The 56699-nt window shown below is 56.3% G+C and carries 54 protein-coding genes, 1 tRNA gene and 2 pseudogenes (2 of these 57 cut by a window edge); 22 read left to right on the top strand and 35 right to left on the bottom strand.

Annotation, left to right across the window (positions count from 1 at the left end; genetic code table 11):
* Positions 1-843, top strand: the 3' portion of a protein-coding gene (locus HHJ16_RS01120) for a (Fe-S)-binding protein (protein WP_293639976.1). 501 nt of this gene lie to the left of the window's left edge; the window shows 843 of its 1344 coding nt (coding positions 502-1344); its start codon lies off the left edge, out of view; it ends in the stop codon at positions 841-843.
* Between the two features lie 134 nt (positions 844-977).
* Here HHJ16_RS01120 and HHJ16_RS01115 read toward each other — a convergent pair whose 3' ends face one another.
* On the bottom strand, positions 978-2441 hold the full coding sequence (locus HHJ16_RS01115) for an aldehyde dehydrogenase family protein (protein WP_293639974.1): 1464 nt from the start codon (positions 2439-2441) through the stop codon (positions 978-980).
* 150 nt (positions 2442-2591) lie between these two features.
* Here HHJ16_RS01115 and HHJ16_RS01110 point away from each other — a divergent pair, with 150 nt between their 5' ends.
* From HHJ16_RS01110 to HHJ16_RS01100, 3 genes are all read left to right on the top strand, one after another.
* Entirely contained in the window at positions 2592-3068 is a 477-nt protein-coding gene (locus HHJ16_RS01110) for a CreA family protein (RefSeq protein WP_293640018.1), read from the top strand.
* A 110-nt stretch (positions 3069-3178) separates the two neighbouring features.
* Positions 3179-4168 (top strand): DnaJ C-terminal domain-containing protein, encoded by a 990-nt coding sequence (locus HHJ16_RS01105; protein WP_293639972.1) that lies wholly within the window; start codon positions 3179-3181, stop codon positions 4166-4168.
* Entirely contained in the window at positions 4165-4485 is a 321-nt protein-coding gene (locus HHJ16_RS01100; RefSeq protein ID WP_293639970.1) for a chaperone modulator CbpM, read from the top strand. Before HHJ16_RS01105 ends, HHJ16_RS01100 begins: the two co-directional genes overlap by 4 nt.
* A 138-nt stretch (positions 4486-4623) precedes the next feature.
* Here HHJ16_RS01100 and clpB read toward each other — a convergent pair whose 3' ends face one another.
* The 7 genes from clpB to HHJ16_RS01065 all read right to left on the bottom strand — a co-directional run bounded on the left by clpB (position 4624) and on the right by HHJ16_RS01065 (position 13495).
* Positions 4624-7221: an ATP-dependent chaperone ClpB gene (gene clpB, locus HHJ16_RS01095; protein WP_293639968.1), complete on the bottom strand. Its 2598-nt coding sequence runs from the start codon at positions 7219-7221 to the stop codon at positions 4624-4626.
* Positions 7222-7360: 139 nt separating this feature from the next.
* Positions 7361-7834 (bottom strand): molybdenum cofactor biosynthesis protein MoaE, encoded by a 474-nt coding sequence (locus tag HHJ16_RS01090; RefSeq protein ID WP_293639967.1) that lies wholly within the window; start codon positions 7832-7834, stop codon positions 7361-7363.
* On the bottom strand, positions 7835-8086 hold the full coding sequence (locus tag HHJ16_RS01085) for a MoaD/ThiS family protein (RefSeq protein ID WP_293639965.1): 252 nt from the start codon (positions 8084-8086) through the stop codon (positions 7835-7837).
* 24 nt (positions 8087-8110) lie between these two features.
* On the bottom strand, positions 8111-9406 hold the full coding sequence (glp, locus tag HHJ16_RS01080; RefSeq protein ID WP_293639963.1) for a gephyrin-like molybdotransferase Glp: 1296 nt from the start codon (positions 9404-9406) through the stop codon (positions 8111-8113).
* Positions 9407-9486: 80 nt separating this feature from the next.
* Complete coding sequence (gene thrC, locus HHJ16_RS01075) at positions 9487-10902, bottom strand: threonine synthase (protein WP_293639962.1); 1416 nt, start codon at positions 10900-10902, stop codon at positions 9487-9489.
* A complete protein-coding gene (locus HHJ16_RS01070; protein ID WP_293640017.1) occupies positions 10902-12224 on the bottom strand; it encodes a homoserine dehydrogenase in 1323 nt (440 codons plus the stop codon). Before HHJ16_RS01070 ends, thrC begins: the two co-directional genes overlap by 1 nt.
* Positions 12225-12271: 47 nt before the next feature.
* Positions 12272-13495, bottom strand: a complete 1224-nt coding sequence (locus tag HHJ16_RS01065; protein WP_293639960.1) for a pyridoxal phosphate-dependent aminotransferase — start codon at positions 13493-13495, stop codon at positions 12272-12274.
* Positions 13496-13712: 217 nt separating this feature from the next.
* On the opposite strand from HHJ16_RS01065, the gene HHJ16_RS01060 reads away from it, so the two are divergent.
* The 3 genes from HHJ16_RS01060 (at position 13713) to HHJ16_RS01050 (ending at position 16556) form a co-directional block, all read left to right on the top strand.
* The gene (locus HHJ16_RS01060) at positions 13713-14111 is read left to right on the top strand and encodes an Mth938-like domain-containing protein (RefSeq protein WP_293639958.1); all 399 of its coding nucleotides are present in this window, start codon (positions 13713-13715) and stop codon (positions 14109-14111) included.
* A 121-nt stretch (positions 14112-14232) separates the two neighbouring features.
* The gene (locus tag HHJ16_RS01055) at positions 14233-14709 is read left to right on the top strand and encodes a peroxiredoxin (protein ID WP_293639956.1); all 477 of its coding nucleotides are present in this window, start codon (positions 14233-14235) and stop codon (positions 14707-14709) included.
* 164 nt (positions 14710-14873) lie between these two features.
* Positions 14874-16556, top strand: coding sequence for a PhoH family protein (locus HHJ16_RS01050; protein ID WP_293639954.1), 1683 nt, complete (start codon positions 14874-14876; stop codon positions 16554-16556).
* Between the two features lie 117 nt (positions 16557-16673).
* Here the strand turns inward: HHJ16_RS01050 and HHJ16_RS01045 are convergent.
* The 10 genes from HHJ16_RS01045 to uvrB form a co-directional block, all read right to left on the bottom strand.
* A tRNA-Val gene (locus tag HHJ16_RS01045) sits at positions 16674-16748 on the bottom strand.
* 29 nt (positions 16749-16777) lie between these two features.
* Entirely contained in the window at positions 16778-17500 is a 723-nt protein-coding gene (gene dnaQ / locus HHJ16_RS01040; RefSeq protein ID WP_293639952.1) for a DNA polymerase III subunit epsilon, read from the bottom strand.
* Between the two features lie 207 nt (positions 17501-17707).
* Positions 17708-18046: an ISC system 2Fe-2S type ferredoxin gene (fdx, locus tag HHJ16_RS01035; protein WP_293639950.1), complete on the bottom strand. Its 339-nt coding sequence runs from the start codon at positions 18044-18046 to the stop codon at positions 17708-17710.
* Positions 18047-18086: 40 nt separating this feature from the next.
* Positions 18087-19949, bottom strand: coding sequence for a Fe-S protein assembly chaperone HscA (hscA, locus tag HHJ16_RS01030; protein ID WP_293639948.1), 1863 nt, complete (start codon positions 19947-19949; stop codon positions 18087-18089).
* Positions 19950-19980: 31 nt separating this feature from the next.
* A complete protein-coding gene (gene hscB, locus HHJ16_RS01025) occupies positions 19981-20499 on the bottom strand; it encodes a Fe-S protein assembly co-chaperone HscB (protein ID WP_293639946.1) in 519 nt (172 codons plus the stop codon).
* A gap of 96 nt (positions 20500-20595) precedes the next feature.
* On the bottom strand, positions 20596-20919 hold the full coding sequence (gene iscA / locus HHJ16_RS01020; RefSeq protein WP_293639945.1) for an iron-sulfur cluster assembly protein IscA: 324 nt from the start codon (positions 20917-20919) through the stop codon (positions 20596-20598).
* A 29-nt stretch (positions 20920-20948) separates the two neighbouring features.
* Positions 20949-21335, bottom strand: coding sequence for a Fe-S cluster assembly scaffold IscU (iscU, locus tag HHJ16_RS01015; protein ID WP_293639944.1), 387 nt, complete (start codon positions 21333-21335; stop codon positions 20949-20951).
* Positions 21336-21413: 78 nt separating this feature from the next.
* Positions 21414-22631: an IscS subfamily cysteine desulfurase gene (locus tag HHJ16_RS01010; protein ID WP_293639942.1), complete on the bottom strand. Its 1218-nt coding sequence runs from the start codon at positions 22629-22631 to the stop codon at positions 21414-21416.
* A 95-nt stretch (positions 22632-22726) separates the two neighbouring features.
* Positions 22727-23263, bottom strand: coding sequence for a Fe-S cluster assembly transcriptional regulator IscR (gene iscR / locus HHJ16_RS01005; RefSeq protein WP_293639941.1), 537 nt, complete (start codon positions 23261-23263; stop codon positions 22727-22729).
* A gap of 212 nt (positions 23264-23475) precedes the next feature.
* Positions 23476-25608: an excinuclease ABC subunit UvrB gene (uvrB, locus tag HHJ16_RS01000; protein ID WP_293639940.1), complete on the bottom strand. Its 2133-nt coding sequence runs from the start codon at positions 25606-25608 to the stop codon at positions 23476-23478.
* Between the two features lie 171 nt (positions 25609-25779).
* Between uvrB and HHJ16_RS00995 the strand changes: the two genes are divergently transcribed.
* Positions 25780-26976 carry an amino acid aminotransferase gene (locus tag HHJ16_RS00995; RefSeq protein WP_293639938.1) on the top strand — a complete coding sequence of 399 codons (1197 nt, stop codon included), beginning with the start codon at positions 25780-25782 and terminating at the stop codon, positions 26974-26976.
* A gap of 52 nt (positions 26977-27028) precedes the next feature.
* Here HHJ16_RS00995 and HHJ16_RS00990 read toward each other — a convergent pair whose 3' ends face one another.
* On the bottom strand, positions 27029-27517 hold the full coding sequence (locus HHJ16_RS00990; RefSeq protein WP_293639936.1) for a DUF2837 family protein: 489 nt from the start codon (positions 27515-27517) through the stop codon (positions 27029-27031).
* 47 nt (positions 27518-27564) lie between these two features.
* Here HHJ16_RS00990 and HHJ16_RS00985 point away from each other — a divergent pair, with 47 nt between their 5' ends.
* A complete protein-coding gene (locus HHJ16_RS00985; protein WP_366557451.1) occupies positions 27565-28821 on the top strand; it encodes a DUF4010 domain-containing protein in 1257 nt (418 codons plus the stop codon).
* 299 nt (positions 28822-29120) lie between these two features.
* Here HHJ16_RS00985 and HHJ16_RS00980 read toward each other — a convergent pair.
* A pseudogene (locus HHJ16_RS00980) lies at positions 29121-30482 on the bottom strand (multicopper oxidase domain-containing protein); the annotation flags it as partial.
* A gap of 383 nt (positions 30483-30865) precedes the next feature.
* Here HHJ16_RS00980 and HHJ16_RS00975 point away from each other — a divergent pair.
* From HHJ16_RS00975 to HHJ16_RS00965, 3 genes and pseudogenes are all read left to right on the top strand, one after another.
* Positions 30866-31954: pseudogene (locus HHJ16_RS00975) on the top strand (IS256 family transposase); the annotation flags it as partial.
* A 289-nt stretch (positions 31955-32243) separates the two neighbouring features.
* A complete protein-coding gene (locus HHJ16_RS00970; protein ID WP_293639933.1) occupies positions 32244-32417 on the top strand; it encodes a hypothetical protein in 174 nt (57 codons plus the stop codon).
* Positions 32414-32749, top strand: coding sequence for a hypothetical protein (locus tag HHJ16_RS00965; RefSeq protein ID WP_293639931.1), 336 nt, complete (start codon positions 32414-32416; stop codon positions 32747-32749). Before HHJ16_RS00970 ends, HHJ16_RS00965 begins: the two co-directional genes overlap by 4 nt.
* Positions 32750-32851: 102 nt before the next feature.
* On the opposite strand, the gene HHJ16_RS00960 is transcribed toward HHJ16_RS00965, so the two are convergent.
* The 4 genes from HHJ16_RS00960 to HHJ16_RS00945 all read right to left on the bottom strand — a co-directional run bounded on the left by HHJ16_RS00960 (position 32852) and on the right by HHJ16_RS00945 (position 36815).
* Positions 32852-33808, bottom strand: a complete 957-nt coding sequence (locus HHJ16_RS00960; protein ID WP_293639930.1) for a PA2169 family four-helix-bundle protein — start codon at positions 33806-33808, stop codon at positions 32852-32854.
* A 303-nt stretch (positions 33809-34111) separates the two neighbouring features.
* Positions 34112-34840: a glutathione S-transferase gene (locus HHJ16_RS00955; protein ID WP_293639928.1), complete on the bottom strand. Its 729-nt coding sequence runs from the start codon at positions 34838-34840 to the stop codon at positions 34112-34114.
* A 74-nt stretch (positions 34841-34914) separates the two neighbouring features.
* Positions 34915-35583: a DsbA family oxidoreductase gene (locus HHJ16_RS00950; protein WP_293639926.1), complete on the bottom strand. Its 669-nt coding sequence runs from the start codon at positions 35581-35583 to the stop codon at positions 34915-34917.
* A gap of 68 nt (positions 35584-35651) precedes the next feature.
* Positions 35652-36815 carry an acyl-CoA dehydrogenase family protein gene (locus HHJ16_RS00945; protein ID WP_293639925.1) on the bottom strand — a complete coding sequence of 388 codons (1164 nt, stop codon included), beginning with the start codon at positions 36813-36815 and terminating at the stop codon, positions 35652-35654.
* 135 nt (positions 36816-36950) lie between these two features.
* Between HHJ16_RS00945 and HHJ16_RS00940 the strand changes: the two genes are divergently transcribed.
* From HHJ16_RS00940 to HHJ16_RS00915, 6 genes are all read left to right on the top strand, one after another.
* Positions 36951-38156 (top strand): acetyl-CoA C-acetyltransferase, encoded by a 1206-nt coding sequence (locus tag HHJ16_RS00940; RefSeq protein WP_293639924.1) that lies wholly within the window; start codon positions 36951-36953, stop codon positions 38154-38156.
* Positions 38157-40316: a 3-hydroxyacyl-CoA dehydrogenase NAD-binding domain-containing protein gene (locus tag HHJ16_RS00935; RefSeq protein ID WP_293639923.1), complete on the top strand. Its 2160-nt coding sequence runs from the start codon at positions 38157-38159 to the stop codon at positions 40314-40316.
* Positions 40317-40350: 34 nt separating this feature from the next.
* Complete coding sequence (fabG, locus tag HHJ16_RS00930) at positions 40351-41094, top strand: 3-oxoacyl-ACP reductase FabG (protein WP_293639921.1); 744 nt, start codon at positions 40351-40353, stop codon at positions 41092-41094.
* Between the two features lie 67 nt (positions 41095-41161).
* Positions 41162-41941 carry an MBL fold metallo-hydrolase gene (locus tag HHJ16_RS00925; RefSeq protein ID WP_293639919.1) on the top strand — a complete coding sequence of 260 codons (780 nt, stop codon included), beginning with the start codon at positions 41162-41164 and terminating at the stop codon, positions 41939-41941.
* Positions 41942-42140: 199 nt separating this feature from the next.
* Positions 42141-42716 (top strand): chromate transporter, encoded by a 576-nt coding sequence (locus HHJ16_RS00920; RefSeq protein ID WP_293639918.1) that lies wholly within the window; start codon positions 42141-42143, stop codon positions 42714-42716.
* Positions 42713-43297 (top strand): chromate transporter, encoded by a 585-nt coding sequence (locus HHJ16_RS00915; RefSeq protein WP_293639917.1) that lies wholly within the window; start codon positions 42713-42715, stop codon positions 43295-43297. Before HHJ16_RS00920 ends, HHJ16_RS00915 begins: the two co-directional genes overlap by 4 nt.
* On the opposite strand, the gene rlmB is transcribed toward HHJ16_RS00915, so the two are convergent.
* Positions 43289-44050 carry a 23S rRNA (guanosine(2251)-2'-O)-methyltransferase RlmB gene (rlmB, locus tag HHJ16_RS00910; RefSeq protein ID WP_293639916.1) on the bottom strand — a complete coding sequence of 254 codons (762 nt, stop codon included), beginning with the start codon at positions 44048-44050 and terminating at the stop codon, positions 43289-43291. The genes HHJ16_RS00915 and rlmB overlap by 9 nt on opposite strands.
* Positions 44051-44187: 137 nt before the next feature.
* On the opposite strand from rlmB, the gene HHJ16_RS00905 reads away from it, so the two are divergent.
* Together HHJ16_RS00905 and HHJ16_RS00900 are read left to right on the top strand one after the other, a co-directional pair.
* On the top strand, positions 44188-44517 hold the full coding sequence (locus tag HHJ16_RS00905; RefSeq protein WP_293639915.1) for a cupredoxin domain-containing protein: 330 nt from the start codon (positions 44188-44190) through the stop codon (positions 44515-44517).
* A 20-nt stretch (positions 44518-44537) separates the two neighbouring features.
* Positions 44538-45380 carry an FTR1 family protein gene (locus HHJ16_RS00900; protein WP_293639914.1) on the top strand — a complete coding sequence of 281 codons (843 nt, stop codon included), beginning with the start codon at positions 44538-44540 and terminating at the stop codon, positions 45378-45380.
* 32 nt (positions 45381-45412) lie between these two features.
* On the opposite strand, the gene HHJ16_RS00895 is transcribed toward HHJ16_RS00900, so the two are convergent.
* Complete coding sequence (locus tag HHJ16_RS00895) at positions 45413-46150, bottom strand: ABC transporter ATP-binding protein (RefSeq protein WP_293639912.1); 738 nt, start codon at positions 46148-46150, stop codon at positions 45413-45415.
* On the opposite strand from HHJ16_RS00895, the gene HHJ16_RS00890 reads away from it, so the two are divergent.
* The gene (locus tag HHJ16_RS00890) at positions 46149-46904 is read left to right on the top strand and encodes an arylesterase (protein ID WP_293639910.1); all 756 of its coding nucleotides are present in this window, start codon (positions 46149-46151) and stop codon (positions 46902-46904) included. The genes HHJ16_RS00895 and HHJ16_RS00890 overlap by 2 nt on opposite strands.
* The gene (mnmH, locus tag HHJ16_RS00885; protein ID WP_293639909.1) at positions 46901-47959 is read left to right on the top strand and encodes a tRNA 2-selenouridine(34) synthase MnmH; all 1059 of its coding nucleotides are present in this window, start codon (positions 46901-46903) and stop codon (positions 47957-47959) included. Before HHJ16_RS00890 ends, mnmH begins: the two co-directional genes overlap by 4 nt.
* A 143-nt stretch (positions 47960-48102) precedes the next feature.
* On the opposite strand, the gene HHJ16_RS00880 is transcribed toward mnmH, so the two are convergent.
* The 9 genes from HHJ16_RS00880 to hflX form a co-directional block, all read right to left on the bottom strand.
* A complete protein-coding gene (locus tag HHJ16_RS00880) occupies positions 48103-48288 on the bottom strand; it encodes a hypothetical protein (RefSeq protein ID WP_293639908.1) in 186 nt (61 codons plus the stop codon).
* A gap of 56 nt (positions 48289-48344) precedes the next feature.
* Positions 48345-49520, bottom strand: a complete 1176-nt coding sequence (locus HHJ16_RS00875; protein ID WP_293639907.1) for a PLP-dependent transferase — start codon at positions 49518-49520, stop codon at positions 48345-48347.
* Between the two features lie 127 nt (positions 49521-49647).
* Complete coding sequence (locus HHJ16_RS00870) at positions 49648-50172, bottom strand: phosphoribosyltransferase family protein (protein ID WP_293639906.1); 525 nt, start codon at positions 50170-50172, stop codon at positions 49648-49650.
* A gap of 78 nt (positions 50173-50250) precedes the next feature.
* Positions 50251-51591, bottom strand: coding sequence for an adenylosuccinate synthase (locus HHJ16_RS00865; RefSeq protein ID WP_293639905.1), 1341 nt, complete (start codon positions 51589-51591; stop codon positions 50251-50253).
* A 64-nt stretch (positions 51592-51655) separates the two neighbouring features.
* Entirely contained in the window at positions 51656-52834 is a 1179-nt protein-coding gene (locus HHJ16_RS00860; RefSeq protein WP_293639904.1) for an ATP phosphoribosyltransferase regulatory subunit, read from the bottom strand.
* Between the two features lie 141 nt (positions 52835-52975).
* Positions 52976-53164 carry a DUF2065 domain-containing protein gene (locus HHJ16_RS00855; protein WP_293639903.1) on the bottom strand — a complete coding sequence of 63 codons (189 nt, stop codon included), beginning with the start codon at positions 53162-53164 and terminating at the stop codon, positions 52976-52978.
* Positions 53165-53170: 6 nt separating this feature from the next.
* Positions 53171-54073, bottom strand: coding sequence for a protease modulator HflC (gene hflC / locus HHJ16_RS00850; RefSeq protein WP_293639902.1), 903 nt, complete (start codon positions 54071-54073; stop codon positions 53171-53173).
* 11 nt (positions 54074-54084) lie between these two features.
* The gene (gene hflK / locus HHJ16_RS00845; protein WP_293639901.1) at positions 54085-55503 is read right to left on the bottom strand and encodes an FtsH protease activity modulator HflK; all 1419 of its coding nucleotides are present in this window, start codon (positions 55501-55503) and stop codon (positions 54085-54087) included.
* A gap of 57 nt (positions 55504-55560) precedes the next feature.
* Positions 55561-56699: the 3' portion of a GTPase HflX gene (gene hflX, locus HHJ16_RS00840; protein WP_293639900.1), read on the bottom strand. Its footprint extends 22 nt past the window's final position; only the last 1139 of its 1161 coding nucleotides appear in the window; the start codon falls outside the window, past its right edge; it ends in the stop codon at positions 55561-55563.

Raw genomic sequence — 56699 nt, 5'->3', positions numbered from 1 at the left:
GGGCGTGGCACGGTGTTTGGTGTAGGGCCCGCTGAACTGGAAAAGACCGTCCAAGCACTTCGGGCGCAAGGTATCACCATTCCACTGGACGAACCGAAGGCCGATGTGATGTTGGTGACCACGGTGATCGACGTCTTGTTGTTTCAGGATGCATTGGCCGCCACAGGGCGTATCCTCAATCATCTGGGCCTGTCGTGGACCCTGCGCAGTGCCGGTTTCGAGGCGGCCAACTTTGGTCTACTCTCAGGCAACGAGTCGCTGCAAAAAGCCGCCAGCAAACGCCTGATCGACGAGGCGCTCGCGATTGGCGCTCGCACGGTCATCCTTCCCGAATGCGGACACGCTTACCCGGCGCTGCGCTGGGAGGGCCGACTCGACAACGGCGATCCCCTGCCTTTCGAAGTCCTGGCGGTGTCCGAGTTTGTAGGCCGGGAAATTCAGTGCGGAAGGCTTCAGATCAAGCCGGGCAAGGCCGGCCAGAAGTTCACGTACCACGATGCCTGCAAGCTGGCCCGCCACGGCGGTGTGATTGACGAGCCCCGGGTGGCCATCCGCGCGCTGGGCGTTGATTTTCGGGAGACCGCACCGACCGCGGAACTCAACTGGTGCTGCGGCGGCGGTGCCGGGACCTTCCTGATCAACCGGGCGGAACCGCTTCGACACGCAGCCTGGGAGATCAAGCGTGAACAGATCGAAGCCACGGGGGCAGACACCGTGGTGGTGTCCTGCGCGAGTTGCCGCCTGAATTTTATGGAAGCTGCGGAGATTGACCAGTGGCCTACCCGCATTGCCAGCCTGGTCGAACTGGTGGCCGAACAATTACCCAGCAACCCGACGCATTAACACCAGTGTTCATTCAGAAGGCCTCGAATCGAATAGTGACGTCTCTACGAGGCTATAAAAATAGTAGCAACTGAATTGATTGCATTCGCGGGACAAGGTCACCCCGATACCAAGCTACTGAACTACTGCGTTACTTAAATCAGGCGCTTGAGAATCCCCATGATCTGGTCAAAGCGTTTGCCGTAAGGCGGATAGAACAAATCGCCCCGCGCCCAGCTTGACTGCACCAGCACCGGCTTTTGCAGCGTCAGGCGCAGAAAACCGGTTTCGCCATGGTAGGCGCCCCAGCCACTCTCGCCCACGCCACCAAAAGGCAGGTTTTCGTGCGCAATGTGCATCAGCGTATCGTTGACGGTGACCCCGCCGCTCACGGTGCGCGCCAGCACCTGATTGCGCGAAACCTCGTCTGTCCCGAACCAATACAGCGCCAGGGGCCGTGGCCGCGTGTTGATGTATTCAATCGCCTCGTCCAGTGTGTCGTACAGCACCACCGGCAAGATCGGACCAAAAATTTCTTCCTGTAACAACCGAGAGTGGCTGGCGGCACCAAATACTAAAACCGGTGCCATTTGCCGCGACGCGCGATCGCGCGATTTGGCAGACGCCACGCCATCACCCTCTGGGTTGACGACCTGCAGACGGGCGCCCTCACCCTCCGCCTGCTCCAGTAACGTTTGCAGCCGTTCGTAGTGGTGCGGACTAATAATGGCGGCGTAGTCGGGGTTGCCGGAAATGGTGGGAAACAGCTGGGCAACTGCACGCGCAAAGGCGTCAGCAAACGCTGCCTCACGGCCGCGGGGCAGCAGCACATAGTCCGGAGCGATGCAGGTCTGCCCGGCATTGAGCAGCTTGCCATGAGCGATTTTGAGGGCCGCTTCGCGCAGTTCGCACGAAGGGTCGATGAGGCAGGGCGATTTCCCGCCGAGCTCCAGTGTGGTGGGCGTCAGGTTGGCCGCAGCAGCCGCCGCCACCTTGCGGCCAACCGCCGTGGAGCCAGTGAAAAATAAATGATCAAAGGGCAGGCTGGCGAATTCAGCTGCAAATTCAGCCGGATTTTCACCCTCCCCCTGCACGACGCACAGTTCGTCTTGTGCAAAGGCTCTGCCGATCAACTCACCTAACAACGTAGAGGTCTGCGGCGTCAGTTCGCTAGGCTTGAGCATGACACGGTTGCCAGCGGCCAAGGCCGTGATGGCCGGGCCGAGGGACAACTGGATCGGGTAGTTCCAAGGCGACACCACCCCCACCACGCCCAAGGGCTGGCGCGCCAGATAAGCACGCGAGGGTTGCAAATAAATTGGCGTGTGCACCCGCACCGGCTTGATCCATTTAGGCAAGGCCTTCAGCGTGCTTGAGAGCATCGTTCGCAGCACGAACAGGTCGGCGATTTCAGTTAGTTGCGGAGACCGGACACCGAAATCGGCCTGTACCGCCTGCGCAAGCGCGCTCCCATGCGTTTGCAACAAGGCCCGAATTCGCAGCAGCCGATCGCGTCGCAACGCCAGTGGCACCTCAACTTGCACCCGGCTGGCTCGGTGCTGGTCGTCAAAAAGGGCGCGAAGACTGATGGCACAAATAGGAGCGTGGGAAAGAGTCATCGGGCGATGATAGAGGGCCACAAGTTTGTACATTAGGGACTTGACTCCAGTGAATCGGCAAACCTGTCGACTCACTGTGAAAGCACTTCACCGATTTCACCCATTTCACGCTAGGGACTCACCATGAAAACCTTCACCCCACGACGATTCATGACCAAGCGATACGGCCTCAGCCTGGCCGTTCTGCTCGGCGTCTGTAACGGCGCTTACAGCGAGCAAATCGGCGCAGTAGACACCGTCTTTAAGCTCCTGGGGCCGGACCACAAAATCGTGGTGGATGCCTACGACGACCCTCAGGTGAACGGCGTGACGTGCTACGTATCGCGGGCCAAGACGGGCGGTATCAAAGGAGCTCTGGGTCTGGCTGAGGACAAGGCTGAAGCGTCCATTGCCTGCCGACAGACCGGACCCATCAGCTTTGGCACCAAGCCGCTGGTTCACCAGGAGGAGATGTTCAGCGAGCGCATTTCCCTCGTCTTCAAAAGGCTGCGGGTGGTGCGTTTGGTAGATAGCAAACGCAATACGCTTGTTTACCTGACCTACTCCGACCGCTTCATCGAAGGCTCCCCTCAAAACAGCGTTACCGCCGTGCCGGTCCCTGCGGGAACCGTGATTCCAGTTAAGTGATTGCGTTTTGAATAGTTGCAAAATTGAAATTGCTGGCCAGGGCATTCCAACTATTCCGGAATTTCCGTTATCGTAGGGAATAACGAGCACTCCTTCTCTAAAGGTCTTTCATGGAATTCAAGGATTACTACAAAGTAATGGGCTTGGCGCGCGACGCGACGCAAGACGACATCAAGCGTGCGCACCGCAAGCTGGCTCGCAAATATCACCCCGACGTGAGTAAAGAAAAGAACGCGGAAGTCCAGTTCAAGGCCGTAGGGGAAGCCTATGAGGTGTTAAAAGACCCGGACAAGCGCGCCGCTTACGACCAGCTGGGAGCTAACTGGAAAGCCGGACAGGACTTCCGCCCTCCCCCTGAGTGGAATGCAGGCGCGGAATATGCCGGCAGCGGTTTCGAACGCGGGTTCGGCGGTGGCAACCCCGGCGATCACAGCGACTTCTTCGAAACACTGTTTCGTCAGGGTTTTGCCAGTGCAGGAAAAAGAAATGACGGCAACAGCAGCGGCCGCCGTGCAACATTCAGTGCCCAGGGTGAAGACCACCACGCGAAAATAGAGATCGATCTGGAAGACTCCTACAGTGGTCCCACACGGACCCTCAGCCTGCGCGTGCCCGAGATGGATGACCAAGGACATGTCATTGCGCGCGAGCACCAGATTACTTTCACAATTCCTAAAGGTATACGAGCCGGCCAACACATCCGCTTGGCGGGACAGGGCGCACCGGGTATGGGCGAAGGCAGCCCTGGCGATCTCTATCTGGACGTGGAAATCCGGCCTCACCCGCGTTACCGAGTGGACAAACACGATGTTTATCTGGACTTGCCGATTGCACCATGGGAAGCCGCGCTGGGCGCCGAGGTCGAAGCGCCCACTCCGACGGGACACGTCGAAGTCAAGATACCGCCGGGGTCGGCTGCCGGACGCAAGCTGCGGCTTAAAGGTCGGGGGCTCCCTGGCGCTACACCCGGTGATTTTTACTTCGTGATTCAGGTGTTAGTGCCCCCTGCCGACACCGACTCCGGCAAGTCGTTTTACCAAGGCATGGCCCAACAGTTCAATTCCTTTCACCCACGCGCGAAACTGGGAGACAAGCCATGACGCCCAACTTCAAGCTGACAGAAATCACCAGCTTCATTCTTGAGGAACAAACCGAGCTGACACTTGCCGAAATCTGCCGTGCTTGTGCGGCGCAGGCCGACATGATCATTGATCTTGTGAACGAAGGCGTGCTAACGCCAGAAGGGAGTACGCCCGATCACTGGCAATTTACCGGTGTGCACCTGTACCGCGCCAAAGTCGCCCTGCGACTGCAAAACGATCTGGGCGTCAACCTGGCTGGCGCGGCACTGGCGCTGGAGCTGTTGGACGAACTCGACAGCCTGCGCGCACACCTGCATATGCTCGAAGGAACATGAACAAACCCGCTACCTGCAACAAGGTAGCGGGCTAAATTTCTCGGTACCTGATTCAGTACCGACACCCAATCAGAAAACACAAGCAGCTGGCAGAAAAATGGCGTTTTTCAACGCCAGTTCATGGGATGCCTTGCTGCGTTAAGCCGCCACCCCAAAACTAAAAACCCCCGGTGCACGGATCGGGTCCACCCCGACTGGAATCACACTCTTGGGCGGAAAGCGGCCTTCAAGCAGCAGTTTGGACAGCGGGTTTTCAATCCGCTGCTGAATGGCGCGTTTCAGCGGCCGCGCACCATAAACCGGATCAAAGCCCACCTTGGCCAGCTCGGCAATAGCAGGCTCCGATACTTCCAGCGTCAAGTCCATCTTCTGCAAGCGCGCTTGCAGCACTTTGAGTTGGATACGAGCGATGGCCTCAATGTTTTGCGCATCCAGCGCGTGGAACACTACGGTCTCATCGATCCGGTTCAAAAATTCAGGACGGAAATAATTTTTGAGCTCGTCCGTCACCGCGTCCTTGATCTCTTCCGTCGGCCGTCCGACCATCGACTGAATCAGGGGTGAACCGATGTTGCTGGTCATCACAATCACGGTATTTTTAAAGTCTACCGTGCGTCCCTGGCCATCGGTCAGGCGGCCATCGTCCAGCACCTGCAGCAAAACGTTAAAAACATCCGGGTGGGCTTTTTCAACCTCGTCCAGCAGGAGCACGCTATAGGGTTTGCGGCGAACCGCCTCGGTTAAATGACCGCCCTCCTCGTAACCGACATACCCGGGTGGCGCGCCAATCAGGCGCGCCACAGAGTGCTTTTCCATGAACTCGCTCATATCGACGCGAATCAGGTGGTCTTCGCTGTCGAACAAAAATCCGGCTAACGCCTTGCACAACTCGGTTTTACCGACGCCCGTGGGGCCCAGGAACAAAAATGAACCAGTCGGGCGATTCGGATCACTCAGACCCGACCGGGAACGGCGTATCGCATTGGCGACCGCACCAATGGCCTCGTCTTGACCCACCACGCGTTGATGCAGTTTGTCTTCCATAAGCAGCAATTTATCGCGTTCGCCTTGCATCAGTTTGCTAACGGGAATGCCGGTAGCGCGAGCCACGACTTCGGCAATTTCTTCAGCGCCAACCTGGGTACGAAGCAGCTTTGGCGCGTTGCTGGTGTCCTTGTGGGCTTCGCTGTCTTGCGCCTGCTTGAGTCGCTTTTCAAGCTCCGGCAACTTCCCGTATTGCAGTTCTGCGACCTTGTTGAAGTCGCCTTTGCGTGTAAATTCTTCGATCTGAAAGCGAATGCGGTCGATCTCTTCCATCACATCTTTGGAGCCCAACGCCTGCGCTTTTTCAGCTTGCCAGATTTCATCCAGGTCAGAGATTTCCTTCTGTAATTTGACGATTTCCTCTTCAATCAATCCAAAACGTTTCTGCGAAGACTCGTCTTTTTCGCGGCGCACGGCCTCGCGCTCGATTTGCAACTGGATCAACCGGCGGTCAAGCTTGTCCATCACCTCCGGTTTGGAGTCCCGTTCGATGCTGATCTTGCTCGCCGCTTCGTCGATCAGGTCAATCGCCTTGTCGGGCAGAAATCGGTCCGTGATGTAGCGATGTGAAAGCTCCGCCGCAGCGACGATGGCCGGATCAGTGATCTGGACCCCATGGTGCAGCTCGTATTTTTCTTTCAGACCCCGCAATATGGCGATGGTGGCTTCAACCGACGGCTCACCCACCAGAATCTTCTGGAAGCGTCGTTCCAGCGCGGCATCCTTTTCAATGTACTTTCGGTACTCGTCTAGCGTCGTGGCTCCGACGCAATGCAACTCACCTCGCGCCAACGCTGGCTTGAGCATGTTTCCCGCATCCATCGCGCCTTCCGCTTTACCGGCGCCCACCATGGTGTGTAGTTCATCAATAAAGACGATGGTCTGGCCTTCATCCTGGGCCAGTTCCTTCAGTACGGTCTTTAGCCGCTCCTCGAACTCACCGCGAAATTTGGCACCCGCCAGCAACGCCGCCATGTCCAGAGACAGCACCCGTTTACCTTTCAGCGAATCGGGCACTTCTCCGGCCACAATACGCTGGGCAAGACCTTCCACGATGGCCGTCTTGCCGACCCCTGGCTCGCCGATCAATACCGGGTTGTTTTTAGTGCGGCGTTGCAGCACCTGAATGGCGCGGCGAATTTCATCGTCGCGGCCGATAACCGGATCGAGCTTGCCCAGCCGTGCCCGTTCGGTCAGGTCCATGGTGTATTTTTTCAACGCTTCGCGCTGGCCTTCTGCGTCGGCACTGTCGACGTTCTGGCCGCCGCGCACGGCATCAATGGCCTTCTCAAGCGCTTTGCGACTCAGGCCGTTTTCTTTGGCCAGCTTGCCCACCTCACTTTTACTGTCGGTCAGGGCCAGCAGAAACAATTCCCCTGCAATGAATTGATCCCCGCGCTTGATGGATTCTTTTTCTGTGGCCTGAAGCAGTTTTGCGAGGTCGGGACCGATTTGAATCTGATCTTGCCCCTGTACCTGGGCCAGCTTTTTGACGGCGGCGTCGGCCGCCTGCATCAAACCATGGACATTAACCCCTGCTCGCTCGAGCACGGCGCGCGGCCCATCCTCTTGTCGCAGCATCGCTGCCAGCAGATGCGCGGGCTCGATGTAGCCGTTGTCGTTGCCCAGGGCCAGCGATTGGGCATCGCTCAGGGCTTCCTGAAATTTAGTGGTCAGTTTGTCTTGCCGCATGAAGTCACTCCGGGTAGAACTCTAAAAAAGTTGTCCCTTTAGATCTTGGGGCTTTTATGCAAATTTGCAAGCGACCTCAATGGAGCAAATTGAATTGAACACTAGCCGCATGAGAAAAATCAATCCCGGGCTTTTCAGCTCAAGCGTTGTTGGCGAGGATGCCCCACTGGGCTAGCGCAGCATCGTCGCTGACGCGCGCATCGACCCAGCGTGCTCCTTCGGGGGTCTGTTCCTTCTTCCAGAATGGTGCCTGAGTCTTCAGGTAATCCATCAAAAATTCACAAGCCTTGAAACTCTCACCCCGATGAGAGGCCGTTACGGCCACCATAACCACCTGATCCAGGGGCTGCAGAAGTCCTACCCGGTGAATCACCTGGACGGCAAAAATATCAAACCGCGCCACCGCTTCGTCGATCATCGCTTCGATGGCTTTTTCAGTCATTCCAGGGTAATGCTCGAGCTCCATGCTGTTGACGGTCAAACCGTCATTCAGGTCACGTACGGTGCCGATGAAGCTGCAAACGGCGCCAACGCGCTTGTCATCTTTGCGTAAGACCTGAATCTCTGCAGCAAGATCAAAGTCTTCAATCTGGATCGTCACGCGGGGCGTCATCTAGCCGCCTGTGACCGGGGGGAAAAATGCGACTTCGCAACCGTCGACCAAAACGGCAGACTCGTCGCTCATGATCTGGTTCAGCGCCATACGGACAGATTTTCCACGTGCCAGACTTCCGGCATGCGCGGGGCTCGCAGACAGGAGTTCGTCGCGCAAGGTCCCCAGGTTGGTGGCGGAAGTCTCCCGCAGCTCGCTGCCCTGTCCGATGGCTTCGCGGATAGAAGCGAAGTATTTGATGGTAATTTTCATTGGCGGACTTTCAGGCGCCAACATTCACGACATCAGGGCCGAAAACGGGAGAAATTGCACGGTGTCGCCATACGCAATGGCTTGACCGGGGGGATTGTCGACTAGCCCGTCGGCCCAAACGGCAGAGGTGAGCACACCGGAGCTCTGGTTGGCAAATAGCTCCAACCCACCCGCCTCATCGCGTCTCACACGCAAAAACTCTCGCCGCTTGTCGGCTTTAGCCCAATCGAAGTGGGCCGGCAGTGCTATAGATTTTGTAGCGATCTCGGTGGCGCCCTGGAGCTTGAGGATAAAGGGCCTGACCAACAACAGAAAAGTCACAAAGCTGGACACCGGATTACCTGGCAAGCCGATGAAATGCGCTGCCTTGACTTGGCCATAAGCAAATGGTTTACCGGGCTTGATGGCGATTTGCCAAAGGCTCAGTTCACCCAGCGCTTGCACTGCAGGTTTGATGTGATCTTCTTCACCGACCGAGACCCCGCCGCTGGTCAGGATAAGGTCGTGTTGCTGGCTCGCGCCTTTGAGCGCAGCTATCGTTGCATCGAGGCGGTCGGGCACGATGCCCAGATCGCTCACAGTGCAGCCCAGCCGCTGCAGAAGGGCTTTCAAGAAAAAGCGGTTGGAGTTGTAAATAGCGCCTGGTCGCATGTCGGCAGGCGCTACCGCGCCGGGCATGACAAGCTCGTCGCCAGTTGAAAACAAGGCGACCCGCACACGCTTGCTGACCTGGAGATGGGCGAAACCGATGCTGGCCGCCAGCCCCAAGGAGGCGGGGGTCATGCGTTCGCCGCGGTGCAGCACTACCGCGCCGGCGGCAACGTCCTCGCCACAGCGGCGAATCCATTGCCCCGGTTTGGGCTGAGCCTGGATGCGAACACGGGGATGTGGTTCGGTTCCTGCCGCCGACGTTTCGCAATCTTCCTGCATGACCACGGCATCGGACCCGGGAGGAATGGGCGCACCGGTAAAAATTCGTGCCACAGAACCCGGCAACAACGCCTGCCCATTGCTTCCCGCCTGAATGCGCTGGGTCACCTGAAAAACCGTGTTGGAGTTTTTCCAATCAGTACACCGAACGGCATAACCATCCATGGAACTGTTGTCGTGAGCGGGAACATTCAGACTGGCTACCAAGTCCTGGGTCAACACACGGCCATCCGCATCAAAAGTTGAAAGGGTCTCGATACCTGGTAACGGTGCGGCCCGAGCCAGCAGCTCCGCCAGCGCGACGTCAAAGGGCTTGAGAGATGCTCGCGCAGCGGGCAAGGCACTGGCTGGCGTTGTGGGTATGGCAGCGTTGGAGGGAGCGAGGCTCATGGCAATAGGTCCGGAACGGGCGTGATCAATTTTGAGTGGCCAGTCTTGATTGTTGAGCGAAATCTGGGCTGTGACCGAATTTAATGCACATTGCTGGCGATGTAACGCTTGATTACGGCCACGTCGGCCGGCAACACCCTGACTCGTTTGGGCAGGGACTCAATACCCTCAAACCTGGCGGGCCGGTCTGGGGATTTACCCAGCGCTTCCTCAATGGTGGCAGCAAACTTAATGGGAAGTGCTGTTTCCAGCACGAGCATGGGCACGCCGGGTTGAACCTGCTCCCGCGCTACCTTCAAACCATCGGCGGTGTGGGTGTCGATCATGGTGCCAAAGCGCTGGTAAGTATCGCGAATCGTGGCCAGTCTATCCGCGTGGGTGCTTTTGCCACTCACAAAGCCGTAGCGCTGGGCGGCCGATTTGAAGGCGGGGTCGAGGCTCAGATCGAAACGGCCGTGTTCAGCCAACTGGTCATGAAAAAGCGCTTTGGTTCGGTCACCATCCCGGCCAAGCAGGTCAAATACAAAACGCTCAAAATTCGACGCTTTGGAGATGTCCATCGACGGGCTGGACGTCTCGTGGGTATCGGCGCTGCCTCGCACTCTGTATACGCCGCTGCGGAAAAACTCGTCAAGTACGTCATTCTCGTTGGTGGCAACCACCAGCTTGTCGACCGGCAGGCCCATGCTGCGCGCTACATGGCCGGCACAGACGTTGCCGAAGTTTCCCGAAGGCACCGTGAAGCTGACCGTCTCATCATTTGATTTTGTGGCCTGGATATAGCCCGCAAAGTAATAAACGACCTGGGCCATCAGGCGCGCCCAATTGATGGAGTTAACCGTCCCGATTTTGTATTGGCGTTTGAACTCCAGATCGTTGGAAACCGCTTTCACAATATCCTGGCAATCGTCAAACACGCCTTCAACTGCAATGTTATGGATGTTTTCATCCTGCAAGCTGAACATCTGCGCTTGCTGGAATGGGCTCATGCGGCCCTTCGGCGAGGTCATGAAAACGCGCACCCCCTTCTTGCCGCGCATGGCGTATTCCGCCGCGCTGCCGGTGTCGCCGCTGGTGGCTCCAAGAATATTGAGTTCTTCACCGCGACGGGTCAGTTCATATTCGAACAGGTTACCAAGCAATTGCATGGCCAGATCTTTAAAGGCCAGCGTTGGACCATTCGACAAGGCTTCCAGGTATAGCCCACTTTCCAGCGGCCGAAGCGGCACAATCTTCGCCGTACCAAAAATGGCTTCTGTATAGGTTTTGCGGCAAATGGCCAGTAGGTCTGCGGCAGGAATGTCGTCAATGTAGAGCGACAAAATCTCGAACGCCAAATCCGCGTAAGGCAGATTGCGCCACGCCGTCAGGGTTGCGTCGTCAACTTGCGGATAGTGCTCAGGCAAGTACAAACCGCCATCCGGCGCCAAGCCTTCGAGCAGAATTTCGCAGAAACGCTTGCGGTCACTGTGCCCGCGCGTTGAAAGGTAACGCATTAAGCGAGCTCCTCCTTGCGGATGCGCGTGATGGGCGCAAGCACGGTGGGCAGCGCCTGAATCTCCGCCAGCGCCTCGTTCATCCGCGCCTCCAAGCAGTCATGTGTGAGGATGATAAGGTCGGTTTGGGTGGCCCCTTCGCCGCCGACTTCATCGGCTTCGCGTTGTAATACGGCGTCAATGCTGATGCCAAGCGATGCGAGAATGCCGGTGACTTTGGCCAGCACGCCAGCTTCGTCGGCCACCTTGAGGCGCAAATAGTAGCTGGTCACCACCTCGGACATCAGCAAGACGGACAGGTCACTCATTGCGTCGGGCTGGAACGCCAGGTGCGGTACGCGATGTCCGGGGTCGGCCGTATGAAGCCGTGCAATGTCGACAAGATCAGCAATCACCGCGCTGGCGGTCGGCTCGCTGCCAGCGCCCTTGCCGTAATAAAGCGTGGTACCGACGGCGTCGCCCTGCACCACAACCGCGTTCATCGCACCCTCAACATTGGCGATCAGGCGTTTGGCCGGCACCAGGCTTGGGTGCACGCGCAATTCGATGCCCTTCGCGACACGCTTGGTAATGCCCAGCAGCTTGATGCGGTAACCGAGTTGTTCGGCATAGCGAATATCTTGCGCTGCCAGATTGGTGATGCCCTCGACATAAGCCTTGTCGAACTGCACCGGAATACCAAAGGCAATGGCGGACATCAGCGTCACCTTGTGGCCCGCGTCCACGCCCTCAATATCGAAGCTTGGATCAGCCTCGGCATAACCCAGGCGCTGCGCTTCTTTCAGTGCCACGTCAAAGTCCAGCCCTTTGTCGCGCATCTCCGAAAGAATGAAGTTTGTTGTGCCGTTGATGATGCCGGCAATCCACTGGATACTGTTGGCGGTCAGGCCTTCACGTAACGCCTTGATGATGGGAATGCCGCCGGCGACGGCCGCCTCGAAAGCGACCATGACACCCTTGCGGTGCGCTGCGGCAAAAATCTCGGTCCCGTGCACTGCAAGCAGGGCCTTGTTGGCGGTGACCACGTGCTTGCCGGCCTCAATCGCCTCCAGTACCAATGCTTTGGCAATTCCGTAGCCACCGATGAGTTCAACCACAATGTCGATGTCCGGGCTGGCCACGACCTTGCGCGCATCGGCTACCACCTCAACCCCGTCCCCCACTGCAGCCCGCGCGCGCGCTACGTCAAGGTCGGCCACCATCGTGATCTCAATTCCTCGGCCAGCGCGGCGGCGGATCTCTTCCTGGTTGCGTTGCAACACATTGAAGGTGCCGGTCCCGACAGTACCCATACCCAAAAGGCCCACCCTGATCGGGCTCAAGTTGATTGATTTCATAGTAGCTAGGAATTCTTATTAAAAAACGAAAATCAAATGCGTTTACTGCGGTACGCCTCAAGAAACTTGGCAATCCGCCCAATGGCTTCTCGAAGGTCGTCTTCATGCGGCAAAAAGACGATACGAAAATGGTCCGGCGCCGCCCAGTTGAAGCCGGTGCCCTGCACCAGCAAGACCTTGGTTGCCTTCAACAGATCGAGGAAAAACTGCCGGTCGTCTTTGATGGGATAGACCTCGGGATCGAGTCTGGGAAACATATAGAGAGCCGCGCGGGGCCTGACACAACTGACCCCCGGAATCGCGGAGATTAACTCGTACGCAAGGTCGCGCTGACGCCGCAGGCGCCCTCCCTCGCCCACCAGGTCATTGATGCTCTGGTAGCCACCCAAGGCGGTCTGGATCGCCCACTGGCCGGGCACGTTGGAGCACAGCTTCATGTTCGCCAGCATGTTGAGGCCCTCAATGTAGTCCTGCGCCAGCTTCTTGGGTCCAGACACCACCAGCCATCCCGCACGATAACCGCAGGAACGGTAGCTCTTGGACAGCGAATTGAAGGTCAGCGTAAGCACGTCCGTCGACAGGCTTGCAATGGCGGTGTGTTTGACGCCGTCGTACAGCACCTTGTCATACACCTCGTCCGCGAGAATCACCAAGCCATGTTCCCGCGCGATTTCGACGATGCCCTTGAGCAGTTCGTCGGAATACAGTGCGCCGGTTGGGTTGTTTGGGTTGATAACCACAATGGCTTTGGTCTTGGGTGTGATCTTGGCGCGAATGTCGACCAGGTTCGGCATCCAGCCGTTGTCCTCGTCACACATGTAGTGCACCGGCGTGCCGCCCGACAGACTCGCGCTTGCCGTCCACAAGGGATAGTCGGGGGCAGGCAGTAGCAACTGGTCGCCGTCGTCGAGCAACGCATTGGTGGCCATCGCGATCAGTTCGCTGGCGCCGTTGCCCAGGTAAATGTCGTCGAGCAGCACGCCCTGGATACCCTGCTTCTGCGTTTCGTGCATTACCGCCTTGCGCGCCGCGAAAATACCCTTGCTGTCCGAGTAGCCGGCCGAGGCTGGCAGGTTGCGGATCATGTCCTGCTGAATTTCCTCAGGCGCATCAAAACCGAACGCCCCGAGGTTGCCAAGATTAAGCTTGATGAGCTTTTGCCCGTCTTCCTCCATCTGCTTGGCGGCGTCCATGATGGGTCCGCGGATGTCGTAAAGGACATTGGCTAACTTGGCAGATTTGGTGATCGGTTTCATGATGTTTTTTTAATGTAACGGCAAGACCGTTGTAGTTGTCGCAAAGCAACCGCGCTGGAAACGCCCGAGCTCATCAGGAGCAATAACCAGCACTACAACGGAAAATTCAAGCGTAATTTATAATTTGACCACACAAAACGCGGCTTTCTCTTGGAAAAAGTACGTTAACAACGGCTGTCTGCGGCCATTTGCGACTTCCACAACGCCCTGAATGCCCATGAAACTTCAACCAGACCATTTCGATGTTCAATCCATCCTCGGCTATGGCCCCGGGTGGATCGGTCTGGGCCGCAACGGTACGGCTGAAAAAATCGAGCAAAGCATTGTGATTGGCTCCCGCGGCGAGAAATTTGACTGGAAGTGCGCGCACTTCGATCAGCTTACTGAAGACCATTTCACCCTCCTCGCCAAAACGCAACCGGAACTGGTTATTTTCGGGAGTGGTTCGCGATTGCGGTTTCCACCCCCTGCACTTTTGCGCGGACTTATTGACTGTCACATAGGTCTTGAAACCATGGACACAGTTGCAGCTTGTCGCACTTACAACATCCTGGCGGGCGAGGGCCGCCGAGTAATTGCAGCCTTGTTGATTGAGCCAGATGGCACGGAAGGCTGAAACGCCCTTCTTTCAGAGTAAAATCTAGGGTTGCACTTGACACGACACGCGGAACTACCACCCGGGTTCGTTGTCAAAGGGCACGGCTAATTACAACTACTTTCGTCAGGGTCTACTCAGTATGGCAGTCGTCGTCAATAAACCTCTTCCCGAATTTGAAGCGAACGCTACAGGTGGCCTCAGGGTTTCTAACCAAACGCATCTGGGCAAAGTCGTGGTGCTGTACTTTTACCCCAAAGACAACACCCCGGGCTGCACCACTGAAGCAATGCAGTTTCGCGACCGCTACAAGGATTTTGTCAAGGCCGGCGCTACCGTATTTGGTGTCTCTCGCGACAACATGAAGTCTCATGATGAATTCAAGTCCAAGCTTGAGCTTCCTTTCGAGCTGATTGCAGATACCGAAGAAAAAATGTGCCACATGTTCGGCGTGGTCAAAAACAAAATCATGTACGGAAAAAAGGTCAAGGGCATTGAGCGCAGCACCTTCCTGGTGGGTGCCGATGGTCTGTTAAAAAACGAATGGCGTGGGCTGAAAGTTCCCGGTCACGTTGACGACGTACTTAAGGCTGTAAAGGCTCTTAAAAAGCCCGCCTGAAAACGATTCGGCTCTCGTTAGTAATTGTGGATTGTCCTGCCGCAGGCGTTATGCATAATCGGTGCATATGGGCGATCTTTCAAACTGAAATCAAAAAAAGCCGCCTTGGTCCCAAGGCGGCTTTTTTATGTCCAGAAACCTTAATTTAGAGAGTTTTAAGCCCAATGCCCCTGCCTTCCGCTCCAACGAAACGTGCCTCATTACTCATCCCCAGCGCTCTGGATGCACCCGCGCGCTTGCCCTCCAAGGCTCCACGAAAGATGGGGCGCGCTGAATCTACCCATAAAGCGCCAACAGTGGCATTATTTGACAGCCTGGCACCACGCAATGGCGACCATCCGGTGCCGGATAAAGGAAAAACGTCAGGCAGTCTGGTGACAACAGTTTCGGACAGTTCTAGAAAAGAAAGTAGTCCGTTGTCCCCGCCCGTGGTGAAGCTGAAAAAAACCAAGCGCATAGGGCAAGCCAAACTTTTTGTGTTGGACACCAATGTGCTGATGCATGACCCGATGTGCCTGTTCCGCTTTGAAGAGCACGATATCTTTTTACCCATGATCGTGCTCGAAGAGCTCGATGGACATAAAAAAGGTATGACCGAAGTGGCTCGCAATGCGCGCCAAACCAGCCGTTCACTGGACGCGTTGGCAGGCGCTCACGGCGCCGACATTGGCAAGGGCCTTAAGTTGGACACGACTGGACACCCGGAGGCGGGTGGCAACCTATTCTTCCAGACCAAACCACTCGATTACACACTCCCGATAAGCCTGCCGCAGGGTAAAGCGGACAACCAGATCCTCGGTGTGGTCGAGGCCCTGCGCAAGGAATTTGCTCCGCGCGAAGTAGTACTGGTTTCTAAAGATATCAACATGCGCGTCAAGGCAAGAGCTCTTGGGCTGGCCACCGACGACTACCAAAGCGATAAAACGCTAGAAGACGATGACCTGCTGTATGCCGGCTCGCTGGCCCTGCCAGCGGATTTTTGGACGCGCCAGAGCAAAACCGTAGAAAGCTGGCAGCAAGGCAGTCATACCTTCTACCGCATTGCGGGGCCGATAGTGGCCAGCTTGCTAATTAACCAGTTTGTATTTTTTGAGGTGGCGGGGGAGCCGCCGCTGTATGCCCGCGTTACTGAAATACAGGCCAAAACGGCGGTACTTAAGACCCTCAAGGACTACACCCATCTAAAGAATGCCATTTGGGGCGTGACCATGCGCAATCGCGAACAAAACTTCGCGATGAACCTGCTCATGGATCCGGAAGTAGACTTCGTCACGTTGGCAGGCACGGCGGGCACCGGCAAAACGCTGATGGCGTTGGCCAGCGGCCTCACGCAAGTGCTGGATGATCGCCGCTACACCGAAATCATCATGACACGTGCTACGGTATCGGTTGGCGAGGATATCGGTTTTCTGCCTGGTACCGAAGAAGAAAAAATGGGCCCGTGGATGGGTGCGCTCGACGACAACCTGGAAGTTCTGGGAAAATCTGACAGCGGCACCGGAGAATGGGGCCGGGCGGCGACCAATGAGTTGATACGTTCACGCATCAAGGTCAAAAGCATGAATTTTATGCGCGGCCGGACCTTTCTCAACAAGTACGTCATCATTGACGAGGCGCAAAATCTTACGCCGAAGCAAATGAAGACTCTTATCACCCGCGCCGGGCCGGGTACCAAAATTGTCTGCATGGGCAACCTCGCGCAGATTGACACGCCTTACCTGACCGAAGGCTCCTCAGGGATGACCTTTGCGGTTGACCGCTTCAAGGGATGGCCACATGGTGGGCACATTACACTGGCTCGCGGCGAGCGTTCCCGTTTGGCTGATTTCGCCAGTGAGGTACTCTGACTCTCGCCGCAAGGCGTTTTTGCAATTCAAAGGTTGCAGGGGAAAGAAAAAGAACTTAGAACCGTTGAAATAAAGAAGGCCAAGTCATTCGACTTGGCCTTCTTTTTCTTCAAAATTTGGTGGGCGGTGGAGGCTTCGAACCTCCGACCCTTGCAGTGTGAGTGCAATGCTCTACCCCTGAGCTAACCGCCCTAATAATCAGCCTCTGATTATATGCTTTTTTAGATCAATTTCTGAACACTTGCGGACACTACTCGCCAAACGGTTTTCCCTTTGCTGGCCTTGTCAATATCAGCGAGTAATTTATCGTGGTCGGCGATTTCCTGGTCATTGGCTGCCAATAGCGGAAGATCAAAAGAGTGCAGGTCGACAAGCGGCGTGGCATCCCCGTCTTGAGTCCTTCCGCCCAGGTCCATCATCAGGCTATTTTGTCCCCGTGTTAAGTTGATATACACGTCGGCCAGCAACTCGGCATCCAGCAAAGCGCCGTGCAAGGTTCTGCCAGAATTATCCACTTCCAATCGATCGCACAGGGCATTCAACGAGTTGCGTTTGCCCGGAAACACCTCTTTGGCCAGCATCAAACTGTCGATGACCTTGGCCACGCAGTGTCCAATAGGCGCCCTTCCAATCAGCTCGAGTTCATTGTTTAGAAAACTCACATCAAACGGCGCGTTGTGGATGATGATTTCAGCGCCTTGCAGATAGTCCAGTAGCTCGCCCACCACTGCGGAAAACTTTGGCTTGTCTTTCAGAAACTCATTGCTGATGCCGTGGACCTTAAGCGCGTCTTCATGGCTATCGCGTTCCGGATTCAGATAGAAATGCTTGTTGTTACCTGTGAGCTTGCGACTCACCAGTTCCACACAACCAATTTCAATAATACGGTCGCCGTTTTCGGCGGAAAGACCGGTTGTTTCAGTGTCTAAAACGATTTGGCGCATGACCTAACTATAGCGCGGCAATTCGCTCGAAAGCGAGGTTCCACAAGTCAAGCGTCAATAGCTTCATTCTGGATGGGAGGCTTCCGATAATTACCCTGCTCGGTTCATACTGTATTGCAACATCTGGCCTGCGGATTCGTCGGGAAAACAGCGACTTGGCGCCTGTCGAGGCAGGCATTTAGCGCAGCATCGCCGGAGCCAGCAACATCAATGGTTTTCCTTTGCGTGGTTGATGGAGTATTTAGGGATCTCAACCGTGACGTCGTTCTGCGCCAGAAAAGCTTGACAGCTTAGACGAGAGTTCGGCTCTAGCCCCCAAGCGCGGTCAAGCAGATCTTCTTCGCTCTCATCGAGCGAGTTCAGCGAATTGAAACCTTGCCGCACAATGACATGACAAGTCGTACAGGCACAACTCATGTCGCAGGCGTGCTCAATATTGATCTTGTGCTCAAGCAAGGCCTCACAGATGGAAGTGCCCACAGAGGCCGTGATTTTCACGCCTTGAGGACAGTATTCGGGATGAGGCAGTATTGTGATGATAGGCATGTTGTCAATCCGACTTTTTGGGACCGGGGCGGGACGTCATTCAAACCGCCCCGATGTTTTTTCCGGCGAGCGCTTTCTGGATGCCTCGATTCATGCGCTGGGCGGCAAAAGCCTCAGTGCCTTTGGCCAGCCGTTGGGTGGCCACTTCAATGGTGGCCGCATCGCCACGCGCACGCGCATCAATGACGCCGAGTATTAATTCGTCAATCTGCGACCGCTCCTTTGGCCTTAACAGTTCCGAGTCCGCCGCCAATGCGCTCCGCGTCGCCAGAATCATGCGATCTGCATCAACCTGCGCCTCGGCCAGTGTGCGTGCCTGCATGTCTTGCTGGGCGGTTGAAAAGCTGTCTTGCAACATACGGGCGATCTCATCGTCCGACAAGCCATAGGAAGGCTTGACGTCAATCCGCGCCTCGACTCCACTGCCCTGTTCCCTGGCATTGACGCTGAGCAAACCATCAGCATCCACAGTAAACGTCACGCGTATGCGCGCAGCTCCTGCAGCCATCGGAGGGATTCCGCGCAACTCGAAGCGTGCAAGACTTCGGCAGTCTGCCACCATATCCCGCTCCCCCTGCACCACATGAAGGATCAATGCCGTCTGGCCATCCTGGTAGGTGGTGAAGTCTTGCGCCATGGCGGTTGGTATGGTCTGGTTGCGTGGCACGATCCGTTCGACCAGTCCCCCCATAGTCTCGATGCCCAGTGAAAGAGGAATCACATCGAGCAGCAGCAAATCTGCACCCGTATGATTTCCCGCCAGCTGGTTGGCAGAGATGGCAGCCCCCAAAGCAACCACCTCGTCAGGATTGAGGTTAGTCAACGGTTCACGACCGAAAAAGCGGGCTACCGCTTTGCGCACTTGTGGCATACGTGTCGAGCCACCTACCAATACAACGCCATCAATGTCGTCTTTGGCCAGCTTGGCATCACGCAAAACCTTGCTCACGGCCGACAAGGTACGCTGGGTGAGATGGGCTGTTACAGCCTCAAAATCTATCGATTTCATCTCAAAACTGATCGATGCTTTGGCCAGCTGGACAGAAAACAGCACTGAATCTGCGAGCGTTAAAACCTCTTTACAGGCCCGCGCCGCTTGCTGCAAGGCCACTTTGTTCGAGGCGGTTAGATCGGCGGCCCCCAAACCCGATTTGGCAAGCACCCAGTTCACCAGTGCCCGATCATAGTCATCACCTCCGAGCGCGGAATCACCACCGGTAGCCACTACTTCAAACACGCCCTGCGTCAGCCGCAATATGGAAATATCGAAAGTTCCTCCGCCCAGATCGTAGATGGCATACACGCCTTCGCTGGCATTATCCAACCCGTAGGCGATGGCAGCAGCGGTGGGCTCATTGATGAGGCGCAGCACATTCAGTCCGGCCAGTTGTGCGGCATCTTTCGTTGCTTGGCGCTGAGCATCGTCGAAATACGCGGGCACGGTGATAACTGCGCCGTAGATATCATCATTGAAACTATCTTCGGCCCGATACCGCAGCGTCGCGAGAATTTCAGCGCTGATTTCAACCGGACTTTTCTCGCCGGCAACGGTCTGTAAAGTGACCATGCCGGGCTTATCGTTGAGCTGGTAGGGCAGCTGCGCGCGGTTGCCGATGTCATTGATACCACGCCCCATCAGCCGTTTGACAGAAGAAACGGTGTTGTACGGATCTTCTACCTGGGCCGCCAACGCCTCAAAGCCGATCTGACGCCGTTCGGCATCCAGATAGCGCACCACGCTTGGCAAAATCATTCGTCCCTGCGCATCAGGCAGACATTCGGACAAGCCGTTGCGCATGGTGGCCACGAGTGAATGCGTCGTCCCCAGATCAATGCCAATTGCAATGCGCCGCTGGTGCGGATCTGGCGTCTGGCCGGGTTCGGATATTTGCAAAAGTGCCATAGCGTCTTTTTGTTTTATTTCTTGGAATAGCTTATTGGTCCAGTTGGTCGATGCGGGCATCCACCTCACTGGAAAACCGCCCGATAAACATAAGGCTTCTGACTTGGTGGGCAGCGGCAACAAAGTCCCGCTGGTGGTCGATCATCTGTGCTATTTTGGCCAGTTGATCGAGCTCACTGGATGCAGCGAGGGCGGCGATTGCCTCCAAATCCTGAACGGTTTCAGCTTCCTCCAATGCTTCGCGCCACTGCATTTGCTGCATCAGGAAATCGGTCGGCATGGCCGTGTTGTGTTCAGCATTGATAGGGGCATCATGCAGTTCGCATAAATAGCTCGCCCGCTTTAAGGGATTTTTAAGTCGCTGGTAGGCCTCATTGATACGCACCGACCATTGCATGGCGATGCGCTGGGAAGCCGCGCCGTGGGCTGCAAACTTGTCAGGATGCGCCTCGCGTTGCAACTCTTTCCAGCGCGCGTTGAGCACGACGCGTTCTTGCGCAAACTGCATGGGCACGCCAAAAAGTTCAAAGTCGGTCGATTGAAGATTCATGTCAGGGAAAAGCCGCCAGCACGATTCGTGTGGGCGGCTTCAAAACGGCGTAAACGCAGCAGCGGAAAGTTATTGAAAATTCGGCATGGTCACCCATCAAACGCGGAAACTCTCTCCACAACCGCAGCGATCGCGCTCATTGGGGTTGATGAACTTGAAGCCTTCGTTCAGACCTTCTCGAACAAAATCGAGTTTTGTGCCGTCAATATAGGCCATGCTCTTTGGGTCCACCAGCACCTTGATGCCGTTGTCTTCAAACACGACGTCTTCGGGCGCTATCTCGTCGGCATATTCGAGCTTGTAGGCGAGGCCTGAACACCCGGTGGTTTTGACGCCCAACCGCACGCCGACGCCCTTGCCGCGTTTGGCGATATTGCGAGTCACATGGCGGGCAGCGGCATCGGTCAGGGTAACGGACATTCAAATCACTCGAAAGTTAAACCAACCAATTAGTGCGTGTGTTTTTGCTTGTAATCATTCACGGCGGCCTTGATGGCGTCTTCCGCCAAAATAGAGCAATGAATTTTGACTGGCGGCAGCGCCAGCTCTTCCGCAATGGCGCTGTTCTTAATGCTTGCCGCCTCATCCAGCGTCTTCCCCTTGACCCACTCTGTCACGAGCGAACTGGAAGCGATTGCCGAGCCGCACCCATAAGTTTTAAAGCGCGCGTCTTCGATTACACCGGTAATCGGATTAACCTTAATTTGCAGCTTCATTACGTCGCCGCAAGCCGGCGCACCCACCATGCCGGTGCCCACCGTTTCGTCGCCCTTTTCAAAGGAACCTACGTTACGGGGATTTTCATAGTGGTCCACCACTTTTTCACTGTACGCCATGATTAACTCCTGAGTTCTGGTTGCTTGGCAGATGGCCTAATCCGGGTATGCCGGAACAATCGGACGCGCCTGTTGGTCTTAATGAGCGGCCCAAGAAATGGTCGACAGGTCGACGCCCTCCTTGAACATCTCCCACAGCGGTGACAGTTCACGCAACCTGTCCACATTTTCCTTAATAGTTGCAACCGCGTAATCAATCTCTTCTTCGGTCGTCCATCGGCCAATCGTCATGCGCAAGCTGCTGTGTGCCAGTTCGTCGCTACGGCCCAATGCGCGCAATACGTAGCTCGGCTCAAGGCTGGCCGAGGTGCAGGCCGAACCGCTTGACACGGCCAACCCCTTGATCCCCATGATCAGCGACTCGCCTTCAACAAAGTTGAAGCTCATATTGAGGTTGTGCGGAACCCGCTTTTCAGCATGACCGTTGAGAAATACTTCCTCTACGTCTTTCAGGCCATTGAGCATGCGCTCGTGCAAGGCCCTGATACGCTGGTTCTCGGCATGCATCTCGGCTTTAGCGATGCGATAGGCCTCGCCCATGCCCACGCACTGGTGAGTCGGTAAGGTGCCAGATCGCATGCCGCGCTCATGACCACCACCGTGCATTTGAGCTTCCAACCGCACGCGGGGCTTGCGCCGTACGTACAGCGCGCCGATACCTTTAGGGCCGTAAGTCTTGTGTGACGTCAAGCTCATCAAGTCTACCGGCAATGTCGCCAAGTCGATGTCCACTCGGCCGGTCGCCTGAGCAGCGTCCACGTGGAAAATGATACCTTTCTCACGGCACAAGGCACCGATGGCGGGAATATCCTGGATCACACCAATTTCGTTGTTAACGAACATGACGCTGATCAAAATAGTGTCGGGTCGAATAGCCGCTTTCAACGCATCCAGGTTGAGCAGACCGTCGGCCTGCACATTCAGGTAAGTCACTTCAAAGCCTTGGCGTTCCAGTTCGCGGCAGGTGTCGAGCACGGCCTTGTGCTCGGTCCTGACCGTAATGATGTGCTTACCCTTGGTCTTGTAAAAGTGCGCGGCACCTTTTAGCGCCAAATTATTGGACTCCGTCGCGCCGCTGGTCCAGACGATCTCGCGTGGGTCGGCGCCGATCAGGTCAGCAATTTGCCCACGCGCTTTCTCTACCGCGGCCTCTGCCTCCCACCCCCAAGCATGACTCCGGGAAGCGGGATTACCGAAATGCTCGCGCAACCACGGGATCATGGCATCTACAACCCGCGGGTCGCAAGGATTGGTGGCACTGTAGTCCATGTAAATAGGGAAATGTGGCGTATCCATGAACTAGTTCTTTAATTTAAACGCTGGCTTGAAGCTCAAAATCATCACGTCAATGGGATTTAAGCAAAGCCAAAAATACTCTGAGAATCGCCCCATCAAGACTTGGAAAAGACATTGCCTAGGGCGAATACGGAATTTGGTGCATTCACGCGAATAGGCTTCGCAATAGGCGACGTAAAAATAGCTTTTTTCACTTGTGGCGTGTTCTCGATCACCACCCCTTTGGCGAGTTGGTCATCCACCAGCTTTTGCAGAGTTACGGAATCCAGGAACTCCACCATGCGGTTATTTAAGGTAGCCCACAATTCATGTGTCATGCAGCGACTACCCTCGCCCATACAGTTTTCCTTACCACCGCACTGGGTTGCGTCGATCGGCTCATCCACGGAGACAATAATGTCGGCCACCGTGATCTCCGATGCTTTCCGGCCCAGTGTGTACCCGCCGCCGGGCCCTCGAGTGGACTCAACCAGTTCATGGCGGCGTAGCTTGCCGAACAATTGCTCAAGGTAAGACAGGGATATCTGCTGACGCTGGCTGATAGCAGCCAATGTGACCGGACCATTATTTTGGCGCAGTCCTAGATCAATCATTGCAGTGACCGCGAAGCGGCCTTTGGTCGTGAGACGCATAACGAACTCCTTAAAATTAGCTTGGCTGTCCATATCACCCTAAAAGCTTGTGGCCTAAAGGGGGCTCTTGTTCCGGCCGCCGATATCTGTCAACTGGTTATGGCGGGGGTTCTTATCACCAGCAAACTGTTTCCGACTATTTTTGTCAAGTATACCGCAAGTCAGAATTTTCTGGCCTGCGGCCTAGAACTTGCCTTGACCCCCTAGACAATCTATGTTGCATTGGAGGAACCTGGAAAAGGTGGTGGCAAAACTGGCGGGATATTGTCAGTACCGGGTGCGCCGAAGGCCTGTTCTTTCAAAACGTGTAATTGATCCCTGACCCTTGCGGCCTTTTCGAATTCAAGATTCTTTGCGTGCTCGATCATTTGCTTTTCAAGCCGCTTGATCTCACGCGCAATATCTTTCTCGCTCATGTCTTCCACAAGCGCTTTTTGCATCTCAAGTTTTTCTGCTTCCTTGCCAGATTTCTCACTGTACACCCCGTCAATCAGGTCCTTGATACGCTTAACGACGCTGCGCGGGGTGATGCCGTGCTCTAGATTAAATGCGATTTGCTTGTCGCGGCGACGCTCAGTTTCACCCATGGCCTTTTTCATGGAATCCGTGATGCGGTCGGCGTACAAAATAGCCCGGCCATTGATGTTCCGGGCAGCGCGTCCTATGGTCTGGATCAGACTGCGCTCTGATCTTAAAAAGCCTTCCTTGTCGGCGTCCAGAATGGCGACGAGCGAAACCTCCGGTATATCCAGTCCTTCGCGCAATAAGTTGATGCCCACCAGCACATCAAATGCCCCTAAACGGAGGTCACGCAAAATCTCCACCCGCTCGACTGTATCCACATCGCTGTGCAAATAACGCACTTTTACGCCGTTATCGCTCAGGTAGTCGGTAAGTTGCTCGGCCATCCGCTTGGTCAGCGTGGTGATCAAAACCCGTTCGTTTTTATCGACCCTGATCCGTATCTCCTGCAGGACATCATCCACCTGATGGGTCGCCGGCCGAACCTCCACCTGCGGGTCAACCAGTCCTGTAGGCCTGACGACTTGCTCCACCACCTGTCCGGCATGTTCCTGCTCGTAGGCAGCGGGTGTCGCCGACACAAAGACCGCCTGCTTCATCTTGGATTCGAACTCTTCAAACTTGAGTGGCCGGTTGTCTAGTGCGCTGGGCAGACGAAACCCATATTCCACCAAGGTGGTCTTGCGCGCCCTATCGCCGTTGTACATGGCATTGAGCTGCCCGATCATCACGTGGCTTTCGTCAAGAAACATCACCGAATCCTTCGGCAAGTAGTCACACAGCGTCGATGGCGGCGAGCCTGGAGGTGCGCCGCTCAGGTGGCGGGTGTAGTTTTCAATTCCCTTGCAGTGACCAATCTCGCTAAGCATTTCAAGATCAAACCGGGTGCGCTGCTCGATCCGCTGGGCCTCGACCAGCTTCCCGCTAGCTACAAACTGGCTCACGCGGTCAGACAACTCCAGCTTGATCGTTTCGATGGCTGCCATGACCTTGTCGCGCGGCGTCACGTAATGGCTTTTGGGATAAACCACAAAGCGCGGGATTTTTTGCCGAATGCGACCCGTAAGGGGGTCGAACAATTGCAGCGACTCGATCTCGTCGTCAAACAGCTCAATCCGGATGGCCAATTCAGAGTGCTCAGCCGGAAAAATATCGATGACATCGCCGCGGACACGAAAGGTGCCCCGTGCGAAATCCTGATCGTTCCGTTTGTATTGCATGCGGATCAGACGCGCAATGACGTCGCGCTGACCCATTTTGTCGCCTAGACGCGCAATGAAACGCATCTGCGTGTAATCCTCTGGCGCACCGATACCATAAATCGCACTGACGGTGCCGACAATAATGGTGTCGCGCCGTTCCAGCACGCTCTTGGTGGCCGAAAGGCGCATCTGCTCAATATGCTCGTTAATAGCCGAGTCTTTTTCAATAAAAAGATCTCGCTGAGGCACATAGGCTTCAGGCTGGTAGTAGTCGTAATAACTGACGAAATACTCCACCGCGTTCTTCGGGAAAAACTCACGGAACTCGCTGTAAAGCTGAGCCGCCAGCGTCTTGTTCGGCGCAAACACGATTGCGGGTCGTCCCAAACGCGCAATGACATTGGCCATGGTGTAGGTCTTGCCCGAGCCGGTCACACCCAGCAGGGTCTGAAACACCTCACCATCGTTGATGCCCTCCACCAGTTTTTCGATCGCCTGGGGCTGGTCGCCCGCCGGCAGGTAAGGTTGAAACAACTCGAACGGCGAGTTCGGGAAGCAGATGAACTGACCCACACCAGCGGGTTCTTCTGACTCGGTGATAACTTTTAGTGCTTCTGGCATAAACCTCTTGCTCAAGCCCCGCTAAAATTCAGGGCAACCTCGCAGAATACGACATTCGGGCGAAGATGGGAATTACTGGCCCACAATTGCCTCACAGATTAGGTGATTCCCGGAAAATAAAAGGGATAGCCGACCCAAGTCCATCCAACTTTCACATTCCAAGGAGTTTTTATGCCTCTGTTTACCGCTGTTGAAATGGCCCCCCGTGACCCGATTTTGGGTTTGAACGAACAATTCAATGCCGACAGCAATTCTGCCAAAGTCAACCTGGGCGTAGGCGTGTATTACGACGACAACGGCAAACTTCCTTTGTTGAAATGCGTGCAGGTTGCTGAAAAGCAGATGATGGAAAGCCCTAAAGCCCGAGGCTATCTGCCGATTGATGGCATTGCTGCTTACGACGATGCCGTCAAAGGCCTGGTTTTTGGTGTCGAAAGCGAGCCCGTCATGTCAGGCCGGGTTGCGACCGTGCAGGGAATTGGCGGAACCGGTGGCTTGAAAGTTGGCGCTGATTTCCTGAAGCACCTTAATCCTCGCGCTAAAGTGCTCATCAGCGACCCAAGTTGGGAAAATCATCGCGCATTGTTCACCAACGCCGGGTTTATCGTTGAAAACTACCCCTATTACGATGCGGCGAGCCGAGGCATCAATTTCGCCGGCATGCTGACGGCCCTTAACGCCGCACCACAAGGCACCATCGTGGTCCTGCACGCCTGCTGCCACAACCCCACGGGCTATGACATTACCCCGGAGCAATGGGATGAGGTAATTTCTGCCGTCAAAGCCAGGAATCTGATTGCCTTTTTGGATATGGCCTACCAAGGGTTTGGTCAGGGTATCTCCGAAGACGGTGCCGTCATCGGAAAATTTGTGGCCGCAGGTCTCAGCTTTTTAGTATCGACCTCTTTCTCCAAAAGCTTTAGTCTTTATGGTGAACGCGTCGGTGCCCTGAGCGTGCTGTGTGCGACCAAGGAAGAAGCCAGCCGCGTGCTGAGCCAGCTCAAAATCGTGATCCGTACCAACTACAGCAACCCACCTACCCACGGGGCCACCGTCGTCGCTATGGTGCTCAACACGCCGGAACTACGGGCCATCTGGGAGAAAGAGCTGGCCGGAATGCGCGTCCGCATCAAGACCATGCGCCAAAAACTCGTGGAGGGTCTCAAGGCGGCGGGCGTGAAAGAAAATATGAGCTTCATCACTACCCAAATCGGCATGTTTAGCTACACCGGCCTTACAAAAGACCAGATGGTACGTTTGCGCAACGAGTTTGGCATCTATGGCACCGACACAGGTCGCATGTGCGTAGCAGCGCTCAACAGCAAAAACATAGATTACGTCTGCGCCTCGATTGCCAAGGTTATGTAAAGGACCTCGCCCTCACAATACCGCTCTCGGGTGGGGATTTACCGCAAATCGGCTAGCAATGAACGCAATAGCCAAATCGGATGGCACAAGAAGATCCTGCGCCAGCAGCGTTCCGTCGAGACGACTGCCGACTGCCGACTAGCCACACTATGAACTTTCTGAACTCCAGCTCAGAAACCTTGCCCTCCACCACATCGTCAGTCATAACTGACATGTACGGGTCAATAAATACAAACATCTTGATGGCGGCCGCCCCATTCACAACCGATGACAGCGTGCTTAAGGTGATGCGCAGTTCTGACTTGAAGTAGCCAGCATACAAGGATGCGAAGAGGTCTGAGGTCGAAAGCGCTACGGCGGCAATGTTCCATAGGACGACCCAGTGCGAGATGCAATGATCCATTCGCATGTTGGTAAGGTCGCCGGCGCAGGCAAGGTTGCAGCATCGTTGAGCCGGGCAAGGCCGCCTTGAAAAAGCCCGCGCGCTAGCATTGAAAGAATAAAGCGGTTTAACTGAAAGTGGCACCAAGAATATTGGCATTATTACCGTTGTAAAAGTCACATAATTACCCGGAAAGGACAGCAAAAATTTCAGGCTTTACAGATCAACCGGCGCTGCTCGGCCTGTGTGTCGCACTCGGCATCGGCCTTCTGGTTGGTGCGGAGCGGGAGCGTCGCAAAAAGACCGGCCCGACGAGAGGCGCTGCAGGCATTCGTACGTTTGCTGTGTCCGCTTTGCTCGGAGCGGTTAGTGTTATGGCAGGTGGCGGGCTGGGGCTGGCAGCGGCTGCGTTGATGGTCGGTGCGGGCGCCTTTATCGCCTACCAGCGAATACAAGACCAGGACCCTGGCATGACGACAGAGTTTGCACTGCTATTGACGTGCTTGCTGGGCGGCTTGGCGATCCGTGATTCAGTCTTGGCCGCAGGTGTAGGGGTGGTACTCGCCCTGTTGTTGGCAGCGCGTGACCGGCTCCACCACTTTGTCCGCAGCGTGCTCAAAGAGCAAGAACTGAACGACATTATTTTGTTTTCCGCCATGGCGTTGATTGTGTTACCACTGGCACCAGACCGCTTCATGGGGCCATTCGATGCACTCAATCCACGTGCAATTGCACGCTTAATCGTGGTGGTTATGGCGATCAGCGCCCTCGGGTACGTGGCCATGCGATCCCTAGGACCCCGGTATGGTTTGCCTCTGGCCGGGTTTGCATCAGGCTTTATCTCCAGCACGGCCACCATTTATTCAATGGGCGAACGCGCATCTCGCCAGCCAGCCCTCATGAGCAGCGCGGTCGCCGGAGCCGTCCTGTCATCCATTGCCACGATCATTCAAATGACGGTTGTGATTGGGCTGGTGCAAACCTCGTTATTAACTGCTCTCGCGTTGCCACTGACGTTTGGCGGTCTTGCCGCCTGCCTGTACGGGCTTTTCTTTGTTGTGCGAAAGACAACTGTCCGCGCCAACGCGAGTCCAGTTGTAGCGGTAGGTCGGGCGTTTGATCTGAAAACAGCAGCTGGATTTGCCGCGTTAGTCAGTCTGGTGCTGCTGATATCAGCGGGATTGAACGCTTGGTTAGGGCCGCGCGGTATGTTGCTGGGTGCGGCAGTGACAGGTTTGGTCGATGCGCACGCGACTGCTGCGTCGGCAGCATCCTTGATGGCCGCCAGCAAGATTTCGAGCGCTCAGTCCGTGGGGCCGATTCTGGTAGGCCTCACCGCAAACACCTTGATGAAAGCGGTAGTCGCATTCAAATCAGGAGGCGCTCGCTATGCAGCGCGTATCGTACCGGGTCTTGCTTTAATGATCATTGCGGTTTGGCTGGGCGCCTGGCTAGGGCCTTGACAATAGATTTCCCAAGAGCTTTTTTGTAAACAGTCTTGAGGTAGGAAACTGCGGTCTTGGTCCACGCTCCGGGAGGCCCGCATCAAGGGCCCTCATTTTCCGTTTAAACGCGTCGCTTCGCGTCGATGGGTCATCCCAGGCGAAAAAAATGATCGCATGTTTGCGCGCCGGCGTGCGCTGCGCCCACGTATAGACATACACGGCTGCAATATGGTCTTCTACACAGCAGCGACAGGCAATGACCGCGGTGCTGTTCAATGCGAGAGACAATGCGATCGTCTTGCCCGAAAGTTAAACCTTCATTTGGCGGCTCCTGTTTTGCCTGGCTTGGCCTGCGCATCTATCCAGTGGAAATAGGCCAGGTATTGGGTAATTTCCTTGTCGCTCAGGCCCTGGTTCGGCATTGGGAGATTGTTGTACTCCTTGAGCAGGGCTTGGGCATCCAAATCAGTTTTCAGCATTTTTTCAGGCGATTTCAGCCACCGCGTCAGCCATTCATCGGTCCGCCTTGTGGTGACGCCGGCCATATCGGGTCCGAGTTTCTTCCCTTGTCCAACGGAATGGCAGGCCAGGCATTTGCTTTCAAACGCCAGTTTGGCCGATGCCGCTGCCGGCTCTTTCGGCACGGCGGTCGCTTCCATGTTGTGGTGTTCCAGTTCGCTTTCTTTCGGTTTGTCGATAGTCGAGATCAGGCCGATTGCACCTTGTGACGCATTGGCAAAGTGGTGATCCACCATGATGTAAGAGCCCGCTTCGGGAATGACCAGTTCAACAATTGCGCTACTGCTGGAACCCAGCAATACGGTTTGCATGCCCCGCAGTTGATTATCGGGGTTGCCGTCGAGCCAGACGCGGTCAAAAATAGTGCCAACCACGTGAAAGCTCGATGTTTTGCTGGGGCCCACGTTGAGCACGAATAGCCGCACTCGTTCGCCCGGTTTCGCGGGCAGAGGGTTTTTCACCATGCCATTGTGTACGCCGTTGAAGACGGTGTGTGAGGGTTGCGCTGCGCGCAGTTTTTCGCTATCCAACACATAGAGTGGCGCGCCATCGATTTGATGACCGTCCGGATCAGGCTTGACGTAAAACTCACTCTGAATGACCAAATATTCGCGATCAACTTTGGTCGGGTAGCCCTCACGCGGCTCCACAATCACGGCCCCGTACATACCTGAGGCAATGTGTTCCAGAATCATCGGCGTACCACAGTGGTACATGAAGACGCCGGGGTAGTTGAGTGTGAATTCGAACTCGATGGTCTGGCCCGGGGCCAGTGAACGATATTTGTCTTGCGGCGATACCATGGCCGCGTGAAAGTCCATTGAATGCATCATCGGTGCGGCCGCGAAAGTGATGCCAGGGACCGTCTCGTCGCTGCGGTTGGTCATGCTGAAACGGATTTTGTCGCCAACCCGCGCGCGGATGGCTGGGCCAGGAACCTGAGCGCCAAAAGTCCAGGCGCTGAATTTAACGCCGGGGGCGATTTCAATAATCCTGTGGATGGTGTCGATTTGCACCACTTTGACAGGCGATGGCTGCAGTGGCTTGAGTTCAGCCGTCATGTTCAATGATTCGCCACTAGCGAAAGGGCCGGTATGTCGGACCGACGAGAGTTTGGCCGGAGCAGGCTTGAGGTCCATCTTGCTCGGATCGTACCGATCTGTCACCAGAATTGGCGTCGGACTACAAGCGGTCAAGACAGCGGCGATGGCGCATCCGGTGACAAACCGAAAAACACGCTTGTACTTAAAACTTGAAGTCTTTCGATGACCCGGATTTTTTACCGCAAGGGACTGAACAATCTGATGATGGTGCACGGTTTTGTCCTGAAGATTGAGGTTGTTAATTAATTTAATTGTGAGAGGGTGAATGGAGATTCGCCGTGCGCTGCCGCACACACGTGACGCAATGGGCTAGGCGTTACTTGTGCTTTCTTTCGCCACAAACCGCAACGTGTTGACACCGACCGAAAACTGATCAGCTGTGGGTGCGGCGGAATTCTTGGACTGGGTTATGCCGTAAGTCCGAGGCTTGCTCGGTATTCGAAGGGACTGACCACATGGGTCATGACAAGAACCAGCTGGTGGCCAACAAGGCAGGCAACACCCGCAACGGGCGTAGCCAGAAAACGCTCAAAGGCGACTTTGGCTCACTGCCCATTGAAATCCCACGCGACAGAGCCGGGACGTTCGAGCCTCAACTCATCACCAAGCACCAGACCCGCAGGAAGCGGCTTTGACGACAAGATACTGTCGCTGTACGCACGGGGCATGACGGTGCGCGAGATTCAAAGCCATTTGCAGGAGATGTACGGCGCCGAGGTCTCGCCCACGCTGATTTCCTCGGTGACCGACGCCGTTCTGGATGAAGTCAAAGCCTGGCAGTCGCGCCCGCTCGATGCGCTGTACCCCCTCGTTTACATGAACTGCATTCACGCAAGGTGCGCGATAACGGTTCTGTGAGGGTCAAGGCCCTGTACCTGGCCATTGGCGTCAACCTGGAGGGCATGAAAGAGGTATTGGGCCTGTGGATGGCCCAAACGGAAGGTGCGAAGTTCTGGCTACAGGTGGTGACAGAGTTGAAGAACCGGGGTGTAGCTGACATCTTCATTGCCTGTGTGGATGGCCTGAAGGGCTTTCCCGACGCCATTGAGGCGGTGTTCCCCAAGACCGCCGTGCAGCTCTGCCTGGTGCACATGGTGCGCCACAGCTTGAACTTCGTCGGCTGGAAGCAGCGTAAGGAAGTCGCTGGCGATTTGCGGTTGATTTACACAGCGGCGACCGAAGACGGGGCCCTGCGCAGGCTCGCTGAGTTCGAGGGCAAATGGGATACCCAACTCGCCCCGATTAGCCAGTCCTGGCGGCGCAACTGGTCACGCTTGAGCTCGTTCTTTGACTACCCTGCAGACATCCGCAAAGTGATTTACACGACCAACGCCATTGAGTCGGTCAACATGAGCTTGAGGAAAATAACCAAGACCCGAGGCTCGTTTCCAACCGACGACGCCGTCTTCAAATTGTTCTACTTGGCGCTGAACAACATCAGCCAGAAATGGACTATGCCGATACGCGACTGGAAGGCTGCCTTGAATCGATTTACCATTCAGTTCGACGAGCGCATGCCGCGCGTCTAACTCAACCGCCGTTTACACAAAATTCGGGACACCCTCGAAAAGACCTTACCTCGATTTCCCAAGCCAACGCCACCATTTGACGTTCGAATCGGAAGCCAGATGCCGTCTTTCCTCTTCCGCTAGCGTCGATGAGCTGGCCCCCCGAGGCGGGCTGGAAGTTTCATTACAAAGCACCCCGCAGGACACTTGAGATTTGTAGGCGTTCGCCGCGAGTTGATGGGAGGCACTGGCGTGCCTCTTGGGGGCAGCCTATGATTTCCGTAGTCGAAGACGAACGTTTGGAGAAACCATGAAGCTTTACTTGCCACTGCTATTGGTCACCTTACTGCTATGCGGCTGCCCGGACGCCAGACTACCCAAACCTCCCTCCAAAGCGCCGGAACCGAAAGCGGTACCCAATGCGCTGTACGCCCCAATCGATCTCCCCATCCAGAATCGAATGTTTCAACTCACCGCCGCATGAGCGGTGGTGCAAATAGATTCATTAAAGTGCTGCTGGCAGCAGCCTTGGTGATGCTCAGTGCCTGCTCGCTGCCCTCGCCTACCGGGGATCCTGTCGTTCACAAACTGAGTGTGGCCGGTCAGCCCTACTTGTTGCGCCAACTCACGGCCGGAACCTGGACCGCGTCTGCGCCGGGCGAGGCGAGTCTGGTTTCGAGCACTTCGCTGAACAGAGCCGCGCTGCTTCAGGCCATCGAAAAAATCTCTGGATGCAAAGTGACCGACAGCGACTACTCTCATCAAGGTGCGCAATTGGATGCTCAAGTTGATTGCGCCAGCCATTTGAAAAATTAGCCTGCTGGACTTTCCAGGAAGTGGCAGGACAAAAAAATTGCTCGAATTCGTTGCCCATTGAATGACAGCAACGAACGGCGACTAAGACGCTTTGAATAGCCGTTAACGAGACACGTTTGAAGTGTCGCGCAGGGCTTTTACTTGGTCATGGTTGCGCTGGGCGCCTTGTGCTTGCCGCTCCACCACTGTTTTGATGGCCGGTGGCAAATTTTCCTTCAGTGCCTTGCGGTATGACGCTACGGCAGAGTCTTCCCCACGCTCGCACTCGTCCAACATGGCCTGATCCGTGTAACCGCCGAGCGTACCGCGAACGGAAACCCAGCCCCGGTGCAACGCTCCGGTCATGGACCCGCCTTCGTCCGCCTCTCCACCCAACTGGCCGATCAGGGTTTGAAGTTCGACCCCGGCGGCCCGACATTCATCGGCGTGCCGGACCAGAAGCGTTTTAATGTCTGGCCCCTGCGTGTGCTCGGCGCATTCGCGGAAGCCATATTCGCCATCGCGGCAGGCTTCCAGCAGGTCATTGAGGGTATCCACCACATCGTTGTTGTCCGTGACCTCTGCGATGTGGCCGGTATTCAAAGAGACCGCGGTGCGTTGTGCTTCAACATGGTCCCAAGCCGCGCGACTGGCAACTCGGGCTTGCGGCCAAGCCAATGCAGACCCTTCCTTTTTCTCGTCCCATTGGGTAGCGAGTCGGCTTTCGGATTCATTAAATGTACCGATGTACTCCGTGCGTCCGTTCATCCCAAGCCGATAAGCGGGCGCATAGTCGTCAAACGGACGGCCTGCCTCGTAGTAAGGTTCGTGGACGTGGTTTTCGCGCCAGTAGGCTTCTTCAGCGGTCGGGTTGACTGTTTCAGCTGCTGCCTTACCGCCCAGCCCGCCAGCGACAACGCCAACCACGCCACCTGCCAAGGCACCTACTGGACCGCCAAACACACCGGCCGCCGCCCCCACTGCGGCACCGCCCAGCGCAGCTCCCACGCCAGTGCCCAGCGGATGAGCACCCGGTTCTTTGCTGATGGGATCCAGATTCAGATCGCTTTCTGTTGCCATGATGAGTCCCTTCGACGATTGTTAAAAACGCAGTTTGCGCAGATGGTGAAAAGCACAAGTTTTTTATGCCTGTGTTTTTACAGCTTGTTGTCCTATCGTGGCGCGCACCGGAAGGTACGGGGGTCAGGCAAGCTCAGGCAGGGTTGTAGGAGAACCCCGCGCAGGCCGCAAAGTGCGGTCAAAGGCCTCAAAACCAAAAAGAAAGTTCGATAGTCTTGACTACTCGCAGCCTCGCGCAATGCCCAGATTGAATTAAAACGGCTGGGCGAAGCGTTTGAATAAATAGCGTGACTATTTTTAAAACTAGCGGTCCAGCTCCGGGTAGTGGCGAAAGATGCCATCTTCATTGAAAGCGATTCTCCGCTCGCTGCCCAAGTAGTCTGCCAGCCGCTTATGCTGAGCTACGCTTGTATGAAGAGCGGCAACCTGCGGCGCTTTTTTAAGTGCTCGCTGCGTCGCCTTCGGAAAGGCATATAGCAAGCCATCGACTAGCTGGAACAGCGACAGATCAGCGTAGCTCAACCGCCCACCGACCAAATGGGTAGCGCCCCGGGGATTGCGCTGCAATACGTTTTCGAACCAGGCCAAATATTTGGGTACCCGAGCCTGGCGAAACTCTTTGGCGCGTTTCGCCGCCTCTTTCTTTTGGTCTTCGTAATACAGCCCAGTGCCGACCGGATGGTGCGTGTCATGGGCCTCGGCAACGACGTCGGCAATCGTCAATTGAAGCTGATGGGTCCAAAGCCGCTGGGTCTCACTCTTGCCCACCAAGCCCAGACGGGGACCCAGATACAGCAAGATTGCCGCAGTCTGGCCCACGATGACCTTGCCATCAATTAAAAACGGCGGAGCGAATGGCGGCCGCACCTGATCAGGACTCTCGATGAAATACATCATGGCGGCCATGCCCTGTCCTTCACCCTCGCAACCGCGCGCCACATCGACATAATCGGCATTCGCGGCCTCCAGCGCCAATCGCACAAACTCACCGCGTCCCTGAATGGTGGGCCAATAGTGAAGTTCAAAGGACATGGAAGCTCCTTCAGTGGATGAAAGTGAACGAAGTCGTTGCTTAAGGCGGATAAGGTGGCAAAGCAGCCTCGGTCTTAACCGGCTGCAGCAATCTGGCGCAAGGCCTGCTCAAATACCGCTGCGGGCTGCCCACCGGAGATCAAATGACGGTCATTAATGATGATGGCCGGAACAGAATGAATGCCTTGACTCAAGTAAAACTGTTCACGTTCGCGCACTTCCTCAGCGAAAGCGTCTGAGTCCAGGATCTCGCGGGCGCGCGCGACGTCAAGACCTACCTCCCCCGCCAATCGCACCAGAACATCGTGCGAAGCCGGACTTTGCCCGTCCGTGAAGTAAGCTTTGAAGAGCGCTTCTTTCAGCGCTTTTTGTTTGCCTGCATCAACGATCTCAGCCCAGTGCAGCAACCGGTGTGCGTCAAACGTGTTGTAAATGCGGTTACGGCCCCCACCGGACTCATCCGACGCGCTGAACTTGAAGCCGACTTGCGCGCCACGTTGGCGGATGTTCTCGCGATTGACGTGCGCTTGCTCCGGCGTGATGCCGTATTTCTCGGAGATGTGCTCAGTGATGTCCTGCCCGTCTGGCCCCATGCCGGAGTTCAGTTCGAAGGGCTGGAAATGCAGTTCGGCGGTGATATCAGCACTCACGCTCGCAAGTGCCTGATCTAGCGACTTCAGGCCAATCACGCACCAGGGGCAGGAAATGTCGGAGACAAAATCGATTTTGAGTGGGATGGTCATTTTGCAAGTGTCCGGTAAAAACTACGGTTGAGTACACATGGGGACATACAGCCCCATTTCAAAGCGGGCTAACGCGCACCCATCCCCATCGATCTCGAAATCACCTCTTTCATGATCTCGTTGGTGCCGCCGTAAATACGCTGCACGCGAGCGTCGGCGTAGGCACGGGTGATGGGGTACTCCCACATATAGCCGTAACCTCCGAAGAGCTGAACACATTCGTCCATGACCTTGCATTGCAAGTCGCTACACCAGTATTTGGCCATGCTGGCCGTGGCGGTGTCGAGCTTGTCTTGAACGATCAACTCGACGCATTTGTCAACAAATACACGGGCCACCTGGACTTCGGTCTGCAGCTCGGCCAGTGTGTAACGCGTATTCTGGTAGCTGGCCACCGGCTGGCCAAACACCTTGCGCTCTTTCACATACGCCAGTGTCCAATCGATCGCGGCTTGCGCTGACGCCACCGCAGTGATAGCGATTTGAAGACGCTCCCAAGGCAACTGCTGCATCAGGCAGATGAAGCCCTTGTTCTTGTACGCCTCGCCACCCAACAGGTTGTCTTGAGGGATTTTCAAGTCTGCAAAGAAAAGTTCGGACGTATCCTGCGCCTTGAGGCCTAGCTTTTTCAGCCGCTTGCCGACTTCGAAGCCCGGCATACCGCGCTCTACCAGCAACAAGCTGGTTCCCTTGGCACCCGCCGCCGGGTTGGTTTTGGCGACCACGATCACCAGATCTGCATGCCACCCGTTGGTGACAAAGGTTTTACTGCCGTTGAGCAGGTAGCTGCCGTCGCCCTGCTCCATCGCCGTGGTTTTGATGCCCTGCAGATCAGAACCTGCCGCCGGCTCGCTCATTGCAATGGCGCCAACCATGTTGCCGCTGGCCAATTGGGGAAGGTACTTCTGTTTCTGCGCCTCGGTGCCGTAATGAAGAATGTAAGGCGCCACAATTTCACTGTGAAGCCCATAGCCAATGCCCGTGAAGCCGCCACGCGCCAGCTCTTCCATCTGAACGACAGCGTAGAGCGCGTCCGCACCTGAGCCCCCATAGACTTCAGGCATGGACATGCACAGAAAGCCGTTGTCACCGGCCTTGCGCCACACGGCGCGGTCTACGTAGCCTTGCTCCTCCCATTGCGCGTGAAACGGGGCGATTTCCTTCTCCATGAAGCGGCGGAAGGCCTCGCGAAAGGATTCGTGGTCGGGGGTAAAGAGGCTGCGTTCGATCATGGAGTTACCTTGATGGCTAAAAAGTGGTTAGTGCTTGGGTTGAACTGCGCTTATTTATACAAAGCGATTGCTTTGTGAAATGAATATACTTCAACAGCACTTTGCCTGTTCCACGGCATCTCAAGGAAAGCCACCATGACCGAAGCATTTATCTACGACGCCATCCGCACGCCCCGTGGCAAAGGCAAAAAGGACGGCAGCTTGCATGAAGTCAAGCCGGTGAATCTGCTGGCCGGCGTGCTAACTGAGCTGCAGCGCCGCAACGGTTTTGATACCGCGGCGGTCGATGATGTGGTGATGGGCGTGGTATCGCCAGTGGGCGAACAAGGCGCGGTCATTGCCAAGGTGGCGGCGCTCAAGGCCGGTTGGGACTTCCAGGCCTCTGGCGTCCAGATCAACCGCTTTTGTGCGTCTGGTCTGGAGGCCGTCAACATGGCTGCACAAAAAGTGCGCTCGGGTTGGGAGGATCTGGTGGTCGCAGGCGGCGTAGAAAGCATGAGCCGGGTGCCACTGGGCACCGACGGGGGCGCTTGGGCGCAGGACCCGGAAACCAACAGCGCCACGCTGTTCGTACCTCAAGGCATTGGCGCCGATTTGATTGCGACGATGGAGGGATTTAGTCGGGCCGACGTGGACGCCTTTGCCCTGGAGAGCCAGCTTCGCGCAGCCAAGGCGCGTGAGGCGGGCTACTTCGACCAATCGGTCGTTGCGGTCAAGGACTTTCTGGGCCAAATCATTCTGGACCAGGACGAGTTCATCAAGCCCCACACCACCCTGGATGGCCTGGCGCAACTCAAACCTGCGTTTGAACAGTTGGGGGCGATGGGCTTCGATCAGGTGGCCTTGCAACGCTACCCTCAAGTCGAACGCATCCATCACGTACACCACGCCGGAAACTCATCAGGCCTTGTGGATGGCGCTGCGGCAGTGCTGATCGGTTCTGAAGCCGCAGGCAAGACCCATGGCCTCAGCCCTCGGGCACGCATTGTGGCGGCGGCTCTCAGCGGTGCCGACCCCACCATCATGCTAACCGGGCCCATGCCGGCTGCGCGCAAGGCGCTGGTTAAAGCGGGCATGACGATCGACCAGATCGACCTCTTTGAAGTGAACGAAGCTTTCGCTGCCGTGGTCATGCGCTTCATGAAAGAGATGAAGGTCTCGCACGACAAGGTCAACGTGAATGGCGGTGCCATTGCCATGGGCCATCCGCTGGGTGCCACCGGCGCAATGATTCTAGGAATGCTGGTGGACGAACTACATCGGCGCAAGCTGCGTTACGGCATGGCCACGTTGTGTGTAGGTGGCGGCATGGGGATTGCGACCATTGTGGAAAGAATTTAAATGAAAACCATCCACTACACGCTTCAGGACGAATCTTTTGGCAAGGTGGCCACCATCCTGTTTGATGAGCCAGACTCCTCGGTCAACACCATGTGCGCTCAGTGGCAGGAGGATTTGAGCGAAGTGACTGCCCAGGTGCTCAACGATAAGGAGGCCCTCGGCGGAATAATTTTGGCCTCTGGCAAAAGCACTTTTTTCGCAGGAGCAGACCTCAAGGCCGTGATGCGCTTGCTATCTACCGACGCAGCCCGGGTCTTTGCCGAGGTGGAGCGTATGAAAAAGAACTTTCGCACGCTTGAAACATTGGGCAAACCCGTGGTCAGCTGCCTCAACGGCGCCGCGCTCGGGGGTGGCTGGGAGGTCGCGCTCATAGGCCACCACCGGATCGCGGTAGATGATTCCCGCACGCAGTTTGGCTTGCCCGAAGTTACGCTGGGCCTATTGCCTGGCGCTAGCGGCATAACCAAAATGACGCGCCATTTGGGCCTGATGGGCGCCCAGCCGTACTTGCTTGAAGGCAAACTCTTTGGCCCGCGTGAAGCGCTTGAGTTGGGTCTGGTACATGAGCTGGTAACGAGTGACAGTGAACTCCGCGCGAGAGCGCTGGCATGGATTGCCGATCACGCAACCGCGCAACATCCATGGGACGCCAAAAACTACAAAATTCCGGGAGGCACACCGGCACACCCAAAAATTGCCGAGGCGCTTAGTGTTGCACCGGCGCTGCTCAAAAAACAGACACGCGGGCTTTACCCCGCCCCCGAAGCCATCCTCGCCTGCATGGTCGAAGGGGCCCTGGTTGATATGAACACGGCCTTGCGCATCGAAAGCCGCTACCTGGCCAAGTTGCTGACCGGCACCAATGCCAAGGCCATGATCAACACCTTTTTCTTTAATCTGAACACGCTTAAGTCGGGTCAGTCGCGGCCCAGCGGGTTTCCAAAATTCAAGCCGCAGAAAGTCGGCATTTTGGGCGCGGGCATGATGGGTGGGGGCATCGCTTTCGCCCAGGCCAGCAAAGGCATTGCTACCATTCTGAAAGATGTGAACCACGACAAGGCCGAGGCAGGAAAAGCCTACAGCACCCAGCTGACGCAGATTCGTGTGGCAGCAGGCCGCGTGAGCGTGTACGACCAGACCGCCCTGCTATCGCGCATTACGGCGACGGAACAGGCTTCGGATCTGGCGGGCTGCGACATTATTATTGAGGCCGTATTTGAGCAGCGCGACCTCAAGGCCAAAGTCACTCGGGAGGCCGAACCCTTCTTAGCCCCAGGTGGTTTTTTCGCCTCGAACACCTCGACCTTACCCATCAGTAGTCTGGCCACAACGAGCGCCCGACCTGAAAAATTTATCGGCCTCCATTTTTTCAGCCCGGTCGACAAGATGAAGCTGGTCGAAATAATCCGGGGCCAGCAGACCGATAACGAAACCGTGGCCCGCGCCTTTGACTATGTACTGGCTCTCGGCAAGCTGCCGATTGTGGTAAACGATTCCCGCGGCTTCTACACCAGTCGCACCTTTGGCACCTACGTCATGGAAGGCGCGGCCATGCTGGGCGAAGGCATTCCTGCTGCGGTAATTGAAAATGCAGGCCTTCAGACGGGCATGCCGGTTGGGCCGCTCGCGGTCCTCGATGAAACCTCACTGTCGTTGAGCGTTCAGGTACTTGACCAAACGCGGGCCGACTTTTCTGCCGAAGGCCGTGCTTACCTTGCAACGAAGGGGGAACTGCTGGTGGAGCGCATGGTCAGGGAGTTCAAGCGCAACGGCCGCGCTGTCGGTCAGGGGTTTTATAACTACCCGACCCAGCGTGGCGGCAAAAAATCGCTCTGGCCCGAGCTAAAAGTTCTGTTTGAAAAACCGGAAGCGACTTGGGACATCACCGAGTTAAAAGACCGTCTGCTTTACCGCCAGGCCATTGAAACTGCTCGCTGTTTGAGCGAAGGCGTACTGACCAGCGTGCAGGATGCCAATATTGGCTCGATTTTCGGTATCGGATTCCCGGCCTGGACCGGCGGCGCGATGCAGTTCATCTACAGCATGGGCATAAACTCCTTCATCAGGCGGTGTGATGAACTGGCCGCCAAATTTGGATCGGGCTTTGCCCTGACCCGCGCCGTTCAAGCGGCCATCCGAGAACACCAACCAGTTTATTGAATTTACCTACCGACTTGATTTTTTCTGGAAAAATATGCAACGACTCCACGACAAGGTAAGCATCATCACCGGCGCGGCACAAGGCATTGGCCTGGCTACGGCCCTCAAGTTTGCGCAGGAAGGCGCTATCGTTATCGTGTGTGACGTGAATCAGACCGCAATTGGCGACGCCGTCAAACAGTGTGAGGCACTGGGCGCCCAGGCGATCGGCTATGTGATGGACGTGACGCAGCGCGCTTCAGTAGATGCCGTGGTGGGCAAAGTCAAAGAGCAGTTTGGCCGCATCGACGTTTTGGTCAACAACGCCGGCATCACGCAAGACGCGCGTTTGCAAAAAATGACGCTGGAACAATTCGACCGCGTCATCGATGTCAACCTGCGCGGTGTGTTTCATTGCGCGCAGGCGGTTGCCGACACCATGACGGCGCAAGGCAAAGGGGTGATCCTCAATGCCAGTTCGGTGGTGGGTATTTATGGCAACTTCGGTCAGACCAACTATGCCGCGAGCAAATTCGGTGTCATCGGCTTCACCAAAACCTGGAGCCGTGAACTCGGCCCCAAGGGAGTGCGTGTGAATGCCGTGGCTCCGGGTTTTATCACCACCCCCATGCTCAGCACCGTCCCTGCCAACATTTTGAAAGACTTGGCAGCCCGCGTGCCACTCAAGCGTTTGGGTCAGCCCGAAGAAATTGCCAACGTCTACGCTTTTCTGGCGAGTGATGAAGCCAGCTACGTCAATGGCGCGGTAATTGAGGTGTCCGGTGGTATGTCAGTTTGATCGCTATGCAAACGTCAATGACCACGGGCAAAGGAGTAACCGGGTCGCTACCCGTAGGAAGCTTCGCATGAGTTTGCCCCTGGCCAAGCGGTGGTTCGAACGGCGCGTTGTGGACGTTGACCTGACCTTGATCTGGGAGCCACATGTTCATCCCCTGCTCCGGTGCAATATCTGGCATCTCCGAGGACGCGCGGCCGACCTCTTGGTAGATACCGGCTTGGGGGTGGCTAGCCTGCGCACCGCGGCCCGCGATCTTTTCGACAAATCATTGATGGCGGTGGCGACCCACGCCCATGCCGACCATGTCGGGAGTCTGCACGAGTTCGACGCCCGTTTGATCCACAGGGATGAAGCTGCCAGCCTATTAAAGGGTCGGGAGTCCTATTCGCTGGATCTCGCCGACTATGACGCCCCCTCCCGCGCCAGGCTCGCGCGGGTCGGCTACGACATCTCCGGTGGCTTGCTCACAGCCGCCCCTCACCAGGGCTACCTGCCTGGCAACCATCGCCAACAAGGGGTTGAACCGACGCGGGTTCTGGTCGAAGGCGATGTGGTCGATTTGGGGGATCGGGCATTTGAAGTGCTGCATCTGCCCGGCCACTCACCGGGAAGCATCGGTCTTTGGGAGGCCGCGACAGGCCTCTTGTTTTCTGGCGATGCTATCTACGATGGGCCGCTGCTGGACGAAATTCCCGGCGCAGACATCGCTGTTTACCGACACACCATGGAGCGCCTGCTCACCTTGCCGGTAAGCACCGTGCACGGCGGCCACGATGGGAGTTTCGGTGCTGAGCGCCTGGCCCAGATCGCGCAGGCCTACTTGCGCCGCACTGACCGTCTGGGCTGAGCCTTGTAAATATGCCCGGGCTCGAAATCGGATTTGCAGTAATAACGATCGAACCGTTGTACTGCCAGGTTTCAGTGGTCGTTCTCTTTCAATCCCGTAAATAGCGAAGACTATGCTCTTTTCATAATAGGATTTAGAGGCTTGCGGCCACCCGCTCCCGTCGCCCCAATGCTTTGCTTAAGCGGCGATAATCGCGCGGATGAATTCTCTGCCTTCCGAAGATCATCCGCGACCCCACTCCCTGACCGACCTCTTTGTTTCATTTACCTTGTTGGCGCTGCAGGGCTTTGGTGGCGTGCTAGCTATTGTTCAGCACGAATTGGTGGAAAAAAAGCGCTGGATGACACGCGAGGAGTTTATTGAAGAATGGGCGGTGGCCCAAATCATGCCGGGGCCTAACGTCGTGAATCTTTCGATGATGATTGGCGGGCGGTACTTCGGCTTAAAAGGTGCCTTGACGGCGCTGGCCGGTATGCTGACGGTGCCCTTGATCATTGCGCTGCTGCTGGCACTGATTTATGCCCGATTCGCCGATTACCCTGGGGTGGCGGGCGCCCTGCGCGGCATGGCCGCCGTGGCTGCGGGGCTGATTGGCGCTACCGGCCTCAGGTTGCTTGCTGGCTTGAAAACCAACGTGTTGGGTGTGCGCCTTTGCGGTGTGTTTGGCACGCTTTGCTTTGTAGCCGTCGCCTTGCTGCGCTGGCCGCTGGTCTATGTACTCCTCGGTCTGGGGTGCGTCGCTTGCGTCCTGGCATTTCGCAAACTCAAGCGATGACCGAAGCAATTCACCTTGTGTTCAGAGCGCAGGACTGGTTGAACCTGTTTTTACACTACTTGTCGCTGTCGCTTCTTTCCATCGGTGGCGCCATCACGACTGCGCCTGACATGCACCGTTTTTTGGTTTCGCAGCAGCACTGGCTGACCGACGCGCAGTTCAACGCGTCCATCGCCATTGCACAAGCGGCACCCGGACCCAACGTGCTGTTTGTCGCCCTGTTAGGCTGGAATGTCGGGTTAAACGCTGGCGGCATTGTCACCGGACTGCTGGGTGTTTTTGTCACCATGCTGGGCATCATGATTCCCAGCACGACGCTGGCCTACAGCGCAGCGCAATGGAGTCATCGAAACCGAGAATTGCGGGCAGTGCGCGCTTTCAAGCAGGGTATGGCACCCATTGTGGTGGCTCTGCTAATTGCCACCAGCTGGATTCTGGCCAGTGCCAACGGCAGTTCTCTGAAAGACTGGCCCGTGTGGCTGGTAACGGCGGCCACCGCCGTGATCGTATGGCGAAGCAAGATTCACCTGCTCTGGTTACTCGGTGCAGGCGCCCTGCTCGGCTGGTTCGGCTTAATCTGAAACCACATTGCGCTGCCGCAGTGCCTCATACAGGCAGACGCCGCTAGCGACCGAAACATTGAGACTTTCCACCGCGCCGCGCATCGGTATGCGGACCAGTTCGTCGCAGGTTTTTCGCGTGAGCTGACGCATGCCTTCGCCTTCCGCGCCTAGCACCAGAGCCACTGGACCCTTGAGGTCAACCTCGTAAATCGTTTTAGGCGCATCGTCGCTGGTGCCGATACACCAGATATTTCGCTCCTTGAGTTCACCCAGGGTTCTGGCTAAATTGGTGACCATGAAATAGGGTACGGTCTCGGCTGCGCCACTGGCGACCTTTGCCACCGTCGCGTTGATGCCCGCCGCGTGGTCTTTGGGCGCAATCACTGCATGGGCGCCCGCGCCGTCGGCCACGCGCAGGCAGGCACCGAGGTTGTGCGGGTCGGTCACGCCATCGAGCACCAGCAGCAGCGGTTGTTCGATGCCTGCGGCTTCCAGTTGCTCCAGCAACTCATCGAGCGACTTGACTTGGGGTACCGCATCCACGCGGGCCACTACGCCCTGATGGCCATGGCTGCCGCACATTTTGGCTAACCGCAGTCCGTCAGACTCAATCAGCCGCACACCGGCTTCACGGGTTCTGTCAGTGAACTGACGCATGCGGGCGTCCCGACGGGAGACATCGAAAAAAACCTCCAGCACCGACTTGGGAGCGGTTTTGAGACGTACGCCGACTGCATGAAAGCCAAAAAGCACTTTAGGGATAGAAGACATACACAATTATCGCCGCTTCAACACGTCAGACCGTATGCCGTCGGTTGAACCAGTAAATGCTGCAATCAATAGAAAAAGCAACTTGCGTTTTTCAATGAGAATCATTATCATTAGCATCTAATTTGAAGGAACTAGCAATGAAACGTTTGTTGTCGATCACTCTCTTGGCATTTTCTGCCGGCACCGCTTTTGCCGCTGCAGGGGAATTTACGCTGACTATCAAGGATCACGCCTTTCAGCCGAAAGAGATCAGCATCCCTGCGCAAAAGAAAATCAAGCTGCTGGTGGTGAACAAGGACGGCACACCGGCAGAGTTTGAAAGCAAAGCGCTAGGTCGTGAGAAAGTCATTCTTGGCAACTCCACCGGCACAATCAACCTAGGCCCCCTACAGCCTGGTCGCTATTCTTTCGTCGAGGAGTATCACGAAAACGACGCAGCCGCACAAGGCACCATCATTGTCGAATGAGACGCTAACCAGGAGCCCCCATGTTTGCCGCTGCCCTCATCGTTTTTCGTGAATCATTAGAAGCCTCGCTGATCATCAGCATCATGGCTGCCGCCACCCGCGGGATACCCTCGCGTGCGCGCTGGATAGTCACGGGAATTCTCGCTGGGCTTACCGGCGCTGCACTGGTGGCATCGAGCATGGGTCTGATTTCCAACTTGGCCAGCGGGATGGGCCAGGAATTGTTTAATGCTGGCATCCTGACGCTGGCCGTTGGCATGCTTGCTTGGCACAATATCTGGATGTCGGTCCATGGCCGCGAGATGGCGGCACAGGCACTGAATACTGCACGCGAAATCAATGACGGCACGCGCGAACGTTCAGTGATCTTCCTCGTTGTAGCGTTGGCGGTTTTGCGCGAAGGCTCGGAGACGGTACTGTTTCTTTACAGCTTGGCCACCGGCAGTGAAAACGGGTTGCGCACCACAATCGGCGGTGGCCTGAGCGGTCTGGCAGGTGGCTTGCTGGTGGGCGGTCTGCTGTATGCCGGGCTGCTCCGCATTCCACTGCGCTGGTTCTTCTCGATTACCGGCATTTTAGTGCTGCTGCTAGCCGCTAGCATGGCCTCGCAGGCGGCGCGCTTTCTGATTCAGGCCGATGTGCTGCCGAGCCTCGGGGCGCCGCTGTGGGATACCTCTAACCTACTGGCCCAGACGACGGCGGTCGGAACGCTTCTACACGGACTGATCGGTTACGACGCCCAACCGGCCGGTATGCAAATTGTGTTTTATGTAGTGGTCCTGATTGCCATTGGTGCCGGAATGCGCTGGATGGCACCACGCGCACACCACGGAGCAAAGCGGGGTCAGCCAGTTCTGCCGTGATGACTAGCTCATGCACATGAGCCCGCTTTGGATCAAGCCGCGGGTACAACAACCTGCCCCGCCTCGATGGTGATGCGTCTTTGGCACCGCGCAGCAATTGCTTGGTCGTGTGTGACCAGCACCAGCGTCGTGCCGAGTTCCTGATTCAACTCAAACATGAGCTGCATGACCGTCTCGCCGGTGGCAAAATCCAGGCTCCCCGTTGGTTCATCGGCCAGCAGTACGGCAGGCTTGACAACAAAAGCCCGCGCCAACGCCACGCGCTGCTGCTCACCACCCGACAGTACTTTGGGATAATGTCCGAGTCGCTCACCCAGTCCGACCCGTTTAAGCATGTCGGTTGCCAGCGAGCGAGCATTTTGTGCACCAGCCAGTTCCAGCGGAAGCATGACGTTTTCAAGCGCTGTCAAATTGCCCATCAGTTGAAAGTTCTGGAATACAAAGCCGACTTTATGAGCCCGCAAAGCGGCTCGGTCGTCCTCGCTGATAGCAAACAGGTCTTGCCCGGCGAGGCGCACGGTGCCTTGGGTTGGCGTGTCCAGCCCGGCGATGATGGACAGCAGAGTGCTCTTACCCGAGCCGGACGCGCCCACAATGGCAGCGGTTTCGCGTGGGCTAAGCGTAAAGTCGATATCGCGCAGAATGGTGAGCGTACCGGTGGAATCGGTTACTGACTTGAAAACATGCTCAACGGAAATAATCGCGGCGCTTGCAGAGATCGGGGATGTCAGAGAAGCGTCTTTAAAGACGGAAACCACAGGTTCAAACATGTCAGCCTTATCAGAAAACTTGAAACTTACTTTTGCAGACTGTAGCAAGCTTGGGCCTGCGATGGGAAACCGCTGGGTAAACCCGGTTGGCGTGCTATTAATCGCTGCGGTGTTGGGCCTACCTTTGCTGGCTCAAGCGCAGGCGCCGGCACCCCCCCCCTCCGCCACCGCCAAGGTCGAAAACTCGGTCAGACCCGCTCAGACCATTTTGGTGGTTGGCGATTCTCTCAGCGCTGAATACGGACTTAAGCGCGGGACGGGGTGGGTGCCTTTGTTAGACAAACAGTTGGCTAGCGAAACGAGGAACGCGAAAGTTATTAACGCCAGCATTAGCGGAGACACCACCTCTGGCGGGCGCTCGCGCCTGCCGGCCCTGCTGACGCTACATCGTCCCAGTACCGTGGTGATCGAGTTAGGTGGCAACGATGCCCTTCGCGGTTTGCCGCTGGACATGACTGAAAAAAACCTGTTGGCGATGGCGCAGGCGTCTAAAAAAGCGGGGGCCAAAGTGCTGTTGATCGGGATGCAGGTGCCACCCAACTATGGCGGTGCTTATGCCGCGGGCTTTGCGAGTCTTTTTCTCAAAGTGGCCAAAGCTGAAAAGGTGGCCCTTGTGCCTTTCTTACTCAAAGGCATTGCCGATGGGGAGGACGCGGCCAGCCACTTTCAACCCGACCGTATTCACCCCAACGAGCAATCACAACCCAGCATGCTGGCCAACGTATGGCCTGAATTAAAGAAGATTATCAAGTGAGTCTTGAACTTATTTCAGCGCAGGAAGCACTTGGCAAGCTGGCCAGTTTTTCCATGGTGATTGACGCTAGAAGCGAAGGAGAATACGCAGAAGATCGCTTGCCCGGTGCCGTGAACTGGCCCAGCTTGCATGATGAAGAGCGAAAAATCGTGGGTACGCAATACAAGCAGATCAGCCAGTTCGAGGCAAAAAAGCTGGGCGCTGCCTTGGTGGCCAAAAACATTGGTGCGCACATTGAACGCCACGTGCTGGACAAGCCCCGTGAATGGCGGCCGCTGGTGTATTGCTGGCGCGGCGGCAAACGCAGCGGCTCACTGGCCCTGATTCTTGACCAGATAGGTTTTAAGGTCACGCTAATTGAGGGAGGGTACAAGGCCTTCAGGGCGGCTCTGGTGGTTGATTTACCGAAATTGGCAGCGCAACACAGCTACTTGGTCGTTTGCGGAACTACAGGTTCGGGTAAGACCCGTCTACTGCAGGCGCTGGCTGCGCAGGGCGCGCAGGTGCTGGATCTTGAAGCGCTGGCGAACCATCGCAGTTCTGTGCTGGGGCTGATTCCAGGTCTGCCGCAGCCCAGCCAGAAAGCTTTTGACCGCCATATCTGGACCGTCTTGCGGAGCTTTGACTCGGCACGACCGGTCTACATTGAGAGTGAAAGCAAAAAAGTCGGCAACCTGACTGTGCCTGAAGGGCTGATCGCTGCTATGCGCGCCAGCCCTTGCTTGCAGATGGAGTTGGCCGAAGACGAACGGGTGGCGCTGCTACTTGAAGACTACGATTTCTTTGTCAAAGACATCGAATTTTTCTGCGAACGCCTCGTCGCCTTGACGGAGGCGCGGGGCAAGGAAACGGTGCACGATTGGCAGACTCGCGCGCGCAGTGGTGACGTCGCTTCTGTGGTTCGCGAATTGCTGGTAAAGCACTACGACCCGGTCTACCTGCAGTCGATGCGGCGTAACTTCGAGCACTATGAAACGGCTCGACTTATTTCGCCTTGCGACCACAGCGTGGGCGCCATGACAGCGTTGGCGCAGACCCTGCTACCCCAGCCCTGAATAAAAAAAACCGGCGTCACTTTCTGCAAATGATGCCGGGTCGCCTGAAACAGCGCAGCTATTAAGCCAATATATAGATGATTAAAACCGTATTGGCTCCGGTGTGCGCATCTTCAGTCTGTCGTAGTAAGTGACCCGACGATTCAGGATGCTGACTCTGCAGGCGGTGAACCGGGCTGGCCGTCAGCAGGAGCGTCCGACGCGTCAGCACTTTCGTCCGTCATATCGTCTGGCTTACCGTCGACTTTGCGCTTGAGTTTGTCTTCCTTTTTGCGTTTTTTCGCAAGCTCTTTCTGGCGCTTTTCGTAGGAATAATTGGGAGTTGCCACAGGATGCTTTCGTGAATAATTAACCCTAACTGTACTGCATTGCCATCAGGTGTTGATCATGCCTTATCCAGTGCTTGAGCCAGGTCTGCCTGCAGATCTGCGACGGCCTCCAAGCCCATCGAAAAGCGCACCAGAACCCCCTTGTGCGGCCATGTCGTTCCGCGCATCGCCGCAAGGTTGTAGGGAACAACGAGACTGACTGGTCCACCCCAGCTGTAGCCCAGCTTGAAGAGGTTGAGGCTGTCGCAAAAGTGGTTTACCTGGTCGACGCTGTAGCGTTCGTGAAACACCACGCTGAACAACCCCGCCGCCTGGCCTGTGTGGCACACGGCTTTCCAGTGTTCATGGCCGGGCGACGCCTTTAGTGCAGGATGCAGCACCTGCACAATTTCAGGCCGCGATTGGAACCATTCGGCCAGCGCGCGACCGCTGCGATCGTGGGCTTCGTAGCGCAAGGCAATACTCGGCAGGGAGCGCAGCACCGTTTCGACATCGTTGGCGCCCACCCCCACGCCCATGCGCATGTGCGTACCCTTGATACGCAGATGAAGCGCCTCGTCGCGCGTGATGATGCTGCCCATCAATACGTCGCCGCCACCGCTCGGGTATTTGGTCAGGGCCTGGACGGAAATGTCCACCGCTTCGCCGCGCATGTCGAAGGCATTGAAGGCAAGGCCTGCGCCCCATGTGTTGTCCAGCGCGCAGATCACCCCGCGAGCGTGGCAGATGCGCACCATTTCCACCAGGTCGGGAAACTCCATCGTTACCGAGCCGGGCGCTTCCAGCCATACCAGCCGGGTTTTGTTGCTAATCCGGGCGGCTAAATCGGCGGGGCTCATAGCACCGTAAAGCTGATGACTGATGCCCCAGGCCACCAATTCGCCCTCTGACAACGCCTTGCTGGGGCCGTAAACGTTATTCGGAATCAGCATCTCGTCGCCCGTCTTCAGGAGGGCCATGTCCACCAATGCAATGGCACTCAGGCCGCTGCTGGCCAGCACACACTGCAAGCCGCCCTCCAGCGTGCATAGGCGCTCCTCCAGGGTGAAGGTGGTGGGTGTGCCATGCAGGCCGTAGGTGTAACCCGCTTTTTGCCGCCAGTCGCGGCTGTGCATGGCGGCGACATTGGGAAAAATGACGGTAGACGCCTTGAAAACGCCCGGCTGTGGTGCCGTGAACCCTAGCGGAGGCAGGTAGGGGTGATGGATCAGTTCAGTGGTTTTATCGCGCATGCCCGAATGGTATCAAGTTGCTGTCGTTCTGCGCCGTGCAGACTGGCTCCCGCCAAGCTGCGGTCGCGGGTTACGTTTAGCCTGGCGTAACTGATGACTTAAACTTTTTGCCGGGGTGACGCAAAAATCAAATTGTCCATTTGTCCCTGAGCTGCTCCGGGCGCATGCTGTCGTAGCTTTCGAAAGGTTGGTGAATCCAGGGATTGGTCGGAAGTAAGTCCACGAAATAGTCCGGCGTGAAGTTCGACACTCCCTTAGTCCAGATTACCGCGCTGCGTAGCTCGGTTATGGGCTTGTAATTATTGCGCAGCTGATGAATCACCATATTCAAGGTGTGTCCCGAATCAGCCAGATCGTCCACCAGCAGGACCCTGCCGGCGATCTCCCCCTTAGGCGTGGTGATGAAGCGCGCAATGTCGAGATTGCCCTGCAGCGTGCCGGAATCGGCGCGATACGAGCTGGTGGACATGATGGCCAGCGGCTTGTCAAAAATACGCGAAAGAATGTCACCCGGACGCATGCCGCCACGCGCCAGACACAAAATGGTGTCGAACTGCCAATCGGACTGGTAAATCTTGATTGCCAACTTCTCAATCAGGTTGTGATATTCGTCATAGCTGACGTAGAGATGTTTGCCGTCCTCGGTCAACATGAAGATACTCCTGTTTTGATAGCTGGTTTCGCCCATTTCAGAGGGGCTAAATATTTATTTGACACAAATCTTGGAAGTTCAGGCAACGTAGGGGTTGCGCAGCAGGATGGTATGGTCTCGGTCCGGGCTGGTAGAAATCATGTCGATAGGCACGCCGGTGATTTCTTCAATTCGCCGGAGATAGTGTTGCGCCGCAGCCGGCAACTGCGCATATTGCGTGACGCCCACTGTGCTTTGGGTCCAGCCGGGCAGGGTTTCGTAAATTGGCTTGCAGCGGGCGATGTCATCGGCGCCCATGGGCAGGATGTCGGTAATGTGGCCGTCCAGTTCATACCCGGTGCAGAGCTTTAATTCCTCGATACCGTCGAGGACGTCGAGCTTTGTAATACACAGGCCCGACAGACCGTTGACTTGGGCAGAGCGCTTCAGCAAGGCCGCATCGAACCAGCCGCAGCGGCGGCTCCGCCCGGTGGTGACGCCTTTTTCCGCGCCGACATTGCTGAGATGGTAGCCGACAGTGCCAGGTTTTTCCCAGTCCAGCTCGGTCGGGAACGGCCCTCCCCCAACGCGGGTGCAGTAGGCCTTGGTAATGCCCAGGATGTAGTGCAGCATGCCTGGGCCCACACCCGCGCCGGCGGAGGCATTGCCCGCCACGCAATTGCTGGAGGTTACAAACGGGTAGGTACCATGGTCCACGTCGAGCAAGGTCCCTTGGGCACCCTCAAATAGCAAATTGGCACCCTCGCGGTTCGCGTCGTTAAGCTCGCGTGAAACGTCGGCCATCATGGGCTTGAGTAGTTCGGCGTGCCGCATCGCCTCCAGGTACACAGTGTCAAAATCAATCGCTGGGGCATTCAAATAGCCGGTCAGCACAAAATTGTGCAAGTCCAATAGTTCGCGAAGTTTGGTTGCAAAGCGCTCTGGATATTTGAAGTCCTGTACACGCAGGGCACGGCGGCCAATTTTGTCCTCGTAAGCGGGACCAATGCCGCGGCCGGTGGTACCAATCTTCGCGATACCGCCTTGCTCTCGGAACGCTTCGCGGGCAATATCGAGTGCCGCGTGGAAAGGCAGGATCAGCGGGCAGGCTTCGCTGATGCGAAGGCGCGAGCGCACTTCCACGCCAGCCTTCTCAAGTCCCTCAATCTCTTCGAACAGTTTGGCCGCCGACAGCACCACACCATTGCCGATGTAACACTTGACACCCGGGCGCATGATCCCGCTAGGAATCAAGTGCAAGGCGGTCTTGATGCCATTGATAACCAACGTATGACCGGCATTGTGGCCGCCCTGAAAGCGAACTACGCCCTGCGACATTTCAGTGAGCCAGTCGACCAGCTTACCTTTGCCCTCATCACCCCATTGGGTACCCACAACCACGACATTGCGGCCTGCGGTAGCGGTTTGTTTATTTGTCATCTTCAGTTTTTCATTAAGGTTCGAGGGGAAAGAGCCGACTGGGATCAGGATCTTCTTGTCGTTTTTAGGCTGATTTTTGGAGGGGTTGGACCACCCATTGGCCCGCACCAACCGTCAGCTCGCGGTCGCAGTCAAATTCGCTGACCTCATGTTCGTGACCAGGCAGCACACAGACCACCGTTTCGCCGCTGGCACGAAGGCGCGCGATGGCAGCGCGCAACCCATCAATTTCTCCCCAAGGTGCGCGAATGGCAGCTTTCAGGGGGTGGGGAGGCAGTACGCGGACCAATTCCTTCAAGTCAAGGCTAAACCCTGCGGCAGGTCGACTCCTGCCGAATACCGCGCCCACCTCGTCGTAGCGCCCCCCCCGGGCCAGTTCGGCGCCTTGCCCGTAAATGGCAAAGCGAGTGCCACTGTAATAGGCATAGCCATTTAAGTCTGCTAAATCAAAACTGACCTTCACGTCGGGCATATGGGAGGCGAGCCACGCCAAGCTGTGTAGCGCGTCGCGAATACCTTGAAGTGGCGGCAGGGCTTTCTCCGCTTCGGCCAAAACTTTTTCATCGCCGTAAAGATGAAGCAGCGCTTTCAGGCCCTCGCGTGCCGCCGAAGAAATGCTGCCGTTAAGACGGCTTGTCAGGCTATCAAGCTCGCTCGCATCTTTGGCCGCCAGGGCGGCATGAATGTGCGCCAGGGTGGTGGCATTGAGAGTGGTGCCCTGCAGCAGGCTGCTGACAATACGGACATCCGCCATGTCGACCGCCAGTTTGGTTACCCCGGCAGCTCCAAGACCTTCCAGCGCCAGCAACTGGGCTTCTAGATCGGCTTCCAGCCCGGCATGACCGTAAATTTCCGCCCCAAACTGCAGAGGCTCGCGTGTGGCGTGCGGACGTTCCGCTCGGGTATGCAACACGGGTCCGCAATAGCAAAGGCGGGTTACCCCACTTCGATTTAGCAGGTGGGCGTCAATACGGGCAACCTGGGAAGTGGTGTCCGCACGCAAGCCCAAGGTACGCCCTGACAATTGGTCCACCAACTTAAAAGTTTGAAGGTCTAGCGCTTCACCGCTGCCAGTGAGCAGCGACTCCAGGTGCTCCAGCAGCGGGGGCATCACCAGTTCATAGCCATAACTGCGAGCTGTATCCAGAAACAAACGGCGCAGTTCTTCGATGTGACGGGCCTCAGAAGGCAAGACATCGGCAATTTGTTCGGGCAATTGCCATGATGACGACCAAGCGGACATTGTAATTTTTGCGGGCTGTTAAAAACAAGATTTTACCGGGCTTGGCGCCCATTTTTCGCTTACCGGCTGCACGATGCGGCGGTCAGCCGTAAACACGAGTAGTTGCGCTGGCTGGTGAGGTCGGTGCCTGTGGCCTGCAACTCACGCCAGCACCAGCAGGAAAATCACGCCAGCGACGATACTGCAGAGCCCGAAAAAACGGATCTGTCCGTTGCCTAGGCTGAGGACCTGTTCAAACATCCGACGCCACCCCGCAGGCGAGATAAGCGGCAACAGACCTTCAACCACCAGCACCAAGGCCAGAGCTTGCCAGAGCGTATTGCCGATCACTGCGGCTTATTTTTTATTGGACGCCGGGGTGCCACTACCGGAGCTTCGCATGGCCTTGAAAAAGTCGGAAGACGGATCGAGCACCATGACATCAGTCTTCTTGCTGAAGCTCGCTTTGTAAGCGTCCAGGCTACGGTAGAACTGGGCAAATTGAGGATCTCGCCCAAACGATTCTGAGTAGGTACGGGCAGCTTCTGCATCGCCTTCGCCTTTGACTTTCTGGGCATCGCGATAAGCATTCGCAATGGTGATTTCGCGTTGGCGATCAGCATCAGCGCGAATTTTTTCACCTTCGGCGGCACCGGTAGACCGGAGCTCATTAGCCACCCGCTGGCGCTCAGCCACCATGCGTTTGTAAACGGAATCGGTGATGGCTTCGACATAGTCAACACGCGTGATCCGAACATCGACCACATCGACGCCCCATGGCTGGGTGCCTTGCACCGCTTGTAGCACCTCCCGCTTTACGTCGGTCATCAAAGCCTCTCGTTTCACAGACAGCAACTCCTTGACCGTGCGTTTGTTGATCGCTTCCTGGAAGGCATTTCGAACTACGCGACTAAGCTGGTTGGCACCGGCCTTTTCATCTAAGCCAACAACTCGGATGTAGTCGGTCGGCTGAGTGATGCGCCATCGAACATACCAGTCGATGACCACACGTTGCTTTTCAGCAGTCAGCATTGGCTCTGTATCCGCACTGTTCAAAACAAGCAGCCGCTTGTCGAGGTACGAAACGTTTTGAAACGGCGGCGGCAACTTCACATGAAGGCCGGGCTCGGTGATCACATCCTTGATCTGGCCTAATGCGTACACCACACCAAATTGGCGCTGGTCGACAACAAAGAGAGTGGAACTGATGAGCGCCAAGGCCACCAGCAACGAAGAAACAATAAATCCAACTCTATTCACTTTTATCTTCCTTAACGGGTTTCACGGTCGCGGGTACGAGACGCATCACGGGCGCGGGCGTCAAGAGGCAGTCCGTTGGTAGGCAGGGCGGGTGCCGCCGCGGAAGACGAGGTACTACCGCCCGGAAGCATCGACGTGTCGGCTCCGGTTGCAGCAGCGCCTGGCGAAGTCATCTGCATGAGTTTGTCAAGTGGAAGGTATAACAGGTTGGATCCCTGCCGCGATTCCACCAGCACCTTGGAAACGTTGGTGTAGACCTGCTGCATGGCATCGATATACATACGGTCACGAGTGACCTGCGGTGCTTTTTGGTACTCAGTCAATACCGAGCGGAAACGCTGCGAATCGCCTTGGGCTTGCGCCACAATGCGCGCTTTGTAGGCGTCTGATTCCTCCTTGAGGCGCGAGGCCGAACCCACCGCACGAGGGATCACGTCGTTAGCGTAGGCTTGCGCTTCGTTCTTGGAACGCTCTCGTTCCTGGCCGGCTTTGAGCACATCATCAAATGCGGCCTGCACCTGCTCTGGAGGACGTACACCGCTTTGCTGCAGGTTAATACCGACCACTTCCACGCCGACTTTGTAGCGGTCCAGGATAGTCTGCATCAGGACCCGCACGCGCGGCGCGATTTGATCGCGTTCTTCGGCCAGTGCTGAATCCATTTTCATTTTGCCGACGACTTCACGCACGGACGTTTCGGCAGCCTGAACCACGGCACTGGCGGGATCCTTGCTTTCGAACAGATAAGCGCGGGCATCGTTCAAGCGGTATTGCACTGCAAACTTGATTTCGACAATGTTCTCGTCTTCGGTGAGCATTGCGGACTCGCGCAGCCCGGTTGCCTTGATGATTGAGTCCCGGCCTACGTCGACCGAACGAATCTGGGTCACCACCACAACTTCTTGGCGCTGTATGGGATAAGGTAAGCGCCAGTTAAATCCCGCGCCCACTGTTGACTGGTATTTGCCAAACTGGGTTATAACCGCCTGCTGGCCCTCCTGCACAATGAAAAATCCGGTGCCCAGCCAGATCAGCACAGCCACACTGGCAATGAGTCCAACGCCGATGCCGGCACTTTTCATGTCGGGCTGAAATCCACCGCCGTTGCCACCACCGAAGCCGCCCCGGTTACTTCCAGAATTGCCGCCATTTTTTCCGCCGCCAAACAGCCCTCCCAACTTGCGATTGAAATCGCGCCAGAGTTCGTCCAGATCAGGCGGGCCTTGATTCGGGCCCTTACCCTGTGGTCGATTGACGGGTCGGGGTGGCAGCTTGTCGTCGTTAGGAGTGTCTGGCTTGGGTTCGTCGGACATCGGTTTATCGTCGTCCCGACCCCAACGCGGATCATTGAGATTGAACATGCCTTGAACGCGTTGTTTGAGCCGGCCTGAGAAAGTAGTCAACGACTGCAGCACGGGGTTCAGATTCATGAAAAGATACTCACTTTTTTTTATTACATCGACATTGTGACAAATAAAATTACCAGATCAGGCAAGATCATCGGACGTTTGGGGCATTTCGTCTGTTGGCATACTTGCCGCATGACTGACCAGAAGTTCGCGCAATAAGGAGACACCTTCACCTGTTTGAGCGCTGAGAAATACCCGTTCCACGCGCCGACTCGAGCCTCCGAGTGCGTCCTTGAGATCAAACGTGCCGCTTATGTGCAGGGGTAAGCTTCCTTTTTCAATAGCATCCAGCTTGTTAAACACCAGTATCTGCGGCACGTCAGCGGCTCCAATCTCGGACAAAACACGCTGCACTTGTTCAATTTGCTCCAAATAATCAGGACTGGAGCCGTCCACAACATGCAGCAGCAAGTCTGCATCTACAGCCTCCTGCAGCGTCGCGGCGAAAGCGTCAATCAGCCCATGCGGCAAGTCGCGGATAAAACCGACTGTGTCAGACAGGGAAACCGAACGCGCAACATCTCCCAGATACAGTTGCCTTGTGGTCGTATCGAGCGTGGCAAATAACTGGTCGGCCGTGTAAGCGCGCGCTTTCACCAACGTGTTAAACAGCGTGGATTTTCCAGCATTGGTGTACCCCACCAGAGAAATCGTGAATGAGTTGCGCCGTTCCCGCTGTTTTCGTTGCGTTTGCCGCTGCTTCTTGACTTTTTCCAAACGTTCTTTGGTGCGCTTGATGGCGTCACCAATCATACGTTTGTCGAGCTCAATCTGTTTCTCACCAGGACCGCCCCGCACACCCGCGCCACCAGTCTGCCGCTCAAGATGGGACCAGCGCCGGACTAAGCGCGTTGACACGTACTGTAGCCGGGCCAGTTCGACTTGAAGTTTGCCCTCGTGACTGCGGGCGCGCTGGGCAAAAATTTCCAGAATTAGCAGGGTCCGGTCGTTTACCGGCAGTTCCAGATGCCGCTCCAGATTGCGTTGCTGGGCGGGGCTGAGCGACTGATCGAATAAGATTTCTGTGGCGCCAGCGTCCAATGCCAGCATTTTTATCTCATCGGCCTTACCGGTACCAATGAACAGGGCGGCGTCGGGAGCCTTGCGCTTGCATGTTACGCGAGCAACCGGCTGCAAGCCTGCGGTTTGCGCGAGCAACCCAAGTTCCTGCAGACCGGCATCGAAATTTGGCAACCCCAAATCTACCCCGACCAAAA

This window comes from Polaromonas sp. (assembly GCF_012927485.1).
Lineage (GTDB): Bacteria > Pseudomonadota > Gammaproteobacteria > Burkholderiales > Burkholderiaceae_C > Polaromonas.
This window is presented reverse-complemented; position numbering and strand designations above follow the sequence as displayed.

Coding starts and splice junctions, on each gene's coding strand:
- HHJ16_RS01115 (WP_293639974.1), bottom strand. CDS start 2,441: ATGACTCTTTCCCACGCTCCTATTTGTGCCATCAGTCTTCGCGCCCTT.
- HHJ16_RS01110 (WP_293640018.1), top strand. CDS start 2,592: ATGACCAAGCGATACGGCCTCAGCCTGGCCGTTCTGCTCGGCGTCTGT.
- HHJ16_RS01105 (WP_293639972.1), top strand. CDS start 3,179: ATGGAATTCAAGGATTACTACAAAGTAATGGGCTTGGCGCGCGACGCG.
- HHJ16_RS01100 (WP_293639970.1), top strand. CDS start 4,165: ATGACGCCCAACTTCAAGCTGACAGAAATCACCAGCTTCATTCTTGAG.
- clpB (WP_293639968.1), bottom strand. CDS start 7,221: ATGCGGCAAGACAAACTGACCACTAAATTTCAGGAAGCCCTGAGCGAT.
- HHJ16_RS01090 (WP_293639967.1), bottom strand. CDS start 7,834: ATGACGCCCCGCGTGACGATCCAGATTGAAGACTTTGATCTTGCTGCA.
- HHJ16_RS01085 (WP_293639965.1), bottom strand. CDS start 8,086: ATGAAAATTACCATCAAATACTTCGCTTCTATCCGCGAAGCCATCGGA.
- glp (WP_293639963.1), bottom strand. CDS start 9,406: ATGAGCCTCGCTCCCTCCAACGCTGCCATACCCACAACGCCAGCCAGT.
- thrC (WP_293639962.1), bottom strand. CDS start 10,902: ATGCGTTACCTTTCAACGCGCGGGCACAGTGACCGCAAGCGTTTCTGC.
- HHJ16_RS01065 (WP_293639960.1), bottom strand. CDS start 13,495: ATGAAACCGATCACCAAATCTGCCAAGTTAGCCAATGTCCTTTACGAC.
- HHJ16_RS01060 (WP_293639958.1), top strand. CDS start 13,713: ATGAAACTTCAACCAGACCATTTCGATGTTCAATCCATCCTCGGCTAT.
- HHJ16_RS01055 (WP_293639956.1), top strand. CDS start 14,233: ATGGCAGTCGTCGTCAATAAACCTCTTCCCGAATTTGAAGCGAACGCT.
- HHJ16_RS01050 (WP_293639954.1), top strand. CDS start 14,874: ATGCCCCTGCCTTCCGCTCCAACGAAACGTGCCTCATTACTCATCCCC.
- dnaQ (WP_293639952.1), bottom strand. CDS start 17,500: ATGCGCCAAATCGTTTTAGACACTGAAACAACCGGTCTTTCCGCCGAA.
- fdx (WP_293639950.1), bottom strand. CDS start 18,046: ATGCCTATCATCACAATACTGCCTCATCCCGAATACTGTCCTCAAGGC.
- hscA (WP_293639948.1), bottom strand. CDS start 19,949: ATGGCACTTTTGCAAATATCCGAACCCGGCCAGACGCCAGATCCGCAC.
- hscB (WP_293639946.1), bottom strand. CDS start 20,499: ATGAATCTTCAATCGACCGACTTTGAACTTTTTGGCGTGCCCATGCAG.
- iscA (WP_293639945.1), bottom strand. CDS start 20,919: ATGTCCGTTACCCTGACCGATGCCGCTGCCCGCCATGTGACTCGCAAT.
- iscU (WP_293639944.1), bottom strand. CDS start 21,335: ATGGCGTACAGTGAAAAAGTGGTGGACCACTATGAAAATCCCCGTAAC.
- HHJ16_RS01010 (WP_293639942.1), bottom strand. CDS start 22,631: ATGGATACGCCACATTTCCCTATTTACATGGACTACAGTGCCACCAAT.
- iscR (WP_293639941.1), bottom strand. CDS start 23,263: ATGCGTCTCACGACCAAAGGCCGCTTCGCGGTCACTGCAATGATTGAT.
- uvrB (WP_293639940.1), bottom strand. CDS start 25,608: ATGCCAGAAGCACTAAAAGTTATCACCGAGTCAGAAGAACCCGCTGGT.
- HHJ16_RS00995 (WP_293639938.1), top strand. CDS start 25,780: ATGCCTCTGTTTACCGCTGTTGAAATGGCCCCCCGTGACCCGATTTTG.
- HHJ16_RS00990 (WP_293639936.1), bottom strand. CDS start 27,517: ATGCCAATATTCTTGGTGCCACTTTCAGTTAAACCGCTTTATTCTTTC.
- HHJ16_RS00970 (WP_293639933.1), top strand. CDS start 32,244: ATGAAGCTTTACTTGCCACTGCTATTGGTCACCTTACTGCTATGCGGC.
- HHJ16_RS00965 (WP_293639931.1), top strand. CDS start 32,414: ATGAGCGGTGGTGCAAATAGATTCATTAAAGTGCTGCTGGCAGCAGCC.
- HHJ16_RS00960 (WP_293639930.1), bottom strand. CDS start 33,808: ATGGCAACAGAAAGCGATCTGAATCTGGATCCCATCAGCAAAGAACCG.
- HHJ16_RS00955 (WP_293639928.1), bottom strand. CDS start 34,840: ATGTCCTTTGAACTTCACTATTGGCCCACCATTCAGGGACGCGGTGAG.
- HHJ16_RS00950 (WP_293639926.1), bottom strand. CDS start 35,583: ATGACCATCCCACTCAAAATCGATTTTGTCTCCGACATTTCCTGCCCC.
- HHJ16_RS00945 (WP_293639925.1), bottom strand. CDS start 36,815: ATGATCGAACGCAGCCTCTTTACCCCCGACCACGAATCCTTTCGCGAG.
- HHJ16_RS00940 (WP_293639924.1), top strand. CDS start 36,951: ATGACCGAAGCATTTATCTACGACGCCATCCGCACGCCCCGTGGCAAA.
- HHJ16_RS00935 (WP_293639923.1), top strand. CDS start 38,157: ATGAAAACCATCCACTACACGCTTCAGGACGAATCTTTTGGCAAGGTG.
- fabG (WP_293639921.1), top strand. CDS start 40,351: ATGCAACGACTCCACGACAAGGTAAGCATCATCACCGGCGCGGCACAA.
- HHJ16_RS00925 (WP_293639919.1), top strand. CDS start 41,162: ATGAGTTTGCCCCTGGCCAAGCGGTGGTTCGAACGGCGCGTTGTGGAC.
- HHJ16_RS00920 (WP_293639918.1), top strand. CDS start 42,141: ATGAATTCTCTGCCTTCCGAAGATCATCCGCGACCCCACTCCCTGACC.
- HHJ16_RS00915 (WP_293639917.1), top strand. CDS start 42,713: ATGACCGAAGCAATTCACCTTGTGTTCAGAGCGCAGGACTGGTTGAAC.
- rlmB (WP_293639916.1), bottom strand. CDS start 44,050: ATGTCTTCTATCCCTAAAGTGCTTTTTGGCTTTCATGCAGTCGGCGTA.
- HHJ16_RS00905 (WP_293639915.1), top strand. CDS start 44,188: ATGAAACGTTTGTTGTCGATCACTCTCTTGGCATTTTCTGCCGGCACC.
- HHJ16_RS00900 (WP_293639914.1), top strand. CDS start 44,538: ATGTTTGCCGCTGCCCTCATCGTTTTTCGTGAATCATTAGAAGCCTCG.
- HHJ16_RS00890 (WP_293639910.1), top strand. CDS start 46,149: ATGTCAGCCTTATCAGAAAACTTGAAACTTACTTTTGCAGACTGTAGC.
- HHJ16_RS00895 (WP_293639912.1), bottom strand. CDS start 46,150: ATGTTTGAACCTGTGGTTTCCGTCTTTAAAGACGCTTCTCTGACATCC.
- HHJ16_RS00875 (WP_293639907.1), bottom strand. CDS start 49,520: ATGCGCGATAAAACCACTGAACTGATCCATCACCCCTACCTGCCTCCG.
- HHJ16_RS00870 (WP_293639906.1), bottom strand. CDS start 50,172: ATGTTGACCGAGGACGGCAAACATCTCTACGTCAGCTATGACGAATAT.
- HHJ16_RS00865 (WP_293639905.1), bottom strand. CDS start 51,591: ATGACAAATAAACAAACCGCTACCGCAGGCCGCAATGTCGTGGTTGTG.
- HHJ16_RS00860 (WP_293639904.1), bottom strand. CDS start 52,834: ATGTCCGCTTGGTCGTCATCATGGCAATTGCCCGAACAAATTGCCGAT.
- hflK (WP_293639901.1), bottom strand. CDS start 55,503: ATGAATCTGAACCCCGTGCTGCAGTCGTTGACTACTTTCTCAGGCCGG.